General features: G+C 51.1%; 51 protein-coding genes and 1 pseudogene (1 of these 52 running past the window's edge). 21 read left to right on the top strand and 31 right to left on the bottom strand.

Features of this window, described 5'->3' with window-relative positions:
* The 19 genes from cheY to ABTW62_RS02735 form a co-directional block, all read right to left on the bottom strand.
* Positions 1-179 carry the start of a chemotaxis response regulator CheY gene (gene cheY, locus ABTW62_RS02825; RefSeq protein ID WP_430903061.1) on the bottom strand. 217 nt of this gene lie to the left of the window's left edge, so only the first 179 of its 396 coding nucleotides appear in the window; the start codon lies at positions 177-179; its stop codon lies off the left edge, out of view.
* Positions 180-987: 808 nt separating this feature from the next.
* On the bottom strand, positions 988-2,604 hold the full coding sequence (locus tag ABTW62_RS02820) for a SulP family inorganic anion transporter (RefSeq protein ID WP_430903060.1): 1,617 nt from the start codon (positions 2,602-2,604) through the stop codon (positions 988-990).
* Positions 2,605-2,833: 229 nt separating this feature from the next.
* Positions 2,834-3,658 (bottom strand): S1 family peptidase, encoded by an 825-nt coding sequence (locus tag ABTW62_RS02815; RefSeq protein WP_430903059.1) that lies wholly within the window; start codon positions 3,656-3,658, stop codon positions 2,834-2,836.
* A 93-nt stretch (positions 3,659-3,751) separates the two neighbouring features.
* The gene (locus ABTW62_RS02810) at positions 3,752-4,381 is read right to left on the bottom strand and encodes a hypothetical protein (RefSeq protein WP_430903058.1); all 630 of its coding nucleotides are present in this window, start codon (positions 4,379-4,381) and stop codon (positions 3,752-3,754) included.
* 7 nt (positions 4,382-4,388) lie between these two features.
* Positions 4,389-6,743: a nitric oxide reductase activation protein NorD gene (locus tag ABTW62_RS02805; RefSeq protein WP_430903057.1), complete on the bottom strand. Its 2,355-nt coding sequence runs from the start codon at positions 6,741-6,743 to the stop codon at positions 4,389-4,391.
* A 300-nt stretch (positions 6,744-7,043) separates the two neighbouring features.
* Entirely contained in the window at positions 7,044-7,955 is a 912-nt protein-coding gene (locus tag ABTW62_RS02800) for a CbbQ/NirQ/NorQ/GpvN family protein (protein WP_430903056.1), read from the bottom strand.
* Positions 7,956-7,976: 21 nt separating this feature from the next.
* Positions 7,977-8,234 (bottom strand): hypothetical protein, encoded by a 258-nt coding sequence (locus ABTW62_RS02795; protein WP_430903055.1) that lies wholly within the window; start codon positions 8,232-8,234, stop codon positions 7,977-7,979.
* Positions 8,231-8,866 carry a ParA family partition ATPase gene (gene parA, locus ABTW62_RS02790; RefSeq protein WP_430903054.1) on the bottom strand — a complete coding sequence of 212 codons (636 nt, stop codon included), beginning with the start codon at positions 8,864-8,866 and terminating at the stop codon, positions 8,231-8,233. The genes ABTW62_RS02795 and parA overlap by 4 nt, the downstream gene beginning before the upstream one ends.
* Before the next feature lie 2 nt (positions 8,867-8,868).
* The gene (locus ABTW62_RS02785) at positions 8,869-9,138 is read right to left on the bottom strand and encodes a 4a-hydroxytetrahydrobiopterin dehydratase (protein ID WP_430903053.1); all 270 of its coding nucleotides are present in this window, start codon (positions 9,136-9,138) and stop codon (positions 8,869-8,871) included.
* A complete protein-coding gene (locus ABTW62_RS02780) occupies positions 9,131-9,568 on the bottom strand; it encodes a ferritin-like domain-containing protein (protein ID WP_430903052.1) in 438 nt (145 codons plus the stop codon). Before ABTW62_RS02780 ends, ABTW62_RS02785 begins: the two co-directional genes overlap by 8 nt.
* A gap of 10 nt (positions 9,569-9,578) precedes the next feature.
* A complete protein-coding gene (locus tag ABTW62_RS02775; protein WP_430903051.1) occupies positions 9,579-9,917 on the bottom strand; it encodes a BMC domain-containing protein in 339 nt (112 codons plus the stop codon).
* Positions 9,918-9,964: 47 nt separating this feature from the next.
* A complete protein-coding gene (locus tag ABTW62_RS02770) occupies positions 9,965-10,261 on the bottom strand; it encodes a BMC domain-containing protein (protein WP_430903050.1) in 297 nt (98 codons plus the stop codon).
* Positions 10,262-10,308: 47 nt separating this feature from the next.
* On the bottom strand, positions 10,309-10,605 hold the full coding sequence (locus ABTW62_RS02765) for a BMC domain-containing protein (protein WP_430903049.1): 297 nt from the start codon (positions 10,603-10,605) through the stop codon (positions 10,309-10,311).
* A 98-nt stretch (positions 10,606-10,703) separates the two neighbouring features.
* The gene (locus ABTW62_RS02760) at positions 10,704-10,949 is read right to left on the bottom strand and encodes a carboxysome peptide B (protein WP_430903048.1); all 246 of its coding nucleotides are present in this window, start codon (positions 10,947-10,949) and stop codon (positions 10,704-10,706) included.
* Positions 10,949-11,200 carry a carboxysome peptide A gene (locus ABTW62_RS02755; RefSeq protein WP_430903047.1) on the bottom strand — a complete coding sequence of 84 codons (252 nt, stop codon included), beginning with the start codon at positions 11,198-11,200 and terminating at the stop codon, positions 10,949-10,951. Before ABTW62_RS02755 ends, ABTW62_RS02760 begins: the two co-directional genes overlap by 1 nt.
* A gap of 34 nt (positions 11,201-11,234) precedes the next feature.
* On the bottom strand, positions 11,235-12,743 hold the full coding sequence (locus ABTW62_RS02750) for a carboxysome shell carbonic anhydrase (RefSeq protein ID WP_430903046.1): 1,509 nt from the start codon (positions 12,741-12,743) through the stop codon (positions 11,235-11,237).
* A 10-nt stretch (positions 12,744-12,753) separates the two neighbouring features.
* The gene (locus ABTW62_RS02745; RefSeq protein WP_430903045.1) at positions 12,754-15,495 is read right to left on the bottom strand and encodes a CsoS2 family carboxysome shell protein; all 2,742 of its coding nucleotides are present in this window, start codon (positions 15,493-15,495) and stop codon (positions 12,754-12,756) included.
* A 112-nt stretch (positions 15,496-15,607) separates the two neighbouring features.
* A complete protein-coding gene (locus ABTW62_RS02740; protein ID WP_430903044.1) occupies positions 15,608-15,934 on the bottom strand; it encodes a ribulose bisphosphate carboxylase small subunit in 327 nt (108 codons plus the stop codon).
* A gap of 110 nt (positions 15,935-16,044) precedes the next feature.
* A complete protein-coding gene (locus ABTW62_RS02735; protein WP_430903043.1) occupies positions 16,045-17,466 on the bottom strand; it encodes a form I ribulose bisphosphate carboxylase large subunit in 1,422 nt (473 codons plus the stop codon).
* A 201-nt stretch (positions 17,467-17,667) separates the two neighbouring features.
* On the opposite strand from ABTW62_RS02735, the gene ABTW62_RS02730 reads away from it, so the two are divergent.
* From ABTW62_RS02730 to ABTW62_RS02715, 4 genes are all read left to right on the top strand, one after another.
* The gene (locus ABTW62_RS02730; RefSeq protein WP_430903042.1) at positions 17,668-18,570 is read left to right on the top strand and encodes a LysR family transcriptional regulator; all 903 of its coding nucleotides are present in this window, start codon (positions 17,668-17,670) and stop codon (positions 18,568-18,570) included.
* 715 nt (positions 18,571-19,285) lie between these two features.
* A complete protein-coding gene (locus tag ABTW62_RS02725) occupies positions 19,286-20,947 on the top strand; it encodes an ATP-binding cassette domain-containing protein (protein WP_430903041.1) in 1,662 nt (553 codons plus the stop codon).
* On the top strand, positions 20,944-22,305 hold the full coding sequence (locus ABTW62_RS02720) for an HlyD family secretion protein (RefSeq protein ID WP_430903040.1): 1,362 nt from the start codon (positions 20,944-20,946) through the stop codon (positions 22,303-22,305). Before ABTW62_RS02725 ends, ABTW62_RS02720 begins: the two co-directional genes overlap by 4 nt.
* Before the next feature lie 333 nt (positions 22,306-22,638).
* Positions 22,639-24,411, top strand: a complete 1,773-nt coding sequence (locus ABTW62_RS02715) for a TolC family protein (protein ID WP_430903039.1) — start codon at positions 22,639-22,641, stop codon at positions 24,409-24,411.
* A gap of 147 nt (positions 24,412-24,558) precedes the next feature.
* Here the strand turns inward: ABTW62_RS02715 and ABTW62_RS02710 are convergent, their stop codons facing one another.
* The 6 genes from ABTW62_RS02710 to recA all read right to left on the bottom strand — a co-directional run bounded on the left by ABTW62_RS02710 (position 24,559) and on the right by recA (position 31,350).
* Positions 24,559-25,122 carry a Smr/MutS family protein gene (locus tag ABTW62_RS02710; RefSeq protein ID WP_430903038.1) on the bottom strand — a complete coding sequence of 188 codons (564 nt, stop codon included), beginning with the start codon at positions 25,120-25,122 and terminating at the stop codon, positions 24,559-24,561.
* Positions 25,123-25,278: 156 nt separating this feature from the next.
* Complete coding sequence (gene trxB / locus ABTW62_RS02705; RefSeq protein ID WP_430903037.1) at positions 25,279-26,232, bottom strand: thioredoxin-disulfide reductase; 954 nt, start codon at positions 26,230-26,232, stop codon at positions 25,279-25,281.
* A gap of 119 nt (positions 26,233-26,351) precedes the next feature.
* Positions 26,352-27,044 (bottom strand): protocatechuate 3,4-dioxygenase, encoded by a 693-nt coding sequence (locus tag ABTW62_RS02700; protein ID WP_430903036.1) that lies wholly within the window; start codon positions 27,042-27,044, stop codon positions 26,352-26,354.
* A gap of 168 nt (positions 27,045-27,212) precedes the next feature.
* Positions 27,213-29,804 carry an alanine--tRNA ligase gene (alaS, locus tag ABTW62_RS02695; protein WP_430903035.1) on the bottom strand — a complete coding sequence of 864 codons (2,592 nt, stop codon included), beginning with the start codon at positions 29,802-29,804 and terminating at the stop codon, positions 27,213-27,215.
* A 68-nt stretch (positions 29,805-29,872) separates the two neighbouring features.
* Entirely contained in the window at positions 29,873-30,325 is a 453-nt protein-coding gene (gene recX / locus ABTW62_RS02690; protein WP_430903034.1) for a recombination regulator RecX, read from the bottom strand.
* The gene (recA, locus tag ABTW62_RS02685) at positions 30,322-31,350 is read right to left on the bottom strand and encodes a recombinase RecA (RefSeq protein WP_430903033.1); all 1,029 of its coding nucleotides are present in this window, start codon (positions 31,348-31,350) and stop codon (positions 30,322-30,324) included. The genes recX and recA overlap by 4 nt, the downstream gene beginning before the upstream one ends.
* A gap of 237 nt (positions 31,351-31,587) precedes the next feature.
* Here recA and adk point away from each other — a divergent pair, with 237 nt between their 5' ends.
* The 4 genes from adk to ABTW62_RS02665 all read left to right on the top strand — a co-directional run bounded on the left by adk (position 31,588) and on the right by ABTW62_RS02665 (position 36,235).
* Positions 31,588-32,241: an adenylate kinase gene (gene adk / locus ABTW62_RS02680; RefSeq protein ID WP_430903085.1), complete on the top strand. Its 654-nt coding sequence runs from the start codon at positions 31,588-31,590 to the stop codon at positions 32,239-32,241.
* Between the two features lie 175 nt (positions 32,242-32,416).
* Positions 32,417-33,676 (top strand): 6-phosphofructokinase, encoded by a 1,260-nt coding sequence (locus ABTW62_RS02675; protein WP_430903032.1) that lies wholly within the window; start codon positions 32,417-32,419, stop codon positions 33,674-33,676.
* 152 nt (positions 33,677-33,828) lie between these two features.
* Entirely contained in the window at positions 33,829-35,892 is a 2,064-nt protein-coding gene (locus ABTW62_RS02670) for a sodium-translocating pyrophosphatase (RefSeq protein ID WP_430903031.1), read from the top strand.
* Between the two features lie 154 nt (positions 35,893-36,046).
* Positions 36,047-36,235 carry a hypothetical protein gene (locus ABTW62_RS02665; RefSeq protein ID WP_430903030.1) on the top strand — a complete coding sequence of 63 codons (189 nt, stop codon included), beginning with the start codon at positions 36,047-36,049 and terminating at the stop codon, positions 36,233-36,235.
* Positions 36,236-36,628: 393 nt separating this feature from the next.
* Here the strand turns inward: ABTW62_RS02665 and ABTW62_RS02660 are convergent, their stop codons facing one another.
* Positions 36,629-37,486 carry a porin family protein gene (locus ABTW62_RS02660; protein ID WP_430903029.1) on the bottom strand — a complete coding sequence of 286 codons (858 nt, stop codon included), beginning with the start codon at positions 37,484-37,486 and terminating at the stop codon, positions 36,629-36,631.
* Between the two features lie 136 nt (positions 37,487-37,622).
* Here ABTW62_RS02660 and aat point away from each other — a divergent pair, with 136 nt between their 5' ends.
* From aat to ABTW62_RS02630, 6 genes and pseudogenes are all read left to right on the top strand, one after another.
* The gene (gene aat / locus ABTW62_RS02655) at positions 37,623-38,324 is read left to right on the top strand and encodes a leucyl/phenylalanyl-tRNA--protein transferase (protein WP_430903028.1); all 702 of its coding nucleotides are present in this window, start codon (positions 37,623-37,625) and stop codon (positions 38,322-38,324) included.
* Between the two features lie 21 nt (positions 38,325-38,345).
* Positions 38,346-39,059: pseudogene (locus ABTW62_RS02650) on the top strand (arginyltransferase); the annotation flags it as partial.
* Positions 39,060-39,069: 10 nt separating this feature from the next.
* Positions 39,070-40,083 carry a quinone-dependent dihydroorotate dehydrogenase gene (locus ABTW62_RS02645; protein ID WP_430903027.1) on the top strand — a complete coding sequence of 338 codons (1,014 nt, stop codon included), beginning with the start codon at positions 39,070-39,072 and terminating at the stop codon, positions 40,081-40,083.
* A 4-nt stretch (positions 40,084-40,087) separates the two neighbouring features.
* Positions 40,088-40,750, top strand: coding sequence for an RnfABCDGE type electron transport complex subunit B (locus tag ABTW62_RS02640; RefSeq protein ID WP_430903026.1), 663 nt, complete (start codon positions 40,088-40,090; stop codon positions 40,748-40,750).
* An 18-nt stretch (positions 40,751-40,768) separates the two neighbouring features.
* Positions 40,769-41,437 (top strand): endonuclease III, encoded by a 669-nt coding sequence (gene nth / locus ABTW62_RS02635; protein WP_430903025.1) that lies wholly within the window; start codon positions 40,769-40,771, stop codon positions 41,435-41,437.
* Entirely contained in the window at positions 41,437-41,868 is a 432-nt protein-coding gene (locus tag ABTW62_RS02630; protein ID WP_430903084.1) for a DUF1841 family protein, read from the top strand. The genes nth and ABTW62_RS02630 overlap by 1 nt, the downstream gene beginning before the upstream one ends.
* An 85-nt stretch (positions 41,869-41,953) precedes the next feature.
* On the opposite strand, the gene ABTW62_RS02625 is transcribed toward ABTW62_RS02630, so the two are convergent.
* From ABTW62_RS02625 to ABTW62_RS02615, 3 genes are all read right to left on the bottom strand, one after another.
* A complete protein-coding gene (locus tag ABTW62_RS02625) occupies positions 41,954-42,280 on the bottom strand; it encodes a c-type cytochrome (protein ID WP_430903024.1) in 327 nt (108 codons plus the stop codon).
* A gap of 29 nt (positions 42,281-42,309) precedes the next feature.
* Positions 42,310-42,645, bottom strand: coding sequence for a c-type cytochrome (locus tag ABTW62_RS02620; protein WP_430903023.1), 336 nt, complete (start codon positions 42,643-42,645; stop codon positions 42,310-42,312).
* A gap of 98 nt (positions 42,646-42,743) precedes the next feature.
* A complete protein-coding gene (locus tag ABTW62_RS02615) occupies positions 42,744-44,684 on the bottom strand; it encodes an ATP-binding cassette domain-containing protein (RefSeq protein ID WP_430903022.1) in 1,941 nt (646 codons plus the stop codon).
* 601 nt (positions 44,685-45,285) lie between these two features.
* Here ABTW62_RS02615 and ABTW62_RS02610 point away from each other — a divergent pair.
* From ABTW62_RS02610 to ABTW62_RS02600, 3 genes are all read left to right on the top strand, one after another.
* Positions 45,286-46,602: a YcjF family protein gene (locus tag ABTW62_RS02610; RefSeq protein ID WP_430903021.1), complete on the top strand. Its 1,317-nt coding sequence runs from the start codon at positions 45,286-45,288 to the stop codon at positions 46,600-46,602.
* Complete coding sequence (locus tag ABTW62_RS02605) at positions 46,599-48,149, top strand: GTPase family protein (RefSeq protein ID WP_430903020.1); 1,551 nt, start codon at positions 46,599-46,601, stop codon at positions 48,147-48,149. Before ABTW62_RS02610 ends, ABTW62_RS02605 begins: the two co-directional genes overlap by 4 nt.
* A gap of 184 nt (positions 48,150-48,333) precedes the next feature.
* Complete coding sequence (locus tag ABTW62_RS02600) at positions 48,334-48,921, top strand: NAD(P)H-dependent oxidoreductase (protein WP_430903019.1); 588 nt, start codon at positions 48,334-48,336, stop codon at positions 48,919-48,921.
* A 90-nt stretch (positions 48,922-49,011) separates the two neighbouring features.
* On the opposite strand, the gene ABTW62_RS02595 is transcribed toward ABTW62_RS02600, so the two are convergent.
* The gene (locus ABTW62_RS02595; RefSeq protein WP_430903018.1) at positions 49,012-50,169 is read right to left on the bottom strand and encodes an HD-GYP domain-containing protein; all 1,158 of its coding nucleotides are present in this window, start codon (positions 50,167-50,169) and stop codon (positions 49,012-49,014) included.
* 469 nt (positions 50,170-50,638) lie between these two features.
* Between ABTW62_RS02595 and ABTW62_RS02590 the strand changes: the two genes are divergently transcribed.
* From ABTW62_RS02590 to ABTW62_RS02575, 4 genes are all read left to right on the top strand, one after another.
* Positions 50,639-52,939, top strand: coding sequence for a TonB-dependent receptor (locus ABTW62_RS02590; RefSeq protein ID WP_430903017.1), 2,301 nt, complete (start codon positions 50,639-50,641; stop codon positions 52,937-52,939).
* A gap of 41 nt (positions 52,940-52,980) precedes the next feature.
* Complete coding sequence (locus ABTW62_RS02585; RefSeq protein ID WP_430903016.1) at positions 52,981-54,279, top strand: dockerin type I domain-containing protein; 1,299 nt, start codon at positions 52,981-52,983, stop codon at positions 54,277-54,279.
* A gap of 88 nt (positions 54,280-54,367) precedes the next feature.
* A complete protein-coding gene (locus ABTW62_RS02580) occupies positions 54,368-55,192 on the top strand; it encodes a hypothetical protein (protein WP_430903015.1) in 825 nt (274 codons plus the stop codon).
* A gap of 218 nt (positions 55,193-55,410) precedes the next feature.
* The gene (locus tag ABTW62_RS02575; RefSeq protein ID WP_430903014.1) at positions 55,411-56,058 is read left to right on the top strand and encodes a hypothetical protein; all 648 of its coding nucleotides are present in this window, start codon (positions 55,411-55,413) and stop codon (positions 56,056-56,058) included.
* 80 nt (positions 56,059-56,138) lie between these two features.
* Here ABTW62_RS02575 and rpoH read toward each other — a convergent pair whose 3' ends face one another.
* On the bottom strand, positions 56,139-56,987 hold the full coding sequence (gene rpoH, locus ABTW62_RS02570; RefSeq protein ID WP_430903013.1) for an RNA polymerase sigma factor RpoH: 849 nt from the start codon (positions 56,985-56,987) through the stop codon (positions 56,139-56,141).
* Positions 56,988-57,671: the final 684 nt, after the last annotated feature.

Raw genomic sequence — 57,671 nt, 5'->3', positions numbered from 1 at the left:
ATATTCCAGTCGGAAACCACAAAATCAAAATTCCCCTCTCTGAGCTTCTTTAATGCAACGACACCATCTTCTGCTTCTTCCACATTACTGAATCCCAATTCCTTAAGTAAATTACGAACAATTCTGCGCATTGTGGAAAAATCATCAACCACTAAGAATCTCAAATTTTTATCTATCATCACCAGTCTCCTCGACAATTTATTATAGCTGCCGGCGTTCTTGGCAGCATTAGCTGCCAATGATGCGCTGCGCGAAATCTCGCTGAATGATCTATTTATACTGCCAGATCAAACCTTCGGTAGAAATACCTGCATTTGCAGAATAAGCGCCCCAAAATATCCCGACTCCCATCGGTCTTATACTCCATTTCAAGATAACGGCACCTTACAAGAAAAAGTTTAGCCTTTTTTAGCGTAAAAGCTGTTTGGAAATACCTGTTTTAGGCCTTTCTTCTCAACATAATAAAATCTTGGGGATGTGATCCTCTCCGGATATAACGGGGTCACTGCAGTGCATTCTGTGTTGCCATCATGGTGCTGAAGAGATGCGTGGCCGTTATTGCTTTGCTGTCGTCATTGCGACGAGTCTGGAAAAATAGAGCGGTCAGGCTGGTCTCTATGTCATACCTATGTCATAGAGGCGACAGACAAGTAAGTTTGTAGACGCAGCAGTTATTCACTGCTCTCGTTAGTCTGAATCAGGAAAAATCCGAGCATGTCCGCCCGCATGGGCTGCTGTGTGATTGTGATGGATTCGGGAGAGGGACACAAGCGGAACTGGAGGGTCTTTACAAATCCAGCTTACAGTCAAACATTCGGTCTCTAATTCGTGGTTGATCGCTGCTATAACGACCAGCTGTTTTTTTATCGCCCGATTGCTGACAATATTACGAGCCGGATTGCACGATTTTTATGCCATTGTCGGATTATATGTTACCCGATGACTTAAAAACCGTACATTCCGGTCCACCCGATTGATTAATCAGATTCAGGCAACACGAACTTGCCGCTTGGCTTTTCTTCCCGAAAGGTGATGGTTGGAAAAACGCTGGAATTGCTCGAAGCCGGTCACATTGACCGCACCGCCACGATTGACATAGATCTCTTCAAAGCGCTCCAGGTACTCCATGAAGGTATGATCGACCAGATCGGCATGCTGAAAATCCAGCACCACTTCTTTGCCTGATTCAAGATTTTTCAAGACCTTTTTGAATCCAATCAGATTCGAAAAAATGGCCGCACCGAAAAATGTCATTCGGTATATGCCATCTTCATAGGTTAATTTGTAACGCGGTGTGAAAAGATTATCGAATTTTGCGCCATTAACGATATGAAAAACGAATTTGGTGAGAATACCGGATGCAATCCCGATCAGTAGATCGGTTTCTACCGTCACCAGCACGGTTACGAGGAAAATTGTGAGCTGCTCGCTGCCAACTTTATAAATCTTGAAATACAGATGTGGTGCTGTTAAGCGGTAACCGACAAATACCAGCATAGCTGCCAGTGCCGCATTGGGAATAAGCTCGATTACCGGAATAAATAGCAGCATCGCGAGCAACAGGAAACAGCCATGAAAGAAATTTGACCAGCGGGTCCGCGCGCCCAGCTCAACATTGGCGGAACTTCGCGCCACCTCCGAAATGGCAGGCAATCCTCCCAAACAAGCCGTCATGGTATTGGCCACACCGACCCCCCACAAATCCTTGTTAAAATCGGATTCACGTTTCCATGGATCGATACTATCTATGGCTTTGACTGTCAACAAAGATTCCAGGCTGCCAATCAACAGAAACATGATCACGTATTTCCAGAAAGTTACAGTTCCGATTGCCGAGAAATCGGGATTAAAAGCCACCGTCCCCCAGAAATCGCCGATCTGTACCAGTGCATGAATGGGCTGTGTGGATTTAAAGTCGAATACAATTGCACAAGGGATGGCGAGCAACAGGATGACCATGGGCGCAGGAATCTTGCGCAGAAACGAAAAACTGATACTACGCCAGAAAAACATCAGTACCAGACTGCCCATACCGACCGTACCAAGCATCATATTCATTCTGCTTAACGAATTCGGAATCTCGGCCAGCAATTCATCAGGTTCCATGCCCGCCAGATCAGCGGGATCAATGCCCAGCATCACATGGATCTGCTTTGAAATAATGATGATCCCAATCGCGGCCAGCATGCCATGCACAGCAGAATGCGGAAAAAAATAGCTCAACGCACCTGCCTTCATGAAACCCAGGAGAATCTGCAAAACGCCGGCGACCACCATGACACCCAATGCGAGATGCCAACCTTCCAAGCCTCCGCCCATCTCGAGTACACAGCCTGCAGTAATTGTAATTAGACCTGCCGCAGGCCCCTTGATTGTTAAGTGCGACCCACCGAGTAAAGATCCGAGTAAACCCGCAATCATTGCGCTCAGCACACCCATGGCGGGCGGGAATTCTGCCGCCTTGGCAATCCCCAGACTCAATGGCAGCGCCAGCAAAAAAACCAGCAAGCCTGCGGTGAAATCATGCGTAAAATTCTGTTTTAGACCAAGCCACCAATCTTTGGGTATATCATTTTTTATTGTATTTTGATTCTCTGTATTCATTTTCGTCTTCGCGTACAAGAATTCCTATCCACGCTCTGATGAGATCTATTGCTAAGGATGCCAGCTGCCAGGAGGATTATTTGGTTGAAAGATTCTTCGAGGTGCCGGCAAATATGCCCTAACATCCGATCAGAGCCCTTAATTACTTTTCCACTCCACGATTCTCAATACAACAACTGCCTTACTTTCGGATTGCTTCATCCAGCGATGAAGCAATCTGAATTCCTGGTCAGTCCAACCATTTGCTTAAATAAATGTTGATCAGATCAATAACTGCCCGGGCCTTGATGACAAGCCCGAGGTCTATCATTTCTGAACCCATCACCATGCTATGATTGTTGGCTGGCACCGGCACGGGCACCAAGTGATTGGCTTCTTCCCGGAAAAATACCGCTGCAACCACACCGGCAAACAGGAATTTTTTGCTGGCGGACTGCATCGGCCGCATGGTATCGGACTGATATACAAACACAGGACTACCGCTTGATCCTGGATATACTGCGGCATCAATGAGAAATTCCCGCCTACCCTCGAAATCGAGTGCGATCGGTGTCGCGGTGGTCCCGCGTCTCAGGATAGGCATGAGATTGACCTGGTCCCACACACCGCTCGGGTAGCCAACAAACAGCACCTCCTCCAGCGCATCGAGTGTGTGCTGGGCTGGCGTATCCAGCGACAGCCGGCTATCGATCGTGTGATAATATAGTTCAACGCCTTGGTCATGAGCGGATTGCTCAAGCGGGCGCAACGGAATGATGGCGAGATCAACTTCAGGATCAGGGTGCATGAACCAAGCATGCGAAAAATCTTCGATATTGAGCTGGAAGCGCTGACCGAATGCTGGCTGACCATTGCGCTTCTGCGTAAAAACCAGACCGCCACAGCGTACGCTGTCTACCAAGTGGCGATTCGTGACAATAAAATTATGCGCACCACGCGCATGCACGTGGTTCACGACAAATGCCGTGCCAGAACCCTCGCTGCCGTCCTCTAGCACGGTATCCACCCGGATGGTATTAAACAGCAATCTTTTGGTGATGGAATTAATTTCCATAAGCAATCTCTTTTTATCAGAGCCAGACTTCGGCGTATTTCATCATAGGAAACCAATCATCATGAGATCCAACGGAGCATGTTCATGACGTCCTCAGTCTTTGCGTGCTCTCTGGTTGAGATTCTCTATGGCACGCCCGACGGCAAAAGCAGCTTCTTCTGCATCGGCTTCATTACCCATCATGGTCAGCCGCCCAAAGTTTCCAAAGGGCTTCAGATCCACCAAGGTCACGTGAGCGGCCTTTTCTGCCTCGTTGGCAGCATAAACGGCATAACCAGCCGGTTCCACCTCCAGAATAAACATGCTCTTGCCAGGCAGGATCATGGAGCCTTTACGCAGTTGCCGGTTGATAAGCGTGGCATGGTCCGGAGTGATGGCCCGAATAATTTCATTCCATGAGATTTTGCATGGCATGCGGGTTTCAAGCGTGGTATCCAGTTCGCGCAATATAATGCTGCCAGCTTCAAGGACTTCACTCTGACTGCGGTAGTGAATCTCCATGGAGCCGAATGAGCGTTCGACGACCTGCTCACCCATACGTACGTTGGATTCTTTCAACGCAATATCGGATAGGCGATGGACCGCCATGCCTGGCGCCACTTCAATCCACATGCAGGCATCACCCGGAATAGGCAGAAAACCCTGAGAAGAAGTAGCCAGATACGACGCCAGCTGGGGTTGCAAAGAGTCGATAAAAACAAAAGTGCGTAAAGTGATGCGCATGGATGCTTCAGCGTGTCAGGCCCATATACAGCATTGGCAGCTTTTCAGGCAGTTTCTCCACGTGATCCAGCACGGTGAAGTTATTGGGACCAAAAATACGTGATACATATTGATCAGCATGAGGATCCAGCGATAAGGCATAGGTTATGATACCTTCGCGCGCCAGTTCTTCCACGGCCCGTTTGGTATCGAAGCGCAAATACTGCGGATCACGCACATCATTATCGGCAGGCTCGCCGTCGGTAATGACAAACAGGATTTTTTTATTCTTGGGTTGCTGTTTCAGAAACGAAGCGGCGTGACGCAAGGCAGCTCCCATCCGGGTCGAGTAGGAACCATGCATGGCTGCAAGCCGTGCCTTAACCATATCGTTGTAAGGTTCACCAAAATCCTTGAAACGGTAATAATGTACATCATGCCGGCCATCGGAACAGAATCCGTGCAGGGCAAAAGGATCACCGATGCGATCCAGTGCGTCGGATAAAAGCACCGTCGCGGCACGAGTTAGATCCATCACCGAATAATCCTGGCCCCGTACTTTGTCGTTCGACGACTCTGACATATCCAGCAACACCATCGCCGCCAGATCCCGCAAGCTACGCTTGTAACGCATCATGATGCGGGTATCGGGCTGCTGCCGCATGCGAATGTCTATCATGGCCCGTACAGCGGCGTTGATATCCAGCTCGTCGCCGTCCTCTACCCGGCGTATACGTTGTATGCCCTGGGGAATCATGGACTCAATCAGAAATTTAAGCCGCGAGATGACTGGTTTATGGTCCTCAATAATGTTCTCGATCAATTCCAGATCGCCCAATTTGGGCCGCCGCTCCAGAACGGTTGTCCAGCTGGGTCGCTCAAGTTGAATCTGGTAGTCCCACTCGTGATAATGATGGGGATCGGAAACAGGTTCCTTGCCCTCCAGAGCATTGATGGTCACTCCTTCCTGATCGAGATAGAATTCAGTGGGTAACACCCAGATTTCCTGGGCATCATCGCCAGCGAACTCGCAGTCCAGCGCATTCACCATCTCCATCACGCTAACCTTTTTCCGGATCTGTTTCGGCCCCCAGGTTGCCTCCAATGCTTCCAGCTCGCTGTATTCAGCGGATTCCCAAACGGTACGGTTATCATCTCGATAAATTGCACGCAGCCCATCGGTACGCGGGCTGTATTCGGGCAAGGGTATTTGTGCCAAGTGATGCGCAAGCTCGATACCAATGTTCCAGCTGATCTGATTGCTGGATAAATCTTCTTCCATGCGGAACAGCGCCAGCCCTTTTTGTACCCACGGATGCGGATCATCGCTGTTTTCTTCCAGCAGCGCTCTAGCCAGTCGATTCAGCAGATCGCCAACCGTCTTCGGCTCACTGTAATCCGCATCGGGGTGAAACGCCAACCAGTCAGCCCGCATGCCAGGAAATTGCTGGCATGCGAGCGCTTCGACCCTGGCATCCTCAATCACCTCGATGATGGCCATCTGGGTAGTATTGAGCATTTGCATGGAAAGCGGTTCCTTGGTGAAGGCCAGATGTGACGCACAGTGATTAACAACCGCGCGATAGATCTCGAGCGCCGGAATCACGGCTTCGGGAGGTGTCGCTTCGCCTAAATACTTGTAGTCATCATAGGCATCGGCGATATGGATCACATGACGCTCAATATAGGGTTTGAGGCCTTCACGGCTTTCATAGTCACCGGCAGTGGGACGAAGAAAGAAATCACGCCCCCACATGGCGCGCAAATAGATATTGAGCCGTCTTTGCACATCCACAAACAACGTACCCTTGCGCTCGGATTGCAGCACTGAAAGCGCATCCGGACTCTGTAGGGAAAAATAACGCGCCTGGCCCTCAAAATCAGTTTTGTAGGCTTGCGCGCCCCATTGCACCCAGCGCCGCAGGCCGCCCAAGGTAAGCTGTGTAAGCAGCTGGTCCAGGTTCTCGAGCATGGGACGCAGACCTCGCGGTGCCTGTGCCAGCATGATCGAGAGAACGTTCAGGTAATTGCGAAAAAGTTCTTCATCACCCAGTCTCTCCGCGGCAAGTGGCGCAGTGCCAACCACGAGCGTGAGTACCTGGCCAGAAGTTTTCGAGGCCATGGACAACAGGAAGTTCACCACATCCGGCAACACATCTTCACCAATGGCGCGCGCTACTTGTGGCATCTCCTGAATAAAAGTGACCACCAATTCTTCGCCACGTCCCAGGCTGTGCAGCGCCAGGGCCCCTTTGAGATAATTGTCCAAGCCTCGTGCAGAAAATACCCGCGCAGCCTCGTTCCAGGCGGCACGCAATACTTCCTGAGATTTACTGGGTAAATCATTCAGAAGTTCCTGGTATTCTTCGAGATGGATAGCCATTTAAGCTGGATTCCTCAGTTGAGCGGGCTGCATGTCCGGTTTTCAAGGCACAACAACATCGACAGGTGAAGCCATCCCAAGGCGTTGCGATCCAGCCCCGTATTCCGGAAATCGTGCAATTCGGCCCGTGCTATTGTCACCAATGGGGTGAACAGGAAGATCATCACTTATTCTTTTTATCCCAATAGGCCGACCATAAATCTTAGCGGCCCGTTGAGACATTGAGATTTAGTTGTCTGAAGTGAATGACTCGCTTGTCTTATGCCCTGTGCATATGGTTTTTACCCGCACGCACACAATCTAGAAATAGGTAGTGACAGCCGAATCCAGGGCATCCCGCATATCCGGATCATCGGTAATCGGACGTACCAATGCAACACGACAGGCTGCCAGTGGCGATACGCCTTTGCTAATCAGGGAACCGGCATAGATCAACATACGCGTGGAGAGGCCCTCATCCAGGCCATGCCCCTTGAGATTACGCGCGCGTTCGCCAATATATACAAGATTCTTGGCAATTTCTAGGCTCACACCTGACTCATAGGCAACGATCTCTGCCTCGACAGCATGCTCGGGATAATTAAAATCCAGCGCACCAAAACGTTGTTTGGTTGACTGTTTGAGATCCTTCATGAGTGATTGATAACCGGGGTTATAGGAAATCACCACCTGAAAATCCGGATGTGCTTCAACCACTTCACCCTTCTTTTCGAGCGGAAGCATACGCCGCGCATCAGTTAAGGGGTGGATCACCACGGTGGTATCCTGGCGCGCTTCCACAACTTCATCCAGATAACAGATCGCGCCATGACGGGCGGCAACGGTCAACGGACCATCCTGCCAACGAGTGCCATTGGCATCGAGCAGATATCGGCCAACCAGATCCGACGCGGTCATGTCCTCGTTACAAGCGACAGTAATCAGCGGTTTGCCAAGTTTCCAGGCCATGTATTCCACGAAGCGCGTTTTACCGCATCCGGTAGGCCCCTTCAGCATGATGGGCATGCGCACGGAATAAGCGGCTTCGTAAAGCTCAACCTCGTCGTTGATCAGGCGATAGTAAGGCTCTTGTTTGATGTAGTATTGTTCCAGCGTTTCCGACAAGGCCGGACTCGTGGAAGAATGCTCAGCAGCGGGCTGATAAGCAGCTGCCGCACGCGCCAGCGCACGATGACGAGGTATATAGGTTCGGTTAAAACTATCGTTACGCATAAAAAGCTCCTGCTATGCTGGTCAATCCGGCCAAACACGTTCTGGAAACAGCGTGTTATGACTGGCTTGTATGTCATTGGCTGAAGTCGTGCCAGAACCCGGCTTGGTGGCCGATTTTACAGCCGGCTTGCCAGCCGCCGGCTTACTAGGCGTCGGCTTGGCAGATGACGTTGACTTAGCGACAGACGGCGCTTCTGGAGCTGAATTTTCAGTTTTGGATCGCAGCGTCCCTTTTGCTTGCTGTACGCTGGTCGAGAGTTTATCTTTCAGTTCACTCATGATGGCATTACCTCGTTAATGATTGCTTCAATTTCTTCTGCAGCCCGCATACCACGCTTCCCCATTTGATAAACTGAAACACCTTCCAGCGCTGCACTGCGATAAGCGGCACGGCGGCGAATCATGGCATTTAGAACCGGGATACCAAAATCTGCCAGGACATCCTGCATGGCAGCCGAAAGTGCGCTATTTAACTCCAGTTGGTTAATCACCAAATAAGCCCGAATAGCCGGATTTGTCTTTTTGATCTCTTCTATTTCCTGCGACAGCTGCAAAGTCGCCCACAAATCGATCGGTGAAGGCAAAACGGGAATTAACGCAATATCACAGGTTTGTAGTGCTTGGTGCGTCGCTTGTTTTTCCAGCGAAGGCGGGCAGTCAAGCACAATGTAGCGAAAAGTAGGATAATTTTGATACAAAATTTGTGCATCCCCAATTTCACTCATCGACTCCACCGGTGCGGAAAAATTCCCCTTCCCCATACTCGCCCATTGTCTGGCAGAGCCCTGGGGGTCGATATCCAGCACGACTGTATTGCCACGTTGCGTCAAACCGGCAGCCAAATTCATTGCCAGGGTGGTTTTACCTGCACCACCCTTCTGATTGATCACAGCAATGACGTTGGCGGCCATGTTCACTTTTCCGTTTTCTCATAAAGCAGATTAATTTGTGTTGCCAATCCGAATTCTGCCTCACTCAGGCTAGCTTCTTGGCTCGCATCCAGCGTGATATTAACGTAAGTGCTCGAAAAATTGATATTCTGTGGATGCAGACCGGTTTCTTCCGCCAAAGCTGCCAGCGCGTCGAGAAAATTGCGCGTTCCACTATAGCGCTCAAATTCAAACCGCTTGAACAAAGTTGGCGGCTGGTTCCGTGCTTCCCACCCTTCCGGCAACTCAGTCATGTTTGGTCTGCTCCATTTTCATGTCGTCGATTTCGTGCACATGTGCGATTTCCTCGCGCAGAATAGACTCCAGCAAGGCTGCGGTATCGGTGTCATGCATGCGTTGTGCGTGCGCCAGTGCGTCCTGATAGAGGTGCACCGCGTCGACCTCAAGTGCGCGATCCACTGCCAGCAACACATCGCGACTCCGACCAAGCCGCACAGGCGCCAGATTGGTAGCAGAAGGCGCTACGCCCAGCTGAATAAGCCGCTCCATCAACCGCTCGGCGTGCTCCATCTCCTCGGCCGCTTCATGACGCAATTTCTCTGCCAGTGCGATATCTCCCCATAAACGGGCCAGTACACTTTGTGCAAGATATTGTTGAACAGCGCTCATCTCATGGGTGAGTGCTCTTGTCAACCAACCCAGCGTACGCGAGTCGACACTCATAGATTCTTGCTTAGCTGCGAGTCGAAGTTATTTCTGCATCGCGCCCACCACCGCTGGCATCAGGCTTGGCCGGCAGCATCCCTTCCACTTCACTGTGTACACGCGCAATGATATGTGCCGCTACCAGGCCATCACCCACGCGCTCACAGGCATCAGCGCCCGCGCGCACGGCCGCATTCACTGCACCCGTCTCGCCGCGCACCAGTACGGTCACATAGCCACCGCCGACAAACTGACGTCCGATCAAACGTACCTCAGCCGCTTTGGTCATGGCATCCGCCGCCTCGATTGCAGGCACCAGACCCCGGGTTTCAATCATGCCAAGAGCAATACCCATATATTCAGCCATTTTGTAAAAACTCCTAAAATAAACATTTGCCGCAATAGAAATTATATTTATGCGGAAGGTTTCGTTGGTAAGATGCCTTCTACTTCACCATGTACACGCGCTATGATATGCGCCGCCACCAAGCCATCACCAACGCGCTCACAAGCATCCGCGCCCGCGCGCACCGCCGCATTCACCGCACCAGTTTCGCCGCGCACCAGTACGGTCACATAGCCACCACCGACAAACTGACGTCCGATCAAACGTACCTCAGCCGCTTTGGTCATGGCATCCGCCGCCTCGATTGCAGGCACCAGACCCCGGGTTTCAATCATGCCAAGAGCAATACCCATATATTCAGCCATTTTGTAAAAACTCCTAAAATAAACATTTGCCGCAATAGAAATTATATTTATGCGGAAGGTTTCGTTGGTAAGATGCCTTCTACTTCACCATGTACACGCGCTATGATATGCGCCGCCACCAAGCCATCACCAACGCGCTCGCAAGCATCCGCGCCCGCGCGCACCGCCGCATTCACCGCACCAGTTTCGCCACGTACCAATACAGTCACATAGCCGCCTCCAACAAATTGACGTCCAATTAAACGCACCTCAGCTGCCTTCGTCATGGCATCCGCTGCCTCAATCGCGGGAACCAGACCCCGGGTTTCAATCATGCCAAGAGCAATACCCATATGTTCAGCCATTTTGCTACTCCTCTTTAATAAATTTAAAAATACGTAATTCCCATTACTCGACCTAAGAAATATTTATTGTGCTGAGCACTCCTGCTTTTATTTCTACTTTACTCACTCCAATTATCGATAATGCCGCAGATGGTTAGATCGGTCATTATCGTCACATCAGGCATTGCCATACGTGCTGCGCTGCCACTAGTAGTAATCACCCACTTACCAGTCGGAACACCCACAGGATCAGTTGCCACCAGCAATTTACCTGCTTGATTCTCTAGTACGCGTAACGAGGAAGCTCTTAATCCTGCCACACGGCGCGTACATACCAACTCGTCTTTAACGCGCATAATTTCCATTAGCCGTTCTTCTCTTCTACCCATTGATCGATAATACCGACGATGGTCAAATCACTTGGATATTCCTTACTTCCCGCCGCCTCACGTGCAGCAGACGATCCAACGCAAATCACCCAATCTCCGGGAATACAGCCTACTGCATCGACAGCAACACTTGGCGTCCCTCCAGTTTTGTCCCTTACTACCAACAAAGGACGATGACCCATTTCCTTGATCCTGTTGGTCGATACCAGTGTTTTTTCTACTTTCATGATTCTCATAAACTACCTCGGTGAACCAGCCAAATTAATGCACAGCTTCCTGAATTTCATCATCTATAAATGTGCAACGCTCACTGCCCTCCCGGTCACTGACCGCAATTTGACAATCGATCAAGCCTTGTGCACACAGCTGCGCATAACGTGCCCTAATCGCAGCTTTGACACGACGACAGCGTAGGATCGCGCGCTCACGGGAACCTGGCACTCTTGAAGAATAATAAAAATGTATCAATACTGGCTCGGCGAGGCCATGCTTGATGTTGAGGTTGGTAAAAATCTTGATCCCAACATCAATATCAGTCGCTCCTTCTTCAACCGTATCAAGATGTGCAAAATAGAATTTATTGCGCAGCTGTAACTCGCTGATTGCTTCACCAACACATATGAAACGTTCGTTGTGACCAATAACCGAGTATCGCCCAGCATGATATTGCACGACATACTCGATCTGAGACAGATTAGCTTCCAGAAAACTTTGTATAAGTCTCCGCATACCATCGGACATCCTACCATTACCTTGCGCCCATCCTTCGGAACACTCTGTTTTAGCGATCACTTCCGCAATATATTGACGCACGGTATCTGAGGTCATATTTAGCGTCTTGTTATACACAACGCCACTATCAACATACCGGTATGGGTTGACATCCCCATCCGCATCTGGGAGATGCACACGGATAGTGTCGATATCTGTATCAACGCCAATCAACAAAATATCGGGTGCAGCGCCACGTCCATATGTGTTCTCAATTGCCGCACGTAGTTCATTCAGTCGTCCCAGCGCAGATTCGACAGCTTTATGATCGTTACTACCGTGCGCAGCACAGCCTTCCTGATGTGGATTGGAGCTACTGAAGTGATATACGGCAACCTTCAGGTAATTACAGTCTTCGCCTCCTGGTATGCCACCAGTCAGCCGCTCCAGTTCACGATGCGCCCAGTCAGCAACATCCCCTTCAACATCAAACATGGCACCGGCATGGGCTTTCACATATACAGCCTCATCCGGAACTAAACGAAGCACGAAAGGAAGCAGTCCCTGCAAACGACCATCTGAACAAGGACTTACATCCAATGTGTGGTAGCCACACGAACGCAGAAACTTTATATCAAGTGTCATGCGCCCTCGCCACGAGGCTTGGTCAGCATCTGCTTTTTCAATACACTCTTTAAAGCTACGGAAAATGCAGTATGAGTACAACGCGCGCAGGTTCAGACCAGATACCCAGGCCTCGCCCAACAAATCAGCTGGTAACTCATAGCCAAGCTTATCCTGTGCAATGGTCTGTGCACGAGAAACAAAATCCAACTCGTGCTGAAATGCTGAAATTATTTTCAAAGTTCCCACAATTACAGCGAAACGACCACGCACCCGCTGTTCATACGCATATAAGTGTTTGTTTAGTTCCCGATCGACCAGTGGATGCTCGCATCGTTGATCAGGGCCAATTACGCATGCCGGATTTACAAGTAATCCCACTTGAGGTAGAGCTCCTGCACGGCGCATTGCAGCAAGTCGTTTACGCGTGTTCACTTCTCACTCCTCACGCACGTGCGCCACCGGAACCAGTCACAACGGCGCCCTTAGCAGCACTGCCTGCCGAACCAGTAACACGACTTTCTGGAATAATCGGACGCTCAATCTCGCGGAATTGCTGTGCATTTGCACCGAATCCTCGAGATTCTCCTCGCTGCGACATGTTACGTACTAACGAAGAAGCGCCCTCAGTGCCGGTCACACGGCTTTCTGCATGCCAAGCATCACCAGTAACCCGCGTTCCAACTTGACTCCCCTCGCCGCTTAATTTATTGGCCGCTGCTATTTTTTCTTCTTGCTCGATCACAAAGCTTTTATTGTCAAGATGACGAAACTCAGGCGTCCCAGTGATAAGGCCGCCGGCCTTGTTGCCTGGGCCCGTGATACGTTCGCTATTGTAAGCTGTGCCGGTAATCTCACCCATATCCGCACGGCGCTCCCAAGCTTGTCGAGCTGGTGATTTGATACTGAAATCAGCTGGTGCAGGCGGTTTAGGTGGCGCCGCCCGAACGCGATCACGGGTAACAAAGCGGTTACTATCAGTTAAACAATGACTTGAGACATTATCTGCTCCAACATAAGGAGTGCCGGTAACAGGCTCACATACACCACGTTCATCACCGGTCATAACCGAGCCACCAGCACCCGGACGATCTCCCGTTACCAAAGCGGCGGGTATGACAGCGCTATCACGCTCCCGTGTTTCTTGTGCAATGGTATCAGATGGCTTGCAAAAGCTGCTGTATTGACCCCGGCCAATATAAGGCGTACCACTAATTGGTGAACAACTACCAAACTCATTTCCAGTGACTTGGTTGGCACGCCCTACATAGCTACCGGTAATCGGTTGACCGTTCCAGGTTTGATCCACGGCCACTTGGGATACAGGAGAGGCTGCATCGCTAACGTTATCAATTCTCTGACCTACGTCGGCATAATTTGATCCGGTGACGGGCAGGCTCTCCCCTCTGACGTCACCGATTTCCTTTGGGCTGCGGTTGTCGACCTTGCTCTGAATAAAACCCATTTTGCGAGCTTCATTTGCGCTACATAGATCACCAAAATCAGACGCAGTAAAATATTGGGAGCCGGTGATGGCACGGCAGGAACCTGATTCATCGCCAGTCACTTTACTAGATCGACCTACCTCGGAGCCAGATACCTCTTGATTGCCTCGCGACGACATGACACTAACCTTGCGAGGCATCGCAGGTGGCTCGGTATTGCAAACGTTCGAGTACTGCTCAGCGGCGAGATACTGAATACCAGTAACAGCATGACAAATTCCGGGCTCATCCCCAGTAATTTTATCAGTGTGCCCAACAGCGGTGCCTGTTACAGATTTTCCATGAAATGTATGGGTAGTCGCCACCTTATCCGGCGCCGTATCGGTTGCCAACTTTGAGTAACTCGACCCAGTTACTGCTCGGTCAGCACCTGATTCGCCACCAGTCGTTTTTCCAGAACGCTCCACTTGAGTACCCGTAACGGTCTTTCCTTTCTCAGTTTGCGCTGCACCGATTTTGGCGGGAGCTGGACTTGGTCGACTCGCACAAAATTCATCAAAACGCTCTGCAGACAAGTATTCCGTACCTGTCACATTCCGGCAGGCACCATGCTCATCGCCAGTCACCTTGACTGAACGACCCACTTCGGTTCCACTAACTTTATGATCGCGTAGTGTAGTACTAACACCAACCTTTGCAGGTCCTGGCTGTGGTTGCGTCTGGCAAATTTCATTGAACTGCTCGAATCCAATATATTCTGTTCCCGTAACTGCTCGACAGGAACCCGGTTCATTACCGGTAGTTCTCTGACTACGTTCAACCATGGTACCAGTAACAACATGACCAGTAAGCGTGTGACCCTCCTCAACTTTGGGTGGTACCGACTGGTCTGTAGCTGAGCGTGTGCGGCCACTTGACTGTGATCCTTTGTGACCAGCGCTGGCGAGTCCTTCAGTAGACCGCACCAACCGGCGGTGCATAGCCAACTGACGACCCGTTGCTCCCTTAGCAGCAGCCGTTTGCCGGGATTTTTCCGGTATACCGGCAGAAATTTTAGTGACCTGCGCAATCCGTTTCAGACCAGCTTTACCCTCTTGCGCCATCGCGGCACGACGGGCACGAGCAAGCATGCGGCCACTCACATTATCGGTTGGCTTCACATTGACAGTTGAAACAAAGGCAGCCGAAATCTTAGCCGCCTGTGCCACACGTTTTAATCCAGTTTTACCTTCCTGCGCCATTGCAGCACGACGAACGCGAGCAAGCGCACGACCACTCATATCTTCGGCCGGTTTTACTTCTGTCCAAGTAGGCATTGATGAAATGCCACTACTGGGCTGACCACTGCTTACAGCAACACTCATCTTTGTAGCGTCAGGTAAAACACCACTACAATTGCATGCCTGACATCCGCAGGACTTGGTCAATCCGTCCAACTCCGCGGCTATCGGCACTTCTTGGGTCAGACTCTGATGTTGAGAGGGTCGTCTGCGGCCATTAGCGTGCGCAGATACAGGTTTAATTGCAGATTTTCCTTTTTGACTCATTGCACTACGGCGAGCACGACTAATGCTGCGGCCATTTACCACATCCACAACCGGCTTGATGTTAGCAGCGTCAGAAATTGGTGCGACGCATTCGACCGGCAGCACAGCAGGCGCCGCAACAAAAGTTTTGCGTGCAACGGCTGGTTGTCGACTTGATCCTCGGCGAGTCAGGCCAGTCTTGCCATACTGCGCCATGACCTGGCGACGCTGCAATGCCAGATCGCGCCCCGACAAGGTAGCAGCTGCAGTGCTTTCAGTGTCTTGCCTCATCACGTACCTCTAACTATTTATTGAAGATTTATTTTGATCAACGATAAACGACAAAAGCCATTCCTTGACTCTGTGTGTAATTATCGTAAGCAATGAAACGTACTAAGTGATCGGGAAATTCACGATGGCAGGCATCAATCTCGGCCAATACGGCATCAATCGATTGTTCACCAAATAGCGGCAATTTCCACATATACCAAAAATTACTGGTTGCAGCGACGCCCTTCTCCGTGTGCTCAACCGCTGGGTTCCATCCCTGGCTAATTGCATACGCAATTTGACGATGTACCTGATCGGGAGTCATCGGCGGCAGGTAGGAAAAGGTTTCATACTTTCTTGTAACTTTATAGGCTTGTACGGTCATGTCAGTATCCTTTTTTATTGAAGCAGACTGGATCAGATTCACAATTGCTGAGAAACAAATAACATCCTATTTTTTCAGCAATCTGATGAATCCAGATCCCAACAAACAAACTACTTGTGCGCAACATCCAATTTGTCGACGGTATCGAACTCAAACTTGATTTCTTTCCATGTTTCCATTGCAATTTTGAGTTCTGGCGAGTGTTGTGCTGCGACAGTAAGGATTTCTTTTCCTTCTTTTTCCACTTGACGGCCTTCATTACGGGCCTGGACGCAAGCTTCGAGTGCAACACGGTTGGCTGCGGCACCGGCAGCATTCCCCCATGGGTGGCCTAGTGTCCCTCCACCGAACTGCAATACGGAGTCATCATTGAAAATCGCAACCAGCGCAGGCATGTGCCAAACGTGGATACCACCGGATGCAACGGGGAATACACCAGGCATGGAGCCCCAATCCTGATCAAAGAAAATTCCACGGGAACGATCTTCAGGGACAAATGATTCACGCATGAGATCGATCCAGCCAAGCGTTGCTTCCCGGTCCCCTTCCAACTTGCCCACAACGGTACCTGAGTGCATATGGTCGCCGCCAGATAAACGCAGAATCTTGGTCAATACACGGAAATGGATACCATGATGCGGGTTGCGATCGAGTACAGCATGCATGGCGCGATGGATGTGCAGCAACATACCATTGTCACGACACCAGTTGGCCAATCCGGTATTGGCGCAGAAGCCACCCGTAATGTAGTCATGCATGATAATCGGCGCGCCAATTTCTTTTGCATACTCGGCGCGTTTGTACATTTCTTCCGGTGTGGGTGCGGTCACGTTCAGGTAATGGCCCTTGCGCTCTCCGGTTTCCGCCTCGGATTTCAGGATAGCTTCCATCACGAAGTCAAAACGCTGGCGCCAGCGCATGAACGGCTGGCTATTGATGTTTTCATCATCCTTGGTGAAATCGAGACCGCCACGCAGGCATTCGTACACAGCCCGGCCGTAGTTTTTCCCGGAAAGCCCCAGTTTCGGCTTGATCGTACAGCCCAGCAGCGGACGACCATATTTGTTCATGACATCTCTTTCGACCTGGATACCATTGGGCGGCCCACCACATGTCTTGACGTATGCGATCGGGAAACGGATATCCTCGAGCCGCAATGCGCGTATCGCCTTGAAACCAAACACGTTACCGACCAGAGAGGTGAATACGTTGACGACCGAACCTTCTTCGAACAAATCGATTGGATAGGCGATAAATGTATAAAAGCAGGTGTCATCTCCAGGCACATCCTCGATATGATATGCTCGCCCTTTATAGTAGTCCAAATCGGTTAATAAATCGGTCCAGACTGTTGTCCAGGTGCCTGTTGATGACTCAGCCGCAACCGCTGCAGCCGCTTCCTCACGATCAACGCCAGGTTGGGGGGTAATTTTGAAACAAGCCAGAATATCCGTATCCAAAGGCGTATATTCCGGCATCCAGTAGGTTTGTCGGTATTCTTTTACACCGGCACTGTATGTTTTAGCAGCCATCTTGCAATTTCCTATCATTGAAAGCCCTGCAGACCACCCGGCATTAATCCCGGCAATCAGAGAGCGGAGAATTATTAAAAGGAACCATTTGTAATTCTGGTTCTGGATTATATGTTGTACTAATCAATAAGACTAATTAATAATTCCGATGGTTATCATAAAAATTTCCTATATTGCAATTTACTCTCCTCATTTATTCCTATGTCGCACATTACCTTGCACCAACTGAAAGTCTTCGAATCGGTCGCACGCCACTTAAGCTATACGCGCGCAGCCGAAGAACTCTTTCTGACCCAGCCGACGGTCTCTCTGCAAATCAAGCAGCTCGAGAACCTGGCTGCGCTGCCTTTATTCGAACAGATGGGCAAGCGCATTTATTTGACCGAAGCCGGTCAAGAGCTCTATCAATATAGCCGCGCCATTGCGCAGCTGATCGCCGATATGGAGCTTGCACTGGATGAATTAAAAGGGCTGGAACGCGGGAAGCTGAATATATCCGTGGTCAGTACAGCCAACTATTTTGCGCCCCATCTGTTAGCCAAATTTTGCCAGCGCTACCAGGGCATCACTGTCAGCCTCAACGTTTCCAATCGCGAAAATATCCTCAGGCAGCTGGCGGACAATCTGACCGATTTAGCTATCATGGGTCAACCACCCGATGGGCTGGATATCGTTTCCGAGTCATTCATGGAAAACCCATTGGTGATTATTGCCCCACCCGACCATCCCCTGTGCGGCCAGCAAAAAATCCCTGTAAAACGACTGGCGCAGGAAGTTTTCCTCGTGCGCGAACCGGGATCAGGCACACGGAATGCAATGGAACGTTTCTTTACAGAACAACAGATTACAATCAACAGAGGCATGGAAACCGATACCTCTGAAGCAATCAAACAGGCTGTTCAGGCAGGCATGGGACTCGGCATCATGTCGCGCCATACAATCGAATTGGAGTTAATAACGAATCGCCTCAAGATTCTGGATGTGCAAGGATTTCCCATCATGCGCCACTGGCATATTGTGCACCGGAAAAATAAACGTTTCTCCAATGTAGCAAAGACATTCAAGGAGTTTCTTCTCAAAGAGGCGCCAGAACTAATACCCTGAGCATTATTCTCAGGTCCGTGAAATTTCATTCCGACAGCGGCTGCATCCCCTAAAAACGCAGACCATGATAGGATGCGCTGCAGCTATCGGACTCGGCACTGCCGGCTTGATATATGCCAAAAGTTCTAGCAAAAATGATCCCGAGTGAACACTCTATGCACCTAAAGCCAGCATATGGTGAGGGACTTTCTCGAAGAATCCTACATTTGTTACTACAAATGCATAAGTAATAGAATGGGACGCCAACCCGAAAAAGATGCCGTAATGTACCGCTCTGTAAGTATTCTCAGCAACAGCTACTCCGATCAGTTGATAATAACGGTTTCTTCATCAGGATTATCCCGGTTCAGCCTGCCCGCCCGGATACGCAGATCTGCCTCGCCCGAGCATAATCAGCAGCGGCCTCGGAACCCACAACTGCTATCGAAATGAACAGAGAACCATTGCTCCCTAGGAAGCTGTCTGAGAATAGCGATCGTAGCGAGGGCGAGGCTGGTTGAGTTGGATTTTTCGATCATTTGAGGCGAATAGTCGTTCTATTTAACGAAAAGGATCGTAAAATCCGGCCAATCAGGCTCGTCCGCAGTAGATCAGTCTATTCTCGGGCAGCCTCTTAGCCTTTGCAATCGAACCAGCCCCGGCGCGCGCCTTTTACGCTTGGCGCATGCAAAGTATATTCTAACCGACTGATTCCACGAGATAAATACAAAACTTTATGGCGAGCACACATCACCCCACCAGCAGAATCCGACCGACTGCCCGAATGGTGGACATTATTCGGCTGGAAAAAAGCGACATCATCATCCTGCTGGCGCTCATGTTGGGAGTAGGCATGATCAATCTTGCTGTTCCAATAACCATCCAGACCTTTATCAATACCGTTACCATGGGAAGCTTGATCAAGCCTTTGGTGATCATATCGTTCATGCTTTTTGTGTTTCTCACCTTAGTTGGTTTTTTGTATGCGCTGGAATTTTATGTCGTCGAACTTATTCAAAGAAGACTTTTCGTGCGCACTGCCTTTAATATTGCTGAGAAAATCAGCATGGCGCGCTTGCATATGTATGAACGCAACAATATGGTTGAGCTGGTCAACCGTTTCTTTGAAGTTACCACCGTTCAGAAATCATTGGGCACACTCCTCACGACTGGCATAGCAACCATCTTCCAGGGCTTGACCGGGAGTGTGCTTTTGATTTTTTATAGTGTTTATTTCGGTGTGATGGCAATCATAATCATTATGATTATTCTGTTTATCGTCTTTGTCATTGGCAAGAGAGGAGAGATGACAGCCATTGATGAATCACATGCCAAATACTCGCTCGCTGCCTGGCTAGAGACTATCGCGCGCAGTCTTAACACCTTCAGATTCTCTTCCGGCGAAAGTTTTGCCATGCAGCATGTTGATGTCTTGTCAAAGCATTATCTGGAGAAACGTCAAAGTCACTTCAGAATTCTCTTCTCGCAATTAATTGGAGGTGTCTTCATCTATGCTGTGGGCGGCACAACCATGTTAGCATTGGGCGGAGTGCTCGTCGTCACAGGTGAAATCAATCTGGGCCAGTTCGTGGCGGCAGAACTGATTATTTTTACTGTCATGGCATCCTTTCTGCGCTTTATTGGTCAACTTGAGTATTATTATGACTTGCTTGCAGGTTTGGATAAACTTGGCATCATTCAGGATCTTCCCCAGGAACGCACAAACGGCAGTCCGGTTCAAATCACTGGCCCGCTCAAGCTTGAATTATTTGAAGTCTGTACAGAGGCCGCCAGTGACAGGATGATCACGAACGACATCACCTTCAAGCTGGAAGCGGGTAAGAATATTGCCATCCTGGGTGCTGACGGCAGCGGAAAATCCAAATTAGCTCAAGTGATTGTTGGCTTGCGGCAACCCGTGCATGGAAGAGTTCAATTGAATAACATTGATCTTAATTTACTGAATATCGAGGCAATTCGCAAACATATCGTGCTCCTCCACAAAGTGGAAATTATTGAAGCCTCAATCCGTGATAATGTAAAAATTTGGAAGTCTGATACGGATATCGAGACCATATCAGCAATACTGGAGCAATTGGGCTTACTTGACGCAATCACCCATCTCGAACACGGCCCGGAAACCTGGCTGCATTTTTCTGGCACACCGCTCAATAGAGATCAAGCAAAACTACTGATGATCGCACGCGCGGTGATCGCTCAGCCCGCCTTACTACTGATCAATGAGCTACTGGACACGCTGGAACAGGAGTCTCTGGACAAAGCGCTGGCCGCGCTCCGCAATCAACCGTTTACTCTGGTCATTCTGACGCGCTCCAGTACCATCGCCAATCAATGCGAGCGCGTCATATCCCTGGAAGCAAAATACCGTCGAACATGAGAAACCCACCCGCCAGCAAACGGTACTCTGCGCTGCTAGAAGTAGAAACGCCCACATTTGTCAAATCGCTCACCAAGTTCGTGAGTGTCGCATTCTTTATCATCCAGTTATTAATGCTTTTTCTCCCTTGGCAACAGAACATTGTCGCGCATGGTTTTGTAACCGCATATATTCCCCAGGAACGCATGCAATCAGTCGATGCGCCGGTCAGCGGCACCATCCAGAAATGGCATGTACTGGAAGGGTCGAAAGTCGTGGCGGGCGATATCCTGGTCGAAATCAGCGATATCGATCCTCTATTCAAAGATCGCCTCAGGGCTCAGCTGGAAGCAAGCCAGAATAGACTCAAGGCAAAAGAAGACGAACTGCAGTCTTATCAGGTGCAGCTACAGAATCTGCTGGCCGTCAGAGATGCCCGGATAGCCACTGCGCAATATAAAATGGACATTGCCAAGCAGAAAGTACTGGCCACATCAGAAAACATTGTTTCCGCGCAGGCAACACTGGATGCTGCGCAATTTCAGCTGAATCGGATGCAGCGACTGTTGAGTGACGGTCTGGTATCGAAACGGGACAAAGAAATTGCCGAACGTGATGAAATCATCGCCAGACGCCACTTGAACAGCACCCAGGCACAGTACGACTCGGCGCTCGCAGAAGAAAAATCTGCCAAAGCAGAATTGCAACAGGTACGCGCAGATGCACAAACCTCGATTGATGCGGTTAACGCGATAACGAACAGAATTTACTCTGAAATCGCCGACAGTCGCATCAGCCTTGCTACAGCAGAAACCAATCTGTCCAGGCAGAAAGCACAGCTGATTAGAGCACCGAGGAGCGGTACCGTTTTCAGGATACCGATTAATTCTCAGTCCCGGGTTGTCACACAGGGACAACCCCTGTTGACCATAATCCCGGATACTCACCAACGGGCGGTTTCACTGATGGTAGACGGCCTGGATGCCGCGCTGATCAGCCCAGGCAGCAGAGTGCGGCTTGAATTCGAAGGTTGGCCAGCCATTCAGATTGCTGGCTGGCCGAGTGTGGCTTTGGGCACATTCGGTGGCGTGGTATCTTTTGTCGATACCAATGATGATGGCACTGGTAATTTCCGGATTATGGTGGTACCGGATGAAACAGTACAAACCTGGCCATCGGACCGTTTCCTACGACAAGGTGCGACTGCAAAAGGCTGGGTATTGCTGGAAGAAGTCACAATAGGCTATGAAATTTGGCGTATTTTCAACGACTTCCCACCAAGATTACCTGACCCATCACTACATCAGTCTAGAACGAGTTCTGCCGCCAAGGTTAAAACAGCCGAGTTTGCTCCCCTAAAACGCGAGATTTCGCATTGATTTGATAGGCGCTCAAGCTTGGTTGTTTTTTTATGTGCCCATGAACCATGCCCAGCCTGATATTTCAATTCGGTCAACAAAAACTGTAACTAGGAGGCTGTCCGAGAATAGCGATCGCAGCGAGGGCGAGGCTGGTTGAGCGGGATTTTTCGATCATTTGAGGCGAATAGCCGTTCTATTTAACGAAAAGGATCGTAAAATCCAGCCAGCCAGAATCGTCCGCAGTAGATCAGTCTATTCTCGGACAGCCTCCTAGAGTCCGTTTGCTGATTTCAGGCAGAATTTCCATATTTTGAGCCGCGATACTTTAGTTAACAATATAAGCTTATCCAGATGAAACCTCTTTTCAGCAGTCATGGAGGCCTTGTCTTTCTATTACTTTTAGCAACATTACTGATACTCACTGCTACGCACACCCGCGCGGATAATCAGCTGGCAGTGGATAGCAACAATCGGGCCGAACAGCGCCTGAGTAGCGAGGAGAGTCTTTTGTTGCGTGACTTTGCAACAGAAATAGACGAAACCCTAGAGCATCACATTATAACCAAGCCCCTGATCCCGCTGCCGGCACATAAATCAACGCTCAGGATCGATGTGCACAAGGCCTTGTCCGGCGTCACAAGCCAAATGGATGAGAGGGAAAAACGCTCAGATGAGCATAATTTATCGATTCCAGAAATTCGCAAAATTGCCCTGGAAAACAATCTCTCACTCAAAATTGCCAATATCGAACCGGTAATTGCCGAAACTACAGTTGGAGAAGAAAGAGCAAAATTCGACAATATCATTTTTGCCAATGCCAATCTGAGGCACTTGGATGCGCCCGGTATTGGCGGTGATAATGTCAAGCTCTCCTCTTCTAATCCATTGCTCAATGATCAACGCGTCAAACTCTCGCTCGAACCACAGAAAATTGAACAACTCAACGCTGAAGCAGGTATTGCCATTCCACTTCGCACAGGAGGCGTCGTAACACTCAGCTCACCGATTGAACGCAAGATAACCAAGGGTCAGCTGGATTCGGATGAATTTCGCAGTGCGCTGCGCTTCTCCATTAGCCAGCCCCTGTTAAGAAATGCCGGAATTGCCGTGAATGAAGCCAGCATCAATATCGCGCACTATGAGCGGCGAGCAGTTGACATGAAAACCCGGCTGCAATCGATACGGGTTATTTCGATTATTGATAAGGCTTATTGGGAGCTATTCGCTGCCTGGGCTGAGCTGGATGTCAGGCGACAACAATATGACCTGGCTAACCAGAATCTCGCCATGGTACAAAGGCGAGTTGATGAAGGACTCACCGCAGCCATTGAAATCAGCCGTGCCGAAATTGGGGTCACCGATCGGGTTGAGTCGCTGATCATCGCCAATACCAAACTCAAGCTCAGCCAGCGTCAATTAAAATTTCTGCTTAATGACCAAACCTACACAATCGACTCGGACATCCATATCGTGCCGACTACCACCCCGACACTGGTTTACTATAATCTCGATCGCAAACAGATTGCCTCACTGGCGCTCGATGGTCGGCTGGAGTTACTTGAGCTGGAACTGAGATTGGCAGCTGATCTTACTAGAATAGAATTTCTGGAAAATCAAACCCTGCCACTTTTCACCCTGGATTATAGTTATGGCGCGTTATCCAATTCCCGTGGCAGTTTCAGCCAGACATACGAAGATGTCGTCCATAACCGCTTTAACGACTGGTCGATTGGACTGCGCTTTGAATTGCCCATGACCAACGAAGCCCGCCGGATGCAACTGCAAAGAGCCGTGCAGCAACGCATACAACGCTTGACCACAAAAACCCTACAAGAACAAGTCGTCCTCAGGGAAATTTATGATGTGTTTGATCAGGTTGAGCAAAACTGGCAGCGCATCCTTGCCACCAGGCAACAGGTCATATTGGCCGGTATCAACTACGAAGCCGAACTCAAACAATTCAAGGAAGGTCTGCGGACAATGACGGAAGTCTTGGAAATGCTCACATTCCTAGGTGAGGCGCAGATAAGGGAAATCCATGCCGTCAGGGACTATCAGGCCGCATTGATCGATCTCGCCTATGCGACGGGGACACTCCTTGGCTATAGCCGGGTTGAATTCTAACGACTTCATTGCCGCCACTTGCTTCACGCACTCCCGGAATCGGGATATCCCAAGGAAAGCATGCACCGACTGGCAAGCATATTCTGCCCACAGCAACTAAACAAACCCAATCACAGAACCGACTAAATTAAATTGTCTGGCGTAATCTCAGTATTTCTTCAACAACACCATCATCGCCCCGCTGCCCCCGTCTTCTTGCCTGGCTTGGCAAAAAGCAAGCACAGCCTCACATTGTACCAGCCAGCCGCCAATTAGCGCCTTGAGCACCGGCTGCCGGTCCTTCGACCCATGCCCTCTGCCATGGATGATGCGCACACATCGGTACCCTTGTTGCGCGCATCTCTCCAGGAACCAGACCAATTTGCGACGCGCCGCCTCCCTCGTCAAACCATGCATGTCCAATTCAGCCTGGACATGCCAATAGCCACTGCGCAATCTGCGCAAACCATGTCGCTGGAGGCCGGGGCGCACAAACGACCATTCTCCCTCTTCGGCCATCTCAAATGCATAGTGATCGGAGAGTGTATCTCCCATGACATAGGGTGCCGGTGGTCCCTTAGGGCGGGGGACGGGCCTCGGTTTGGGCGGATTGTGTTCCACCCTGGCGGATGTCTGCAAAGGCTTTACCCCACGCATCGCCTCTTGAAACAACGCCGCATCATCCAGGTCAGCCTCATGACTGGATTCAGACGGTTGATTGCCTTCCTTCATTCGAACATCTGGAGATGTGCCTGCTGCATGCATGCTCTGCCACAAGAAACACGCCCTGCCCTACCTTCAACCCTGGAAAACAGTTCGTCGGCGGCAATCAAGCGCGCCCTGACCGAACGGTTTTTCATACTGAAACCGAAAATGCCGAAACTCCCATCAATCGGCATTCTCCAGGTATCTTTCAGCATCCAATGCCGCCATGCAGCCGGTGCCCGCACTGGTAACAGCCTGGCGGTAAACATGATCCTGCACATCTCCCGCAGCGAATACGCCGGGTATGCTCGTTGCGGTGGCATTGCCCTCGCTGCCGCCACGCGTCACAATATAACCGTTATGCATTTCCAGCTGTCCCTGGAAAAGATCGGTATTGGGATGATGGCCAATAGCAATAAACACCCCCTGCAAATCCAGGTCGCGCACTGTGTCTTCCTGGGTATGGCGTATGCGAATGCCGGTTACACCGGATTCGTTGCCAAGCACTTCTTCCAATACCTGATTCAGTGCCAATTCAATTTTCCCACTTTCAACCCTGTCCATCAGTTTATCTATCAGAATTTTCTCTGAACGAAATTTGTCCCGTCGATGCACCACGGTCACCTTGCGCGCGATATTCGAAAGATATAGCGCCTCTTCCACGGCGGTATTGCCGCCCCCGATCACAGCCACATCCTGCTCCTTGTAAAAAAAGCCATCACAAGTTGCACAGGCTGAAACCCCCCTACCCATAAATGCTTCCTCCGAGGGAAGCCCGAGATATTTTGCTGAAGCACCCGTGGCAATGATCAAGGCGTCACAGCTATAGCTCCCCTGATCGCCGACCAGCACAAACGGTTTCTCCGATAATTTGGCAGTATGAATATGGTCAAACACGATTTCCGTTTGGAAACGCTCTGCGTGCTTTTGAAAACGCTCCATCAGTTCCGGGCCCTGCACGCCCATGGCATCGGCCGGCCAGTTATCCACATCGGTTGTAGTCATGAGCTGGCCGCCTTGCGCGAGCCCGGTGATGACAACCGGATTGAGATTGGCGCGGGCAGCATAAATTGCCGCCGTATAGCCAGCAGGCCCTGAACCGAGAATAATCAATTTTGAGTGTTTAGTTGTAGTCATGGTTAAATAAATTAGTATTGATTCCAGGAAGATGAAACTTGATAAGTTGCACAGGCGTATCGCCCGCCGGGCAATACTGACCAGGCAATTGCTACTGGCTGCGATCTACCAGCAAATGCCTACCTGCCATGGGCGCCACTCGATGAATCCATTGACATTTTCTTGAGCACAATAAAATACTCGAATACTTTCAGATCGCCAGTGGATGCCTTGGGGCGGGCAATCATCAATGCGCGCTCTTGCTCATTTTTGTCATTCAGCAATAAATCGCTTGTATTGAGCGGATGATTGGGAAAATACATCTGGGTCGTAAGCGGGATATGGTCCGGGTGAGTAACCTTAAAATGGATATGCGGCGGCCGCACCCAATTGACCGTTGCGGGATAGGCGCCAGGAAATACTGTTCTGAATAAAAAAGCACCCTCTGCATCCGTCAATACAATGGCATATCCCTGAAAATCCGGATCGATTGGTGCCGGATTGGGATCATAGGGGTGCTGATAGCGCCCGGCTGCATTGGCCTGCCAGATTTCAACCTGCGCCTGGCTGATGGGGCTGCCTTGTGTATCAGTCACGGTTCCTGTCAGCAGTATATGCCTGCCCTGCGCGAGAGCTTGCCGGTCGCCGATACGCGTTAAATCATAATCCTGATCGCTCAAGCGGGTAATGGGATAAAATGGTCCCTCGATTTCGGCAGGCGTCACCGGGAAATTATTTTTTGCCATGGCTGGGTACGCTCGAATGGAAAAGCTGCCCGTCAGGCTTGCCAACAGCCCATACTTGAGCAACGTTCTTCGGGATCCGCTATTCATATTAACCTAAATCCATCAGTTGAACAGGCTGTGCAGGATACGGTTTTCAAGGCATGAAACAAGGCGCAGCGCTGCGTCTTAGCGGTACCATTTCAAGGCATTGAAACGCCGCCCCACAGTGCAATGATTCGGGCTCCCCGCGACAGATTGGCATATGCCCGGATACGCCTACAATTTCTGCTCGATCCAGCCGGGGACGCTCGCCAATGCCTGCGGCAGTTTTTCCGGCATGCTGCCACCTGCCTGCGCCATATCCGCGCGCCCACCACCTTTACCTCCTACCTGTTGCGCCACGAAATTAACCAGATCACCCGCCTTCAGTTTCGCTGTCAGATCATCTGACACACCGGCTATGAGCGCAACCTTATTGTTCTCGATCGTTCCCAGCACCACAGCGCAAGATTTTAATTTCTGCTTGAAATTATCCAATGCTTCCCGCATGGTCTTTGCATTGGCCCCCTCGAGTTTGGCGGCCAGCACTCGAACGCCTTTGACCTCCTGCGCGTCCTCGATCAAAGCAGAACCCTGCAACCCCGCCAGCTTCGATTGCAAGGTGGCAATCTCCTTCTCCATCTGTTTAACGTGATCCAGTATCTGCGACAACTTTTGTGGAACTTCCTGAGGCGCGGCCTTTAGTGCGCCGGCAATTTCCAGAAGCTGTTGCTCCTGCCGTTGGCTGTAAGCCAGAGCGGCTTCTCCTGTGACGGCCTCGATGCGGCGGATACCGGCTGCAACACCCGACTCCGCAACGATCCGGAAAAAACCAATATCACCACTGTGCGCCACATGGGTGCCCCCGCACAACTCGGTCGAGAACGCCCCCATTTCCACCACCCGCACAGTATCGCTATATTTTTCGCCAAAGAGCGCCATTGCCCCTTTTTTGACCGCCTCATCATACGCCATCGATTGTGTTGCAATCATGTGATTCTGCCGGATATGCGCATTGACAAGATTTTCCACGGCGCGAATTTCATCTGCTTGCATGGCGCTATGATGCGAAAAATCAAAACGCAGCCGGTTCGCATCGACCAACGACCCTTTTTGGCTGACATGCTTGCCCAGCACCTGGCGTAAGGCTGCATGCAGCAAATGTGTTGCGGAATGGTTGTAGGCAGTATTGATGCGCGCGCCGGGGTCGACCTTGGCCACAACCGCGTCACCTACCGCCATCCGGCCGCTGCGCAGCAATCCCTTGTGGCCGAATACATTTACCTGAATTTTCTGCGTATCCTCCACAGCAAAAGTCCCGCTGCTGGCCAATAATTCACCACGATCACCGACCTGCCCGCCTGATTCCGCATAGAAGGGCGTACGATCAAGCACAATCACTGCCTCTTCGCCTGCTTCGATAAACGTTACGTGGCTGCCCTGTTTATATAACGCCAGAATCTGTGCATCCTGCTGCAACGTTTCATAGCCATGAAATTCGGTCGGCAGACCGGTGTATTCAAGGCCGGATTGCATCGAAAATTTTCCACTTGCACGCGCACGCTCCCGTTGCTGTGCCATGGCTGCCTCAAAGCCAGCCTGATCAATGGCTACCCCCCGCTCTCGAGCAATATCCGCAGTCAGGTCAACCGGGAAACCAAAAGTATCGTACAAGCGAAACACAAGCTCGCCGCCAAGCATCTGTTTTTCCTGGCGCAAGGCTGTTTCCAGCACCTCCATGCCATTATCCAACGTTTCCGCAAAACGCTCTTCTTCTTGCCTGAGTACTGCCGCCACATGTTCTCTTGCCGCCATCAATTCTGGATAAGCTTGCCCCATGACATGTGCCAGATCATTGACCAGCAAATGAAAGAAAGGCTGTTTCTGCCCCAATCGGTAGCCATGACGGATCGCGCGGCGGATGATGCGCCGCAACACATACCCTCGACCTTCATTGCCGGGAATGACACCATCCGTGACAAGAAATGCACAGGCGCGGATATGGTCCGCAATCACCTTGAGCGAGTTGTTAGACAGTTCTTGAGTATCCGTCACCCGGGCTGCCGCTTCAATCAGATCACGGAACAAATCGATTTCGTAGTTGCTATGCACATGCTGCATGACGGCAGCGATACGCTCCAGACCCATGCCGGTATCCACCGAAGGTTTCGGCAACGGATGCAATTGGCCGCCGGCATCGCGGTTATATTGCATGAAAACCAAATTCCAGATTTCGATGTAGCGATCGCCCTCTGCATCCTTTGATCCTGGCGGACCACCGGCAACCTCCGGCCCATGATCGTAAAAAATCTCTGAACACGGGCCACACGGGCCCGTATCCCCCATCTGCCAGAAATTATCCGAGGTGCCGATGCGCACCAGCCTGGCAGGCATAATCCCAACTTCATTCAGCCAGATATCTGCCGCTTCATCGTCTTCCGCGTAAACAGTCGCCCATAACCGGTCTTTGGGAATACCGAGTGTATCAACCAAAAACTCCCAGGCAAACAGGATGGCGTTACGCTTGAAATAGTCACCGAAACTGAAGTTGCCGAGCATTTCAAAAAAGGTATGGTGACGGGCGGTATAGCCAACATTCTCCAGATCATTATGCTTGCCGCCCGCGCGCACACAACGCTGGGCGCTGGCGGCACGGACATAGGCGCGCTTATCCTGGCCAAGAAAGACATCTTTGAACTGCACCATGCCGGCATTGGTGAACAGCAAGGTGGGGTCGTTGCCCGGCACAAGTGCGCTGGAAGGTACAATTACATGCCCATGTGACTCAAAAAACTCGAGAAATTTCTGTCTGATTTCGCTGCTTTTCATATTGATATTTTATGTAACCACCTTCCGGATACTATTTTAGTCAGGATCTGTATTGCGCATCATGGGGCTCAGTTTTCCATTTCACGATCATGCGCCAGCGCACGACTGATGGCTTCGGATGAGAAGCCTTTCCCAGCCAGAAAACGGATTTGCCGGCTCCGCTCCTTCAAATCAGCCGGTGACGCACCGAATTTTTTACGCAGCAGAGCATGCGCGCTGGATACTTCGGTTTGCTTGAAATCTTGCAATGCCGCTGTAATCAAATGCTCGGCAATGCCTTTCATGCGCAACTCATGCTGGATCCGCTTGCTGCCATACTTCAATCGACGTGCGTAGACCATTTGTTCGACAAATCGCTCGTCCGATAACAGCCGCTGCCGCTCCAACTCATCCAGTAACGCCGTCAGTTCCGCAGGCACTGGCGCATAAGCGGATAATTTTTTTTCCAGCTCCTGCCGCGAGTGTTCTCGCCGAGCGAGATAACCCAAAGCGCGCGCATGCAAACTCAGCTTGGCATTCATGCCTGAGGGGAGACCGGCTCCGTTTGAGCCGGCTCGACCAGGTTGACAGCAGCCCGGATTTTTTCCTCAATCTCGCGTGCGATAGCCTTATGCTCTTTCAGATAGTCGCGCACATTATCCCTGCCCTGCCCAATCTTTTCACCATTGTAAGCGTACCAAGCGCCAGATTTCTCGATCAGTTTATGCAACACCCCCAGCTCGATGATTTCGCTCTCACGCGAAATACCCTCGCCATACAAAATGGCAAAATCTGCTTGCTTGAAGGGTGGTGCCACCTTGTTTTTAACAATCTTGACCCGGGTTTCGTTGCCAACCACTTCGTCGCCCCGCTTAATCGAACCAGTGCGGCGGATATCCAACCGCACCGAAGCATAAAATTTCAGCGCGTTGCCACCAGTCGTCGTTTCGGGATTCCCGAACATCACACCGATCTTCATTCTGATCTGGTTGATGAAAATCACCATCGTGTTGCTGCGTTTAATATTGGCGGTCAATTTGCGCAATGCCTGGGACATGAGCCTGGCCTGCAAACCCATCTGCGGCTCTCCCATTTCACCTTCTATTTCAGCACGGGGTGTCAATGCGGCGACAGAATCGACCACGATCACATCCACCGAACCGGACCGCACCAGCATATCGGTAATCTCCAATGCCTGCTCGCCATTATCCGGTTGAGAAATCAACAATTCCTGAACGTTGACACCGATCTTTTGAGCATACTGCGGATCCAGCGCATGTTCGGCATCGATAAACGCAGCCGTCCCGCCCAGCTTCTGCATTTCGGCAATGACTTGCAAAGTCAAGGTGGTCTTGCCAGAAGACTCTGGACCGTAAATCTCGATAACCCGTCCACGCGGCAATCCTCCCACGCCGAGCGCGATATCCAGTCCCAACGAACCGGTAGACACCACCTGAATATCGTTGACCACATCATTGTCACCCAGCCGCATGATTGAACCCTTGCCATATTGTTTCTCGATCTGAGCAAGAGCTGCCAACAGTGCTTTGTTTCTATTTTCGTCCATAATTATTCCTGAGAAGAGCCTGCTAAATTATCGCACATTCGACTGCCTAATAAAAAAGAGCAATGCAACATCAATCGTCACGCCAGACCATGGAATATCGCCAAAAACTTCGAGCAACCGGCTGACCTGCGATATAATCCCGAGCTTGCCATAGCCAGAAAAATTTTGCTTTCACTGGCTCAAAAACAATTCGTAAAAATTATCGTTCTTTTTCGGTAAAAATTAAGGAGATTAGCCATTCGTATTATTTTGTTAGGCGCACCGGGAGCGGGCAAAGGTACACAGGCAGCTTACATCCGGGAGCATTTCGCCATTCCACAAATTTCTACAGGAGACATTCTCCGCAACGCAGTCAAGGAAGGCACGGAACTGGGCATCATGGCCCAAAAGATCATGGAATCCGGAGGATTGGTTCCGGATGACATTATCATCAACCTCGTGCAAGCACGCATCCACGAGCCCGATTGCGCCAACGGTTTTTTGTTTGACGGATTTCCTCGCACCATTCCCCAGGCAGATGCGCTCAAGGCCGCTGCGGTACAGATCGATTATGTGGTCGAGATCGATGTACCGGATACCGAGATCATAAAGCGCCTGTCCGGGCGTCGCGTACACCCATCATCTGGGCGCACCTATCATATCGAGTTCAATCCGCCCAGGGTAGCCGATCGGGACGACATCACAGGAGAAGCATTGATTCTGCGTGACGATGATCGCGTAGAAACCGTACGCAAGCGTCTTGAGGTCTACCACCAGCAGACACGTCCCCTCGTCGATTATTATCTTGAGTGGTCAGCGAGCGACGCACAGCATGCACCTCGCTACATCAAAGTGGCCGGGACTGGCAATGTGGAAACCATACGCAACGACATCATCACGGCACTCAAATGAACCACAAAAACTTGCCCGGGATGCTCTCTGGACCTTGAAGTAACCTGATGGCGTGTTGACTAATGCAGCGATTCGATCATGTAGTAGACTTATTCACGAGCGCTCACTAGCTGAATGCTCTGCTTATGCCAGTGAGTAACAATAAGGTTTTGACTAACCAGGAGAAACGACAAACATGGCGATAAAAAATGCATTTTATGCTCAATCCGGTGGCGTAACCGCCGTCATCAACGCCTCAGCTGCCGGCGTACTGGAAACAGCGCGCGCGCACCCGGATAAAATTGGCAAAGTTTATGCGGGTCGCAATGGCATTATCGGGGCACTGACCGAGGATCTCATCGATACGAGCGCGGAATCCGCCGAAGCGATTCAAGCCCTGCGTCACACGCCATCAGGCGCTTTTGGCTCCTGTCGCTACAAACTGAAAAGCCTGGAAGACAACCGGCGTGAATATGAACGCCTGATAGCAGTCTTCAAGGCGCATGATATTGGTTATTTCTTCTACAACGGTGGTGGCGACTCGGCTGACACCTGCCTGAAAATTTCTCAGTTAGCCAACACCCTCGGCTACCCCATCCAGGCGATTCATGTCCCCAAAACGGTGGATAACGATTTACCCATCACGGATTGCTGCCCGGGATTCGGTTCGGTCGCGAAATATATCGCGGTCTCGACGCGCGAAGCGAGCTTTGACGTTGCCAGCATGGCCAAAACCTCGACCAAGGTATTCATTCTCGAGGTCATGGGACGGCATGCAGGTTGGATCGCGGCAGCAGGCGGACTGGCATCCAGTGAAGATTGCCAAATTCCAATCATCATCCTGTTTCCGGAAGTCGCGTTCAACCAGGAAAAATTCCTGGCAAAAGTCGACCACTATGTCAAGCAATATGGTTATTGTACGGTCGTCGTCTCTGAAGGCGTGAAAGGGAGCGACGGCAAATTTCTCTCCGACCAGGGATTGCGTGACGCTTTCGGTCATGCGCAGCTAGGTGGCGTGGCGCCGGTGGTGGCAAATATCGTTCGGGATGGCCTGGGACTGAAATACCACTGGGGCGTTGCCGATTATTTGCAGCGCGCGGCCCGCCATATCGCTTCCAGAACGGATGTGGAACAGGCCTATGCCATGGGCAAAGCAGCCGTGGAATACGCGATTGCTGGCCATAATTCAGTGATGCCCACCATTGAACGCACTTCGAGTTCGCCCTATGCCTGGAAAACAGGCATGGCTGAGCTATCCAAGGTGGCCAATGTAGAAAAAATGATGCCGGCTGATTTTATCAGCGCGGATGGTCTTGGCATTACGGACAAATGCCGCGAATACCTAGCGCCCCTAATCGAAGGAGAAGACTATCCTCCCTACAAGAATGGATTGCCCGATTATGTCAGACTGAAAAATACAGCGGTCGACAAAAAACTGGATGAATTCAAAATTTAAAAATGTAGATTTAAGTTGTTAGGTATCAGGCAGCTGAACAGATAAAATATGTGGTTTGGCTGCATTGTGATTTAGCTTGTGGATTGATGCGGGGCTATCAGGCCTAGTTCCGTATACATTTGGGTTGGTCTGATTTTAATTGGAGTTTCTTTATGGCAAACGGTTTAACGATAGCAATCCTCAGTGCGATGCTTGCCCTGATTTTCAGTGGCATATGGATTCGGCGTATCTACGCCCAATCCACCGGCAACGCACGCATGCAGGAAATTGCGGCTGCCGTGCAGGAAGGCGCGTCGGCCTATCTTAAACGTCAGTATATGACAATCAGTGTGGTTGGCGTGGTCCTGTTTCTCGCCATCGGCCTCGCTCTTTCCTGGGATATCGCCATCGGCTTCGCCCTTGGCGCAGCACTTTCTGGCTTGGCCGGCTTCATGGGGATGACGGTTTCAGTTCAAGCCAATGTACGTACGGCTGAAGCGGCACGCAGCGGATTGAATGAAGCACTGGCCATCGCTTTTCGCGGGGGTGCCGTGACTGGCATGCTGGTAGTTGGACTCGGACTGCTGGGTGTCGCTGGCTATACAGCACTGTTATTCAATGGTGCAGAGGAAAGTGCGTCGATCAGTGAAATCATTCGTCCACTGATCGGTTTTGCCTTTGGAGGCTCACTGATTTCCATCTTTGCCCGGTTGGGTGGCGGCATTTTCACAAAAGGCGCGGACGTCGGTGCGGATCTGGTCGGTAAAGTTGAAGCGGGTATTCCTGAGGACGATCCACGCAACCCTGCGGTCATTGCTGATAACGTGGGCGATAACGTGGGCGACTGCGCAGGCATGGCAGCCGACTTGTTCGAGACCTATGCCGTCACGATCATCGCGACCATGTTGCTGGGTGCACTGCTCTTCCAGACCAACACAGGCGATGCCATCGTTTATCCTCTGATGCTGGGCGCAGCATCCATTGTCGCCTCGATCATTGGCTGCTACTTCGTCAAAATGCGTGAGGGCGGAAAAATCATGAATGCGCTCTACCGTGGACTGGCAGTAGCCGGCGGTATTGCATTCTTCGCTTACCTGCCAGTAACCGTATGGTTCATGGGTAGTGCAACCCTGACACTTGGCGGCGTCGAAGTAGGCGGTGGCGAACTGGTCATGCGGCTGTTTGCCAGCGCAACGATTGGTCTGGTGCTGACAGGTCTGATGGTCATCATCACCGAATACTATACCTCGACTGAATACCCGCCCGTGCAGCACATCGCCAATGCCTCCACCACCGGCCATGCCACCAATATCATTGCCGGCCTGGGGGTATCCATGCGTGCAACGGCGGCACCTGTGCTGGCGGTATGTATCAGTATTTTTATCGCTTACTCGCTGGCCGGACTTTACGGTATCGCAGTTGCCGCAACCGCCATGCTGTCCATGACTGGTATCATCGTGGCACTCGATGCTTATGGCCCGATCACTGATAACGCAGGCGGAATTGCCGAAATGGCAGGCATGCCGGAATCTGTGCGCGCCATTACGGATCCGCTCGATGCGGTTGGCAATACCACCAAAGCAGTGACCAAAGGCTATGCCATCGGCTCGGCTGGATTGGCTGCCCTGGTTTTATTCGCTGATTATACGCATGGCCTTGAGGATATGGGCAAAGTCCTCTCACTCTCCTTTGATTTATCCAATCATCTGGTGATTATCGGCCTCTTTATCGGGGGCATGGTGCCTTTCCTGTTTGGCGCATTGTCCATGGAAGCAGTTGGCCGTGCGGCGGGCTCGGTTGTCATCGAAGTGCGTCGTCAGTTCAGGGAAATTCCGGGCATCATGGAAGGAACCAGCAAACCGGACTACTCACGTGCAGTTGATTTGTTGACCAAGGCTGCAATCAAGGAAATGATTATCCCATCACTGCTACCGGTACTCATCCCGATACTGGTCGGTGTGTTCCTAGGTCCGCAGGCCCTGGGCGGGGTATTGATGGGATCGATCGTCACGGGTATTTTCCTCGCCATCTCCATGACTGCCGGTGGCGGTGCATGGGACAATGCAAAAAAATATATTGAAGACGGCAACTATGGCGGTAAAGGCAGCGAAGCACACAAAGCTGCTGTAACCGGCGACACGGTCGGCGATCCCTACAAGGATACCGCTGGTCCGGCCATCAACCCGTTGATCAAAATCATCAACATTGTGGCATTGCTGATCATTCCATTGCTGTAATCAGCGCCCCACCAGCAAAAAAGCCTACCAGGGGAACTTGGTAGGCTTTTTTGTGCGCCCGTGCCGGGCGATTTGAGGTGTTGAACCCAAAAACCTCAGTCGACCATTATCAGTAAAGGCTGAAATCATCCCACTGCAGTTTTGGATTAAGGTCATGACAGAGGGGTGTGAAGTTATTTGCTGCATCAACCTCGCCCCCCCCCGCAGCGACGGCTTCCTGTGTCAGCTGCTGAAGAACCGCCTGTTCAATATCCAGACCATCTCTACCACCTGGCAAGACCTTCCTGGGCAAGCACCCATTCCTTCACCACACGACGACCGGTTTCACACCACCACACCCTGATCACGAGAGCTTTGCCGAATTTCATCCGCTCGCCCTGCCCGTCAGCACCTGGTACCCGGTTTTTGTCCATCGGCGGACAGCTCCGCTCCACGCTTCCTCCCCACATTCAGTCGCCCGCATGCAGTTGCGCCTCGCTCGCTGTGATCAACTTGCGGTGGGACTTTCGCCCACAAGAATGCGCCCGTACCGAACGCACAAAAAAAAACACCCCACTGAATACTTATGTGGGGTGCAAAGGCTTCGTCACAAAATCTGTCTTTCGTTTGTCCTGACCTTGCTCGAAACTAGAGGAGAGAAAGGTTGCTCGTTTACGGAGAGATCGATATCACAAGCAACAACCACCATGAGAAAACATTTCTTATCAATTCCATTTAAAATTGGTATTCCAATACACTAGAACCCAATACCGACATACCCCCCAACTGTCAGCCCGCTCACGTTGACGCCATCGAGTTTGCCTCCAGCCAGTTGATAACGGGCATCCGCGCCGATAAAGATTTCCTTCCAAACATTGTAGTCAGCACCCACCCCAAACATGACGCCAGGCTGCAAGACCGTAATGGATTCCGAAGGAGGGCTGATTACATGCAGCGCCAGACCGGCCGGAATCACCCAAGGTCGGAATCGGCTTCCTTCCATGAATTTGATTTTAGGGGCAGCCGTCAATGTGAATTGACTGACAGTCACCTTACGTGGATTGAGTGCTCCCCCGGCCAACTGAGTCGGTTCGTTGGCCAGTGCATTGCCAAGCACACTGTTGCTGAACTGTTTGTATTCAAACATGAGTTCGGCAAATACACTGGTACCGGACATCATTCCCCAGACATCATCCGTCAGATTGAAATCAAAACCGGCGCCGACATACCAAGCATCTCTTCCGGCACGATCCTGTGCACCGACTGGCGCCACCGCACTCTGAATTGAAACGCCATTGCGCTTGTTGTCGTTATGCGCAAAACCACCCCGGAAAAACACCATATGCTTGCTTTTGGGCGCCATATCGCCGAAAGAAACTGTCGATTGCTCCAATTCTCTAACTTTTTGAGCATCTTTTGCCGTATCAGTCTTCACCTTGTCCAGCTCACCCCGGATAGACTGTAGCTGTTGTTCCAGTGTCCTGACTTGCTCTTCCAATAATCGCGTTGCAGCATCCTGAGCAAGAACCTGGGGCGAGACCATCGCTGCCATGACACCGAATGCACCGATCAAAAATCCGGAAGTTGATCGCTTTATGGGAAAAAACTGCTTCACTTGATTCTCCTTATTGATTTTATATTTATATCGGCCTATTTGAGAACGCATAGTAAAGAAATGCCGGCCCCTCCCCTTTGATCTATGTCAAGATAACCGCATTTCTCATCGCCCATCTGTAAACCATAATTTGGCAATGATTCACATACTCTCGTCTGATACCCCCTTCCCGCCATTGGAGCATGCTCTGGCCAAACCCAACGGCCTATTGGCGGCTGGAGGAGATTTATCGCCCGAACGCCTGCTCTCCGCTTATCGTAGGGGTATTTTTCCCTGGTTCAACGATGGCGAACCGATACTTTGGTGGAGCCCCGACCCGCGCATGGTATTGTTTCCCCATGAATTGAGAATCAGCCGCTCCCTTCACCAGACATTAAAAAAGAAACATTACGAAATCCGGACAGATCACGCATTCTCCAGTGTGATACGGGCTTGTGCTGCGCCACGCAGGAAGCAGGATGGGACCTGGATACACAACGAGATGATTGCTGCTTACAGCGCGCTGCATCACCAAGGAATCGCACATTCGGTCGAAACCTGGATCGGTGGAGAACTGGCGGGTGGTTTATACGGCGTGGCGATTGGCCAAATGTTTTTTGGCGAATCGATGTTTTCCCGGGTCACCGATGCCTCCAAAATTGCTTTAGTGCATTTAGTCAAACAACTAGCGAACTGGAACTTTGGCTTGATCGATTGTCAGATGAAAACAGCCCATCTCGCTTCAATGGGCGCGCGGGAAATCCCCAGATCCTCTTTCGTGCAGCGACTGAACGAACGCATTAGCGAACCCGGCAGAAATGGACGGTGGCATTTCGATTATACTTATTCGGAAAACTGAAGATTCCAGGATAATTTCCAATACAAGCTGATGGACTTTTATGTAACCAGACATTATCCATGCAGCTATCTGTCGGACCGGCTTGCCCGCTCACGGATTGCGATAGCAAGCGATGCTTCGGATAGCAAGACTTATGCGCAATTGATCAAGCAGGGTTATCGCCGCAGCGGCAGCTTTATTTACCGCCCGGATTGCGGCCAATGCCACGCTTGCATACCCGTGAGAATTATGGTCGATCAGTTTAAACCTAACCGGACACAACGGCGCATTTGGAAACAACATCGGCATTTGCAGGTGGTTCATCATCCGCTTCATTACGATCCCGAACATCTCGCGCTGTATCAGCGCTACCAGAAACGGCGACATGCAGGCGGCACTATGGATCACGATGACCATCAACAGTACAGCGACTTTCTGCTGACAAGCAATGTCAACTCGCGCTTGGTCACTTTCCACGAGGACCGGCAATTGCGCATGGTCAGTATTGTCGACCAGTTACCGGATGGGCTTTCCTCGGTCTATACCTTTTTCGACCCGGATGTCATCGGATCAAGCTATGGCACATACAGCATCCTGTGGCAAGCAGCCCACTGCCAGATCAAGTGCCTGCCCTATGTTTACCTGGGTTACTGGATCGCGGAAAATCAAAAAATGCGCTATAAAACCAATTTTCAACCCTTGCAATGCTTGCTGGATGGCCAATGGCAATCCATGGAAGCGGCTCACTCCTATTAATAACCAACCCATGCTGTACACTCTATTCCGACCACTCTTGTTTTCACTCGACCCCGAAACGTCACACACACTCTCGCTCAAGAGTCTCAAGCTCTTCAAGAAGCTCGGATTGCTTCCCGACCGCTCGCTTGGTTGCAAGCCAAGTCATGTCATGGGGCTTGATTTCCCCAATCCGGTCGGGCTGGCTGCAGGCCTGGATAAAAATGGCGCCTACCTCGATGCTCTGGCATCGCTCGGATTTGGCTTCATAGAAATTGGCACAGTCACACCTCGCCCCCAGCCTGGCAATCCAAGGCCACGGCTGTATCGCATTCCACCCGCGCAAGCCATCATCAATCGCATGGGATTCAATAACCAAGGCGTGGATAAACTGGTGCAGAATGTTCTACAATCAAACTATCGTGGCATTCTGGGGATCAATATCGGGAAAAATTTTGATACGCCCTTGGCCCATGCAACCGAGGATTACCTGATCGGTTTGCGCAAGGTTTACAAGCATGCAAGCTATGTCACCATCAATATTTCCTCACCCAACACTTCCCAGCTGAGACAGTTGCAAAACAGCACCGAGCTCGAATCCTTGCTCAGCGCCTTAAAAACCGAGCAAGCCCGCTTGAGTGACCAATATGGCCGCTATACGCCACTTGCGATCAAAATCGCACCCGATCTGGATGCCGCCCAACTTGAGGTGATTGCCTCGCTATTGCTAAAATATCAAATGGATGCCGTGATTGCGACCAATACGACGGTATCACGCGAGGGATTAGGCAACGTCCCTCATGCGAGTGAAGGCGGCGGCCTGAGCGGCGCGCCACTGACCCAACGCAGCACGGCAATGGTACATACACTCGCTGGCCTGTTGCAACAAGCGGTTCCCATCATAGGTGTAGGTGGTATCATGTCTCCGCTTGACGCCAAAGCCAAAATGGAAGCTGGCGCAAGCCTCGTTCAACTGTATACCGGCCTCATTTACCGGGGACCGGATTTAGTACTGGATACTGTCTCGGCACTCTGTGCCCGCTAGATTTATGCTGGATAAATTCACACTCATCGAACAGATTGATGCGGTTCTGCCGCAAACTCAATGCGGGCAATGCGGGTTCGATGGCTGCAAGCCCTATGCGACGGCCATTGCCGAAGGTCGTGCCGATATCAACCAATGTCCGCCGGGTGACAACGCTGGCATACAAAAGCTGGCAGCCATTTTAAATATTGCGCCCAAACCACTCGACCCCACTTATGGCCATCCCAAACCCAAAGCGGTTGCCGTGATAGACGAGGCGCAATGTATCGGCTGCACCTTTTGTTCACGCGCCTGCCCGGTCGACGCGATTGTGGGCGCAGCCAAGCAAATGCATACTGTCCTGTCTGAGGCATGCACCGGCTGTGAACGCTGCATTGCCCCTTGTCCGATGGATTGCATCAGCATGAAAGAAGTCAGCGAGCCCGCAGCGCCTGAAATCCAGCAACAATTGGCGGACCGGGCACGAGAGCGGTATCACTTCCGATTACAGCGGCTGGCACGCGACCAGCAAACGCGCGCGGACGCATTGCAACAGAAGCGGGTAACGGCAAGCGCTGCCCAAACTTCCCAGAACAACCTGCGAGCTACCAAGCAAGCCATCATTCAGGCGGCCATGGAGCGTGCGCGTGCGAAGCTTCCCGGCCATCTTACAAAACCTCAAGCATAGATTTCAATTAGAATCAGCATGAACGCCGCCAAGCGCCATGAAATTTTCACGCGTTTCAGAAACGCAAATCCCCACCCGACCACCGAACTTGAATACACGACGCCCTTTCAATTACTGGTAGCAGTCATTCTCTCGGCACAGGCAACCGACAAGAGCGTCAATCTGGCTACCCGCAAACTGTTTCCAGTCGCGGACACACCCGAGAAAATCCTCACCCTGGGGGAAGCCGGGCTCAGTCAGTTTGTTCAGCGAATAGGGCTGTTTCGAACCAAAACAAAAAACATACTGGCCACTTGCCAGATGCTGATAGCGCAATACCAGGGTGAAGTCCCCCGCAGCCGTCCGGAACTTGAGAAGCTACCAGGGGTTGGCCGGAAAACAGCCAATGTCATCCTGAATACTGCTTTCGGCGAGCCGACCATTGCTGTCGACACTCATATTTTCCGGGTCGCCAATCGGACCGGTATTGCACCAGGCAAAAATGTGCTGATCGTTGAACAAAAACTGGTTAAACTCGTACCGAGCGAATTCCGGCACGATGCACATCACTGGCTGATCCTGCATGGGCGTTATGTTTGCAAGGCAAGAAAGCCCGCGTGCGATCGATGCCTGATTGTTGATTTATGCGAGTTTAAGGATAAAAACTTGGCACAAAACTTTGATTCACTTCCACCTCCGGCGGCATGATGTTCAATCCCTCCAGAGATCAGGCACGGCAATTATTCTTCGACACCTGGCGCAAATACCGCGCAGGAGAACCACTTTCGGGTATGGAGACTATCGCACTGGAAGTGATTCTGCAGCATCCGGAATACCATGCCATGCTGCAGGATAGGGAACACTATCTCGATAAGGATTTTCTGCCCGAAATGGGAGAAACCAATCCTTTTCTACACATGATCATGCATGTGGCCATCAAGGAACAACTTGCGATCGATCAACCGGCTGGCATTCGTCAGAAATTCGAACAAATCCGGGCAAAAACAGGCGATGAACATGCAGCGATGCATCACACCATGGAATGTCTGGCGGAAATGCTCTGGCAAGCGCAGCGTCACCAATCGGCGCCGGATGCACAGCTTTATCTGAACTGCATGGATGAACGGATCAATCAATAAAAAACGGAATGTACTCACCATTCAAGTACATTCCGCTCCAGGTGTAGCAGCAATCAATACTGCCTACTGCCGAAAAAACCCTGGCTTATCTTTTCACATACAAACCTGACTGACTGGAATAATAGAAAGCTAAGTTTTCGATATCTTCCTTGCTCAGATTTGCGGCCATGCTAGCCATGATTGGATCTTTGCGCTCACCGCTCTTGTAGTCATTCAATACTTTCTCAAGATAGGTTCTGGCCTGGCCACCGATTTTAGGAAAATTCGGGGCCGGGCTGTTGCCGTCCAGTCCATGGCAAGATGCACAAACTTCCTGTGCCTTTCTTTTACCTGCTTCCACATCAGCTGCAACCACTTGCCCTGATAAAATTAATGCCAATCCACTTACCGCAGCCACTACATAGTTTCTCATATTCATAATCCTTGCATTAAGAAGAAAGATCAATTGCCCGCATAATAAGCGGCTAGTGCATCGATATCCTCATCGGAGAGCGTTCCTGCAATGCCAACCATAGTCGGATGGCTGCGCTCACCAGATCGATAATCCTTCAACGCTTTGACCAAATAAGCTGCATGTTGTCCACCCAATTTTGGAACATGGTAAACAACCGGATATGCGGTACGGTAGTCTGCAATGCCATGGCAACCTTGGCACATAACAATTTTGCTTTTGACTGAATCAGTATCCTCAGCAGCTTGTGTCATGCCTGAAAATGACAGAATCATGCCAGAAGCAACGAGTAGTTTAACGGCTGCTGACTTTTTCACTTTGTGCATCCTCCTCTCAAAAAAACAGGAACTTTAAACGATGGATCTGGTTTAGTCAATGAATGACCAGGCTATCTCCCTGTTGTGTATAGGGAAATTATTCTTGATTAATTTTGATTGCAGGTGAATTTGGCTACCGATTGCTTGCTCTCCAGGGCTTCCCAGCGGGAGAAGTGGGCCGACAGCTCTGTTTCCAGGGCAGCCGCCCGCGCTTGCAAGACCTTAGCCTCATCATGGTTATTCTGATAAATTTCGGGATCGCTCAAACGCTGGCCGATCAGCGTCTGCTCTCGCTCCAACGCATCAATTTTCTCGGGCAAAGCTTCGAGTTCGCGTTTTTCCAGATAAGTTAATTTCACCTCATCATTCGCTCCGCTTTTCCTGTTGCTTACCGGCTTGGCGGCTGGTTTGAGCGAGCTCCGTTCACGCTTTTCCAACGACTGCGCAGCAGATTTGAACTGCGACCACTCCTGATAGCCGCCAATATATTCGCTCAGAACCCCCTCCCCTTCGAATGCAATGACTTGCGTGACGACGTTATCGAGGAAGGCCCGATCATGACTGACCAGAAATAATGTACCGCTGTAGTCCTGTAGCAAGGATTCCAGTAATTCGAGGGTTTCAATATCGAGATCGTTAGTGGGCTCATCCAGAACCAGCACATTAGCCGGCCGTGTAAATAATCGCGCCAGCAGCAAGCGGTTGCGTTCGCCGCCAGAAAGCGACTTCACAGGCGAACGGGCGCGTTGGGGCGAGAACAGAAAATCCCCCAGATAGCTGATAACATGCTTCTGTTCTCCATCGATCTCAATGAAATCCGAGCCCTGGCTAATGGCTTCAACCAAGGTCAGCTCATCGTCCAGTTGCGTGCGCATCTGATCAAAATAGGCAACCGATAGCTTGGTTCCCAATCGAATGGTGCCGGCATCCGGCTGAAGCTCTCCCAGAATAAGCTTGAGCAAGGTGGATTTACCGGCACCGTTTGGGCCCAGCAATCCGATCCGATCTCCACGCATAATCCGGCAGGAAAAATCTCGGACAACCGGTTTGCCATTAAAACTTTTGGCAACATGTGCCAATTCTGCCACCAATTGCCCCGAACGCTCACCGACTTCCACCTTGAAACTGACCTCACCGACACGCTCACGCCGAGTAGCGCGCGCTTTCCGCAGTGCGTCCAGCCTTCTTACCCGGCCTTCGTTCCGGGTTCGCCGGGCCTGAACGCCTTTGCGTATCCAGACCTCTTCCTGGTTTAAAAACTTATCGAATTTCTTATTATGAATCGCTTCAGTTTCCAGTATTTCAGCTTTCTTCTGTTGATAGGCAGAAAAATTCCCGGGAAAGCTCTTCAGATCACCGCGATCGAGTTCGATAATGCGGATAGCCACATTGTCCAGAAACCGCCGGTCGTGCGTAATGAAAATGACGGTGCCGGAAAAATCGCGCAGCATCTCCTCCAGCCATTCGATAGAGGAAAAATCCAAATGGTTGGTCGGCTCATCCAGCAACAATATGTCTGGCGATACAACCATAGCTCGCGCAAGCGCGACCCGCTTGCGTGCACCCCCCGACAACGTTCCGATGATTGCATCTTCGGCCAGACCGAGCCGGTTGATTGCCGTTTGTACCTTGTTATGAATGAGCCAGCCATCCTGTGCTTCCAGGACGCCCTGCAGATTCTGCATGCGCACCAACAACGCCTCGGTATCTGCATCCGCCTCGCCCAAGGCATGTGAAACTGCGTGATAATCAAGCAATGTCTGAGCCAGCGCACCCAGTCCCCGTGAAACCTCCCCGAATACTGATTGCGTCTCATCCAATACCGGTTCTTGCGGGACATAAGCCACATTCATACCAGGTGCCACCCATAACTGGCCATCATCCAGTTTGATTTCCCCGGCCAGGGCGCGCAACAAACTCGACTTGCCGCTTCCATTGCGGCCGATCAGCCCTACGCGCTCGCCGGAATCAAGCTGCAATGCGATATGATCGAGCAAGGCATGGTGGCCAAAAGCTAAACAGGCATTCTCAAGGGTAATAAGTGGCATAGAAAAAACAGTTCAATCAATTAAGGTAACCCTGGCCCGGACGCGGAATGACGGCCGCATAATCCGGCTGCCATTGGTTGTATCCATATACATATACTTCAACTGGATCCATTTGGCAGCGCTTTGTTGTTTATATACGTCCTGTGAACTATTTTCAGTTTCAGTGCGGTGCATGAAATGCGTCCTACTCGCATGCAGTAGCAATAACCATCGAGCGCAGGGTGCGTTGACGCGCCAGAAAACCGACGTGGGATGATCTCAAGCTTCATGCGCCCTGCTGAAAATTGCACAGAGGCAAATTATTATATGACATCACATACGGCATTCGATTCAACATAGCGGAATCGGGCTGGCCTAACAATCCTGGATAATCCGCTGTCTGCGTCTGGCACAAACCTCATGCTTCGATTGAAACAGGAAAAGCCGAATGAACATGATACATGCCGGCAAGTCCAATTGAAACGCCAGGACCATGGAACCTGTCTAGCATATGAAAATTCAAGAGATTGGATTATACGGGATGGCTGACGTATGATCATATATAAACCAAATATACCATACCGGCTGCTTATCCCGGGAGACGGCGACAGCCGAAAATGGCATGGCTGGCTTGCAGGATAAAATCCTACTTGGCCTCACCAGCGCCTCGACATCTATCACATCTGATCCAGCCGAAGAAATTACGATGATGAATTCCGACTACTTCAAGAACTGGCAAGATTACTGGAAAAAACTCCAGTCTCTGCTGCTCGACCCCAAGATCGATGAAGCTGCCCTGGAGACTTCTCTGCGTACAGCGCGAGAGAATGTTCCAGTGCCGGTACTCTGGCTGCTGGGAAAAACACAGGCTGGCAAAACATCCATCATTCGCTCATTGACAGGCAGCGAAACAGCACAAATAGGCAACGGCTTTCAGCCCTGCACCCGCCATTCCCGGTTCTACGATTTTCCCAGTGAAATGCCGATTGTCCGTTTCCTTGATACCCGCGGACTGGGTGAAGTTGACTATGATCCAGCCGATGACATCCACTTTTGCGCTTCTCAGGCACACTTACTGCTGGCCGTGATGAAAGCGGCCGATTTACGCCAGGAAGTCTTGTTCGATGTTCTGCACGATATCCGTCTACAACACCCGGAATGGCCGCTACTCATGGTCCAGACCGGCCTGCACGAGCTTTATCCAGCCGCTGGCAAACACATGCTTCCCTGGCCCTATGGTCATGAACCCTGGCCTGAGACACTACCGGCCGAATTAAGACGTGCCTTGCTTGCCCAGCGCGCCGCCGCGAACATGCTGCCCGGGTTCGCCCCCATCCATTGGATAGCCGTTGACCTGACCTTGCCCGAAGACGGATTTGAACCCGGCGATTACGGCCTGGAAGGATTATGGCAAGCGATCGAATCACTGTTGCCGCTCGGATTGCAGCACCAACTAAGTGAGGAACAAACTGTCCGTGACCTGTATGCCCGCACCGCGCATCAACATATTGTCGGTTATGCGTTGACCGCCGCCGGACTCGGCGCCCTGCCGGCAGTGGATCTGGTGGCCGTCACGGCTGTCCAGGCCAAACTGTTACACAGCCTCGCGGCACTGTATGCGCAACGCTGGGATACTCGCACCGTGTCGGAGTTTCTTGGCCTGCTGGGAACCGGCATCGCCACCAGTTACCTGACCAGATTCATAGGACGTACCGTAACCAAACTGATTCCCATCCTGGGACAGACTGCCGGTGCCGTATGGGGCGCCAGCGCAGGTGGAGCGACCACTTATGCACTGGGCAAGGCATCCATTTATTTTTTCAATCAGCGCAAACAGGGCCTGAATGTCGACCCCGCAGTCATGCGGCGCATCTATGCCGAGTCACTCGAAAAGGGCCGCACACTGATGAATGAAAGATTGCGCGGCCAATCAAAATGAAAACATTGCTAAACCGTGTCGACCCGCTGCAATTCGTTGCCCTGGCTTTGCTAGGATTGCCTACGCTCGCCTTGTTCGGGTTCGGCATGCTCTGGCTATGGCAAACAGACCATCTCGTTACCTGGCTGATCGTCATGGTCGTTTGTGGAGGGCTTGCGTATGGCTTGCAAATCTGGTCGGCACAACGCCGCCGCAAATTGCTGAACGAACTGTTTACCGAACCCAATCCGGATTGGCCGCCACGTGCCGCTGATGTCTGGCAGGAAGTCGAAGCATTGGCAGATAGCTGCGACCCGCAGGATTGGCCCCTGGACCATACCGACTGGATCATCGAATTGGGCAAACGTACGCTCCATACCGTTTCCCGATGCTATTTCCCGGATGCCGAGCGCCCTTTACTAGAACTGACTGTGCCGCACACACTCCTGATCATCGAGCAGGCCAGCCGTGATTTACGCCGGGATGTCACAGAAAATATCCCTTTTAGCGATCGACTGACGCTTGGAGACCTGATACGGGCAAAACGTTGGAAAACCAAGGCGGAGAAAGCGTACAACGTTTATCGTGCCGGCAGGATTGTGGCCAATCCGGTCAACGCACTGTTTGGCGAATTCTGGCGATTATTTCGGGAACGCAGTTTTACGCTGGCCCGCAGCGAATTTCAGCGCTGGTTTCTGCGCGCTTATATACGGAAAGTTGGCTATTATGCCATCGACTTGTACAGTCGACGCCAACCCCTTGCGTTCGCCGATCTGCAGACGCCAGCCGCCACGCCGCCTCTCACATCGGCTCTCGATCTGGAACGCGCCCGGCAGGCTGAAAACAAGCTTGCAGAGCCATTGCATATACTCGTATTGGGCCGGACCAATGCCGGCAAATCCAGTCTGATCAATGCACTGTACGGCAAACTCATCGCCGCGACAGATATCCTGCCGGATACGACATATGAATTGTCGCCCGCTCTCCTCCAGCGCGATGGTTTTACGCAGGCATTGATATACGATAGCCCTGGATGCGACAGCGGGTTTTATGACGATCATCAAATGCAGACAGCAGCGCTGGAAGCGGACCTGATCTTGTGGGTGACACCAGCCAATCGGCCGGATCGACAAATTGAACGCCGCACATTGGACGCCCTCCGTACTGCCCAGTCAGCCTGTCTGAATCGGCGGCCACCGCCACTACTGGTTGCAGTCAGTCATATTGATCTGCTGCGGCCCGCCAATGAATGGCAACCACCCTATGACCTGACCGATCAGCTGAACGTCAAAGCTACCAATATCCGGGCCGCCGTCGCAGCGGTCGCCGCGGATCTATCGGTGCCCGTCACACAGGTCATACCCGTTTGCCTGAAGGAAGAAAAAGTCTACAATGTCAAGGATGCATTCTGGGCAGCCATGCTGGCCGAGCAAGATACCGCACTCAGAGTCAGGCTGTTACGTTGCCTGGATGCGGACAAACGTACCAGCGACTGGGCGCTGCTGCGTCGCCAGCTGCGTAATGCGGGCCGTTTCTTGTGGGAACTGCCAGATAAAATCAAAGAATAATAGGCCTCTATCCCATCTCCAGCAGGATGAGGCAGGGTGTGTCAACGCAACCTGCGCACAATGATCGCTGCCGCTCCATTCGTGCAGGGTACATTTCATGCGCCACATTGCAGACGAAAATAGTTCAGGGGTATAAAGCATAATCATCCCGCATTGGGTTGCGCGCTTACCGGGGCATCACACTATGAGCAAACAGATCGCACTCATCCAGGGGCATCCTGATCCCGAGGGCAGTCACTTCTGCCATGCACTGGCAGCGGCCTATGCCCAGGGCGCCCAATCGGCCGGTCACAAGGTGGCAATCATCGAAATAGCACACATCACCTTCCCGGTGCTACGATCCAAGCAGGATTTTGATCATGGCGTGCCTCCCGAATCGATTCGCGCCGCACAGCGAATCATTCAACAGGCGGGGCATCTGGTTTTCATCTATCCCTTGTGGCTTGGCACGATGCCTGCCTATTTCAAGGCCTTTCTGGAGCAGGTATTCAGGCCAGGGTTTGCGGCCAATCAAACTTCCGCATCCGGACCATGGCAGAAATTGCTGGCTGGCAGAAGTGCACGGATCATCCTCACCATGGGCATGCCTGCCTTCATCTATCGATGGTATTTCTTCGCCCACAGCCTGAAAGGCCTGAAGCGGAATATTCTCGGTTTTTGCGGCATAGCGCCGATCAAGGACACCCTGATCGGGAGGGTAGATACGCTCAACGAAAAGCAACGAAAGTGGTGGCTCAACAAGGTACGTTCCCTCGGCGTCCAGGGCAAATGATCTCGAATGCGACACCAGCCCCTAGGAGCCCACACCGCCATGAGCAACCGATCTCGTTCCAGAGCTGCGAAAAGTGGCCACCCTGCAGCTTCAGGATGATTGTTCCTCTTGATCCCGGAATCGTTGCTGAATCGCAACGATCTTTTCCACATTGCCAAGCAAGGCCTCGACACAATCTCGGTCCAGTTTATCGTCCGCCAATCGCTGCAGCATGCTGAATGCCTCTTCATTAGACCAGGCTTCCTTGTAGACACGGCGCGAAGTCAAAGCGTCGAATATATCCGCCACAGCACTTATGCGGGCCTCGATGGGAATTTCGTCCCCTTTCAACTGCTTCGGATAACCACTGCCATCGATAGCCTCATGGTGATATTCAGCAATATTGCGCAAAATACCCACATGCCCGAAGGTACCCAGACTGAAGTCTCGCAGGATTTCATCGATGATTTCCCTACCCCGGGTCGGGTGCGTTTTCATGATTTCGAATTCCTGATCATTCAGTTTCCCCGGTTTGCGCAAAATGCTGTCCGGAATGCCTATCTTGCCAATATCATGCAACGGAGAGAACAGAAAAATATGTTCGATCTGTTCATCGGTGAGCTGATAGCTGGGCGCAAGCTCGAGCGCAATCAGACGCGCATAATGTGCGGTGCGATCGATATGCGAACCAGTTTCCAAATCACGATAGTGGGTCATACTGCGTGCCGCCTTGACGGCCGAAAGCAATGTTCTGATTGCCGTCAGCTCATTGATGACAACCAATGCGATCAAATGACCGTAAATATCCAGCTGACGCAACACCGCCGGAACGAAAGGACGCGCTTCAGGGGAGTTAAAAAACAAAAAACCGATAAAAGTGCCGCTCTGATATACCGGCATGGTATAGCTGGCCCGATAGCCTTTTTCCCAGATCTTTTGCGTATGCAAGTGTTCTCCCTCGCTGAAAATAGCGAGATCCTGCACCAGGCGCGGACGGCGCTTCTCGATAATTTCGCGCAGGGAAGGCGCATCATCGAGCAAAGCTTCATAGGCCATCAAGGGCGTCGTACCGCCAGCAGTACTATGTGTATAAGTCTTGAGTATGCCGGTTGCCTCGTCCAGCAACGCGATAGACAAGCGCTCAATGAACGGAAAATCCTCGCTGATCAGTTGATGCAGGACACGCAGCTTATCAGAAAGCGGCCGGTTTTCATGCAACTGGGCAAGCGTATCCTGGTGGCGGAATAAATTTTCTTGGGGTAATCGCATCGCATTAAACTCGAAATAGCATGTAACTAACCGGAGCGGGAGGAAACCTTGCTGCCACTGCACGCATACCGGCTCCACTTTTGTGATGATCGTGTTCGATCCATTACGTTATGAGCCTACCAGATTTTTTGTGCTTCCGAGACCACGAAATGATAGAAAAAAACAACCATGACCGGCCATCCACAGTTAATCCACAATTTTGGCGTCTCAATCCCAACGCCAACCGCGGGGATCACCACATCCATATATATCCCATGCGCGAGGCATGCGTACGTATCAAATTCAAGCGCAAGCGCATCCACAGAAACACCATGACACGAAGGACTGACAACTATGGCTTTTAAGCTATGGCGCAAGGCAGAATGCAGCGGGATAGGTATTTCATGGCCCTTGCTGCCACGCTATCAGGTTATAGCACGCTTGCATATAGTTATGTTATAACATAACATACGGTAAAAACGACATGCTTATGAATAATTGTCTACCAACGCTATTTCTCAGAATCAAGCCTCAGCGGCCACTCCTCGCAGGGTTCCGGCATTGGCAAATAGCGACAAGCATATTATTGGCCATCGGAACATTTCATCATGCCTTGGCAGATGATGAAATCAGCGATACCCCTCCCAGGGTAGTGCTGTCTGATTCGGCTGATCAGACACCCGCCGTGACACTTGAGCCCATGACCATAATGGGGACTGCGATTCCTCAGCCGCTCAAATCGAACACCAGCATTCTGAAAGGCCGGTCATTGCGCTTGCAACAAGGCGATACGCTAGGAACAACCCTCGACAAAGAATTGGGACTCAGCAATGCTTCTTACGGGCCCGGAGTCGGTGTACCCGTAATTCGGGGCTTGACCGGTTCGCGAGTGCGCATGCTGCAAAGTGGTATAGGCAGCCATGACGCGACCAGTCTCAGTCCGGATCATGCCGTAGCAATTGACCCGTTATTTGCCGAAGAAATCAGCATCATTCGGGGGCCGGAAACCATTAAGTACGGCGGCAATGCAATTGGGGGCATTGTCGATGTCAAAGACTACCGGATTCCAGAACGCGTCCCTCAGAATCTTATCGACGGTTCCATAGAAAGCCGCTATGACACCAATGGGCATGGCACAAACTCTGCCTTTAAATTGAATTTGGGCAAGGAATGGCTGGCATTGAGCCTGGGTGGATTCTTGCGTGACCGGGGCGACACTCGGATTCCCGGCAAACCCATCGACGAAGCTTTTATACAACAACAGTTCGGCTTAACGGATATACAGAATGTAACAGGCAAGATTCCCAATACCGATAGCAAAAGCACCGGAGGATTTGCCGGAATATCCTGGCTGGGAGAGAGCGCCATGGCGGGCATGTCGATCAGTCATATGGACAATCGTTATGGTGTGCCCAAAGGCAGTCATGGGCTGGATCCGAATCATCTGGATGGCTTGGAATTGATTCTCCCACAGCTAAGTGATTTAACCGGATTCGAGGATATTTTTGGCCCACAGGCGCTATTCCCCAGTATCCGCATGAATATGCGGCAAACGCGCTACGATTTCAAAAGCGAGTGGTATGAGCCAATTCGGGGAATCGAACGCATCGGTTTTCGCTATGGATTGGTAGATTATCAGCACACGGAAATCGAAGGCGGCACGCCTTTTACGCAATTCAAAAATGATGTCGGTGAAGGACGGTTTGAAATCGATCATAATTTTTTCCAGCGCTTGACCGGCACAGTCGGCGTGCAATGGATTAACCGAGATTTTGCCGCTCTGGGTGTCGAAACTTTTGTTCCCGAAACCCGGCAGAATTTACTTGGCTTGTATACAACGCAGCAATATGCCTGGGATAACTGGATTTTTAGCAGCGGTCTCCGCTTTGAGCAATCCCGGATAAATCCCAGGGCAAACCAGTTATCGCTACGCGGCAGCGCCCTGCCACCCATCCCATTGCCTGACGAAATGAAGTACCGGGCCGTATCAGCTTCCGCCTCCGTGCAATGGCTTCCACTGAAAGACACCTCCGTCATGCTGCTGTTCAACCACAGCAAGCGCTCGCCGGATATTCAGGAGCTATTGTCGCTGGGTCCTCACTTGTCCACACGCAGCTTTGATATCGGCAATGTGCAACTGACCAATGAAACCATGAACATGATCGATTTAGGCTTCAACCTGAAGAAGGAACGCTTCAGTCTGCGGGTCAATGGCTACTACAACCGGTCCAATAATTTTATTTACCAACGCAACACCGGTCTGGTCTATGAAATTGACAATGAAGTCATTCGCCAGCGATGCGTCAGTCAGGCGGAATGCGTATCAATTTTTGCCTATGATCAACGCAATGCAGAATTCATCGGTTATGAATCCGAGCTCGAAGCAAGGCTTTACCGACTTGCCCAAGGCGATGTGCTGCTGACTTTGTTTTCCGACTACGTTCGCGGCCGCTTTGTGCAGGGTGGGCGCGACGATATTCCGCGCCTGCCACCTTTGCGCTACGGTACCGAGCTTGGATTCAGTCATGCAAAATGGCATACCGCCCTGCGTTACACCCGAGCGGAAGCACAAAATTTTCCGGGTGAAAATGAAACCCGCACCCGAGGCTATCATCTACTGACTGTAAGCGCGGATTATCAAATGGGGCTGGGGAAATGGGCAGATCTCTGGCTGTTTGTCAGAGGCACCAATCTGTTGAATGAAGAAATACGCAGCGCGGTTTCATTCTTAAGAAATTTTGCACCCGAACCCGGTCGAAGCCTGGTATTCGGATTACGGGCAACCTTCTAATCATGATACATCCGGCCTTATTCTCGCTAGTTGCGGCACTGATGTTTAATCAAGCGGTCTCCGCCCCGCACCTGGATGTGGAAGTCTGGGGGCAAGGCAACGCATTGTTTGTGGGCTACTGCCGTACACCGGGTGTGGTCGGCTGTGAGCTTGGCCGGCTGGCAGAATCGCTTCAGTTACCGGCAGGAACCTTGCCCAGAGAAGCGGCGACAGGTAAATTCATTTTTCTGGCTGATTTCCGGGATTTTTCCGGGGGTGATTTTCGGACCAGGAACCCGGGCTTTCAATCAGTCCGGAATGCGCTACTACCCAATGAGCTGATCAGCTATCGTGCACTGGGAAAACTCAAATACTGGCATCCAGCATTCTCCTCCTGGGGAAGCCCACCTGACGGCTTTCAAATCAAATTGTTCGGCGGGCTGGAAGCAAGCAGCCAAGTCATCAGCGACTATTCCCAATGTGCCGGGCAATTGTTTTGCTTCAGCGAAGGCAGCTTCGGCACGGATGGCAGTACTGTTTTTGCCGCAGACGGGATTCATGGCAATCCTGAATTAGTCGTCGACATTACCAATAATAACGGTGTCCTCCACACGCATCTCAGCTTCTTCCTGGAAAATCAGCAAGGTGAAATAGGCGGCCCGGTTGGTGCCTATCTGATTGAAATGCAGGTCACCTCCAACGCCCGTTACTTCCCTTCAGAACCTTTTTTAATCCTGTTTAATGCCGGCTTGGACGAAAATGCTTTTGCTGCCGCCTTGCTGGCCTTGATCGGCGACTCTTCAAGCATCGCTCCGCCACCGCTCCCTCCGGCCACGCCTGTATCCATCCCCGGCGACGTGGATTTGAATGGCTATGTGGATCGAATTGATGTCGCACTGATTCTGCTGGCAGCACAGAATAACGAGCCCCTGCGTCCGGATAACATTCGATTCGATGTCAATGGCGATGGGGTCATCGACCGCAATGATGCCTTCTTGGCCAAAGAGCTCTGCACGCTCAGGCTTTGCAAGAGCCCGATTATCGAACCCGCCACGGCGCTGAATATGGCAACGGTCTTCGACGGGCATACCGGCATATTAAACCTGAACGATATCCAGGCAAACGATCTGCACTTCCGTGCACAGATGCAGTATCAGGATGAGGCGGTATTCGTCCTGAATACCGTACAACTCGACCGGCCTCGCTATGCGGCCCCGGCACGCTACAACACCGAAAATGGAATACTGGAAATTCCTTTGATTTATGTTCAAGAGAAATTCTATAAAGCAGTACTGCGCAACATGGGAGATGCCAGATTCAAACTTGAGCACCTAGAAGAAACTGATCCAGTTTTTGAGTAATCGTCGTAAAGAAAGGAGAATATCAGCAATCTAAAACATTCATTGAGGTAGCCAGCAATTATTTCAAACAATTTGGGAGGATTTTATTATGTTGAAAAGGGTTATTATTTCGTCGATCACCTTGGTGATCAGTTTGTTTTTCTCACTCGCTGTTGCAGAAGAAAATCATGATCATGATGATCACCACCATCGTGACGAAAATCATCTGCACGAAAACGACATCCAACCCTGGAGAATCGGAGCAGAGATATTTGTGAACAGCAATTTGTTCGAAACAGATTTCGGCGATCTGCGAGGGGGTCCTTATGCAACGAACAATCCCGGGGTGGATATCAATGTCGCGAAAGGCGCATTCACGCCAGGCAATTGGTTGCGCTTCCAACCTGTCGGCCGACTCCATTTCTGGAATGGAAGCGAGTGGATTCCACATGTTCCAGATGGAGAACGGATCGAAGTCATCGATGCGCGGGGTAATATCATCGAATTTGGTGCTGATGACGTCAGTGATATACCTGCGATCATCGGACAAATCGATAGCTCGGGAGGTCTACATGAGCACATCGATTTTTCCATTCTCAACGCTTCCAATGCACAAGGCGGCAGTACTGGCGCATACCGCATACAGCTAAGATTGTTTGAATCTCAGCCTAACAGCGATGTTTCCGTTTCTATTGCAACCTCCCCGATTGCCATCGTTTTCAATCGCGGACTGGAACATGAGGGTTTTGAAAAAGCAGCTTCTGCAGCAGCCGATCTCGATGAAAATTCAGTATTGGCTGACAACGGGATACTGAATATTCAGCGCGTCAAAGCGTTCGGGAAATATTACAAAGCGAAACTCAACTTTATCGGCAACAATCAATTCCAGCTCATTGCAGCCGAGGAAATTCCTGAAACGGAACATAACCGATAGCCCATATCGATACCGTTTAGCACATTGATCTCGGATATCATGAAGGGCTTGTATCTTGAGAGATGTGATAGCTGACGGCCCTGCCCTTTGATGGACAATTGCCATCAAAGGGCAACTGCGATTCAATTTTATGGTGCGCAAGCGCACCCTTGCATGAGGGGGTGACTATCGCTGAATTCGTGGTGGACGCATTGCATACACTCAACTGGAACTGAAACATGAGACTGTGTCATTTCAATTTTTTGCCAATAGTCTTGACGATAGCACTCAGCACCATACTGGCAACCAGTTGCATCCTGATTCAGGGGCCGCTACCGGGCGATATCCTTCTCACACAAGAGCTACAAAGCCTGTTCGGCAGCGAGCCGGCCTGGGCACATATCATGACCAGCACGGCAAAGCAACCGCTGGTATGGCTGACGCTGATTCTTGGCGGCCTGTTAGCCTATACACGCGCTGGCTGGCACGGGACCGGAACAGTGGCGATCACTTTCTTCGCTGCCAAAATAGTCGATATGGCCTTGCGCGCACTGATTTATGTCCCAAGACCATTGCCCGAATTCGTTCAGGTGGCGTCTGTCAGCACCTCGTCCGGACTGCCTTCAACCTTCGCTTTAGTATACGGGGCAATTTTTACACCCGTTCTGATGGTTAAAACACCAAGCACCGGGTGGGTTCAGTCGGCCGCAGCCACTGCGGCCATTCTCCTGCTTATCGCAGGCACATTGGCACGCGTCGTGCTTGGAGGCCACTGGATGAGTCAGATGATGACCAGTCTACTACTGACCTGTTCCATTGGGTTGTTGATCCATCAGATTCTGCAGTCGATCCTCTCTAGCCAGTCTGCCTGCTCACACCAGCGGTAGGTACTCAAACAAGAATTACGAATTCTGTATGGCGTACGGATTCCATCGTTCTTGACTCATTGGACAGGATCTTACCGATCCTATCCAGAAACGATCATCGCGCGCATTTTCTGCATCGCCTTGGCCTCGATCTGGCGCACACGTTCGGCCGACACACCAAACTCATCGGCCAGCTCATGAAGTGTTGCGCTCTTCTCTTCTCGCAGCCAACGCGCCTCGATGATACGGCGGCTGCGCTCATCCAGATTCTCTAGTGAATCCTTCAGCCGTTCATGGGTGATTTGCTCCAGCTCTTCCTGCTCCAACACTTTGGAGGGGTCTGAACCATCGGTTAAATAGGTAATGGGACTGGCACCAACCTCATCTTCATTGTCCGACAGCGGTTCCAGAGAAATATCCCGGCCACTGAACCGAGTCTCCATCTCGATCACTTCCTCAGCCTTGACACCCAGCTGCTCCGCGACGGCAGTCACTTCAGCCTGGCTCATTGTGTCCAGACCTTTTTTCATACTGCGCAAATTGAAGAAAAGTTTTCGTTGATGCTTGGTCGTGGCTATTTTGACCAAACGCCAATTACGCATGATAAATTCGTGAATTTCTGCCTTGATCCAATGGATAGCGAATGAAATCAGACGCACGCCCCGCTCGGGGTCAAAACGCCTGACCGCTTTCATCAATCCGACATTGCCTTCCTGGATCAGATCCGCATGCGGCAGGCCGTAACCCAGATATCCTCGCGCAATGGCTATCACGACACGTAAATGAGACAGTACCAGCTGGTGAGCGGCCTTGATATCGCCCGCCTCCCGCATACGTTTCGCCAGGGATGTTTCCTCTTCCCGGGTTAAAATGGGAAAGCTATTGGCTGCATGGATATAATTTTCCAGGTTTCCTCCATTTACTGCCGGCAAAGCCAAAGTATCATTCATCGTATCGATCCTCCTTTGATCTCTGCTAATAATACTGTTATTAAATTTGTCTCAAATTTTAGCACTCATTGAGCGAGAGTGCTAACTCAATCTATTGACCGCCAGCCCCTCATTAAATTCATTCCCAAGCAAGCCCGTGAACAATTCTCAGCCGGATAGCTGAATCACATGGCACAATTTTATTCGCTCTGCCAAGCAGGATTGAGAAGCATGTGCCAAGATGCTATGCATTGCGTGCATTCCGGCACTCCCAGAAATATTCAACCTGTTTTCCTCAGCCAAGCGGATTGCAGTATGCAGTTATCCCAGCACAAGGCAGCCATCTATCTCCCGCCGCTTCCGTCATATGGCTCAACTGATGATGCGCCCTAGGAGGCTGTCCGAGAATAAACTGATCTACTGCAGACGAGCCTGATTGGCCGGATTTTTCGATCCTTTTCGTTAAATAGAACGACTATTCGCCTCAAATGATCGAAAAATCCGGCCAATCAGCCTCGCCCTCGCTATGATCGCTATTCTCGGACAGCCTCCTAGACCTTGTCTTTGTTTTTCTTGATTCTTGATTGGCGACCGGAGAGTAAGCCGGTTCCTTGCCGACGGTTAGGCTGAAGTTTGTTTTCTCTGTTTGCCGCCTGGTTTCCCGGCGGTGCCACAGTATCTCGACCATGCATCGGTTCGTCCCCG

Origin of the sequence: Nitrosomonas sp. ANs5, from assembly GCF_050584665.1 — a bacterium.
In the GTDB taxonomy this organism is placed as follows: domain Bacteria; phylum Pseudomonadota; class Gammaproteobacteria; order Burkholderiales; family Nitrosomonadaceae; genus Nitrosomonas.
The sequence above is the reverse complement of the archived record's forward strand: the minus strand, read 5'-3'. Positions and strand labels throughout refer to the sequence as shown.

Coding starts and splice junctions, on each gene's coding strand:
- recA (WP_430903033.1), bottom strand. CDS start 31,350: ATGGACGAAAATAGAAACAAAGCACTGTTGGCAGCTCTTGCTCAGATC.
- ABTW62_RS02640 (WP_430903026.1), top strand. CDS start 40,088: ATGCTGGATAAATTCACACTCATCGAACAGATTGATGCGGTTCTGCCG.
- ABTW62_RS02760 (WP_430903048.1), bottom strand. CDS start 10,949: ATGGAAATTATGCGCGTTAAAGACGAGTTGGTATGTACGCGCCGTGTG.
- aat (WP_430903028.1), top strand. CDS start 37,623: ATGATTCACATACTCTCGTCTGATACCCCCTTCCCGCCATTGGAGCAT.
- ABTW62_RS02820 (WP_430903060.1), bottom strand. CDS start 2,604: ATGAATACAGAGAATCAAAATACAATAAAAAATGATATACCCAAAGAT.
- ABTW62_RS02710 (WP_430903038.1), bottom strand. CDS start 25,122: ATGAAGGAAGGCAATCAACCGTCTGAATCCAGTCATGAGGCTGACCTG.
- ABTW62_RS02730 (WP_430903042.1), top strand. CDS start 17,668: ATGTCGCACATTACCTTGCACCAACTGAAAGTCTTCGAATCGGTCGCA.
- ABTW62_RS02765 (WP_430903049.1), bottom strand. CDS start 10,605: ATGGCTGAACATATGGGTATTGCTCTTGGCATGATTGAAACCCGGGGT.
- ABTW62_RS02625 (WP_430903024.1), bottom strand. CDS start 42,280: ATGAGAAACTATGTAGTGGCTGCGGTAAGTGGATTGGCATTAATTTTA.
- ABTW62_RS02755 (WP_430903047.1), bottom strand. CDS start 11,200: ATGAAAGTAGAAAAAACACTGGTATCGACCAACAGGATCAAGGAAATG.
- ABTW62_RS02595 (WP_430903018.1), bottom strand. CDS start 50,169: ATGCGATTACCCCAAGAAAATTTATTCCGCCACCAGGATACGCTTGCC.
- ABTW62_RS02610 (WP_430903021.1), top strand. CDS start 45,286: ATGGCTGGCTTGCAGGATAAAATCCTACTTGGCCTCACCAGCGCCTCG.
- ABTW62_RS02815 (WP_430903059.1), bottom strand. CDS start 3,658: ATGGAAATTAATTCCATCACCAAAAGATTGCTGTTTAATACCATCCGG.
- ABTW62_RS02675 (WP_430903032.1), top strand. CDS start 32,417: ATGGCGATAAAAAATGCATTTTATGCTCAATCCGGTGGCGTAACCGCC.
- ABTW62_RS02615 (WP_430903022.1), bottom strand. CDS start 44,684: ATGCCACTTATTACCCTTGAGAATGCCTGTTTAGCTTTTGGCCACCAT.
- ABTW62_RS02740 (WP_430903044.1), bottom strand. CDS start 15,934: ATGACCGTACAAGCCTATAAAGTTACAAGAAAGTATGAAACCTTTTCC.
- ABTW62_RS02770 (WP_430903050.1), bottom strand. CDS start 10,261: ATGGCTGAATATATGGGTATTGCTCTTGGCATGATTGAAACCCGGGGT.
- ABTW62_RS02670 (WP_430903031.1), top strand. CDS start 33,829: ATGGCAAACGGTTTAACGATAGCAATCCTCAGTGCGATGCTTGCCCTG.
- ABTW62_RS02575 (WP_430903014.1), top strand. CDS start 55,411: ATGAGACTGTGTCATTTCAATTTTTTGCCAATAGTCTTGACGATAGCA.
- ABTW62_RS02630 (WP_430903084.1), top strand. CDS start 41,437: ATGTTCAATCCCTCCAGAGATCAGGCACGGCAATTATTCTTCGACACC.
- ABTW62_RS02665 (WP_430903030.1), top strand. CDS start 36,047: ATGACAGAGGGGTGTGAAGTTATTTGCTGCATCAACCTCGCCCCCCCC.
- recX (WP_430903034.1), bottom strand. CDS start 30,325: ATGAATGCCAAGCTGAGTTTGCATGCGCGCGCTTTGGGTTATCTCGCT.
- ABTW62_RS02605 (WP_430903020.1), top strand. CDS start 46,599: ATGAAAACATTGCTAAACCGTGTCGACCCGCTGCAATTCGTTGCCCTG.
- ABTW62_RS02810 (WP_430903058.1), bottom strand. CDS start 4,381: ATGCGCATCACTTTACGCACTTTTGTTTTTATCGACTCTTTGCAACCC.
- ABTW62_RS02590 (WP_430903017.1), top strand. CDS start 50,639: ATGAATAATTGTCTACCAACGCTATTTCTCAGAATCAAGCCTCAGCGG.
- ABTW62_RS02800 (WP_430903056.1), bottom strand. CDS start 7,955: ATGCGTAACGATAGTTTTAACCGAACCTATATACCTCGTCATCGTGCG.
- ABTW62_RS02620 (WP_430903023.1), bottom strand. CDS start 42,645: ATGCACAAAGTGAAAAAGTCAGCAGCCGTTAAACTACTCGTTGCTTCT.
- ABTW62_RS02735 (WP_430903043.1), bottom strand. CDS start 17,466: ATGGCTGCTAAAACATACAGTGCCGGTGTAAAAGAATACCGACAAACC.
- trxB (WP_430903037.1), bottom strand. CDS start 26,232: ATGACTACAACTAAACACTCAAAATTGATTATTCTCGGTTCAGGGCCT.
- ABTW62_RS02645 (WP_430903027.1), top strand. CDS start 39,070: ATGCTGTACACTCTATTCCGACCACTCTTGTTTTCACTCGACCCCGAA.
- parA (WP_430903054.1), bottom strand. CDS start 8,866: ATGGCCGCCAACGTCATTGCTGTGATCAATCAGAAGGGTGGTGCAGGT.
- ABTW62_RS02585 (WP_430903016.1), top strand. CDS start 52,981: ATGTTTAATCAAGCGGTCTCCGCCCCGCACCTGGATGTGGAAGTCTGG.
- ABTW62_RS02785 (WP_430903053.1), bottom strand. CDS start 9,138: ATGACTGAGTTGCCGGAAGGGTGGGAAGCACGGAACCAGCCGCCAACT.
- nth (WP_430903025.1), top strand. CDS start 40,769: ATGAACGCCGCCAAGCGCCATGAAATTTTCACGCGTTTCAGAAACGCA.
- ABTW62_RS02775 (WP_430903051.1), bottom strand. CDS start 9,917: ATGGCTGAATATATGGGTATTGCTCTTGGCATGATTGAAACCCGGGGT.
- ABTW62_RS02805 (WP_430903057.1), bottom strand. CDS start 6,743: ATGGCTATCCATCTCGAAGAATACCAGGAACTTCTGAATGATTTACCC.
- ABTW62_RS02720 (WP_430903040.1), top strand. CDS start 20,944: ATGAGAAACCCACCCGCCAGCAAACGGTACTCTGCGCTGCTAGAAGTA.
- ABTW62_RS02715 (WP_430903039.1), top strand. CDS start 22,639: ATGAAACCTCTTTTCAGCAGTCATGGAGGCCTTGTCTTTCTATTACTT.
- alaS (WP_430903035.1), bottom strand. CDS start 29,804: ATGAAAAGCAGCGAAATCAGACAGAAATTTCTCGAGTTTTTTGAGTCA.
- ABTW62_RS02600 (WP_430903019.1), top strand. CDS start 48,334: ATGAGCAAACAGATCGCACTCATCCAGGGGCATCCTGATCCCGAGGGC.
- ABTW62_RS02580 (WP_430903015.1), top strand. CDS start 54,368: ATGTTGAAAAGGGTTATTATTTCGTCGATCACCTTGGTGATCAGTTTG.
- rpoH (WP_430903013.1), bottom strand. CDS start 56,987: ATGAATGATACTTTGGCTTTGCCGGCAGTAAATGGAGGAAACCTGGAA.
- ABTW62_RS02795 (WP_430903055.1), bottom strand. CDS start 8,234: ATGAGTGAACTGAAAGATAAACTCTCGACCAGCGTACAGCAAGCAAAA.
- ABTW62_RS02725 (WP_430903041.1), top strand. CDS start 19,286: ATGGCGAGCACACATCACCCCACCAGCAGAATCCGACCGACTGCCCGA.
- ABTW62_RS02780 (WP_430903052.1), bottom strand. CDS start 9,568: ATGAGTGTCGACTCGCGTACGCTGGGTTGGTTGACAAGAGCACTCACC.
- ABTW62_RS02745 (WP_430903045.1), bottom strand. CDS start 15,495: ATGGCGCAGTATGGCAAGACTGGCCTGACTCGCCGAGGATCAAGTCGA.
- ABTW62_RS02700 (WP_430903036.1), bottom strand. CDS start 27,044: ATGAATAGCGGATCCCGAAGAACGTTGCTCAAGTATGGGCTGTTGGCA.